Source organism: Agromyces zhanjiangensis (assembly GCF_040496055.1).
Taxonomy (GTDB): domain Bacteria; phylum Actinomycetota; class Actinomycetes; order Actinomycetales; family Microbacteriaceae; genus Agromyces; species Agromyces zhanjiangensis.
The window spans coordinates 1-56,162 of sequence record NZ_JBEPKB010000008.1; the positions used below are offsets into that span (position 1 = coordinate 1).

56 protein-coding genes and 1 pseudogene (1 of these 57 running past the window's edge) are annotated in these 56,162 nt (G+C 71.2%); 12 read left to right on the forward strand and 45 right to left on the reverse strand.

Annotated features, from left to right (window positions below):
• The first annotated feature begins 8 nt into the window (after positions 1 to 8).
• Both ABME02_RS14285 and ABME02_RS14290 read left to right on the forward strand, forming a co-directional pair.
• Positions 9 to 146, forward strand: coding sequence for a monovalent cation/H(+) antiporter subunit G (locus ABME02_RS14285; protein ID WP_353816181.1), 138 nt, complete (start codon positions 9 to 11; stop codon positions 144 to 146).
• A gap of 164 nt (positions 147 to 310) precedes the next feature.
• Positions 311 to 1,687, forward strand: coding sequence for a SpaA isopeptide-forming pilin-related protein (locus ABME02_RS14290; RefSeq protein WP_353816018.1), 1,377 nt, complete (start codon positions 311 to 313; stop codon positions 1,685 to 1,687).
• Positions 1,688 to 1,798: 111 nt separating this feature from the next.
• Here the strand turns inward: ABME02_RS14290 and sucD are convergent, their stop codons facing one another.
• Positions 1,799 to 2,707 carry a succinate--CoA ligase subunit alpha gene (sucD, locus tag ABME02_RS14295; protein ID WP_353816019.1) on the reverse strand — a complete coding sequence of 303 codons (909 nt, stop codon included), beginning with the start codon at positions 2,705 to 2,707 and terminating at the stop codon, positions 1,799 to 1,801.
• 24 nt (positions 2,708 to 2,731) lie between these two features.
• Positions 2,732 to 3,898: an ADP-forming succinate--CoA ligase subunit beta gene (gene sucC / locus ABME02_RS14300; protein WP_353816020.1), complete on the reverse strand. Its 1,167-nt coding sequence runs from the start codon at positions 3,896 to 3,898 to the stop codon at positions 2,732 to 2,734.
• Positions 3,899 to 4,140: 242 nt separating this feature from the next.
• Between sucC and ABME02_RS14305 the strand changes: the two genes are divergently transcribed.
• On the forward strand, positions 4,141 to 4,866 hold the full coding sequence (locus ABME02_RS14305) for a VIT1/CCC1 transporter family protein (protein ID WP_353816021.1): 726 nt from the start codon (positions 4,141 to 4,143) through the stop codon (positions 4,864 to 4,866).
• Between the two features lie 13 nt (positions 4,867 to 4,879).
• Here the strand turns inward: ABME02_RS14305 and ABME02_RS14310 are convergent, their stop codons facing one another.
• The 6 genes from ABME02_RS14310 to ABME02_RS14335 form a co-directional block, all read right to left on the reverse strand.
• A complete protein-coding gene (locus ABME02_RS14310) occupies positions 4,880 to 5,695 on the reverse strand; it encodes an FAD:protein FMN transferase (protein ID WP_353816022.1) in 816 nt (271 codons plus the stop codon).
• Positions 5,696 to 5,697: 2 nt separating this feature from the next.
• On the reverse strand, positions 5,698 to 6,252 hold the full coding sequence (locus ABME02_RS14315) for an FMN-binding protein (protein ID WP_353816023.1): 555 nt from the start codon (positions 6,250 to 6,252) through the stop codon (positions 5,698 to 5,700).
• Positions 6,249 to 7,667 carry a ferredoxin reductase family protein gene (locus ABME02_RS14320; RefSeq protein ID WP_353816024.1) on the reverse strand — a complete coding sequence of 473 codons (1,419 nt, stop codon included), beginning with the start codon at positions 7,665 to 7,667 and terminating at the stop codon, positions 6,249 to 6,251. The genes ABME02_RS14315 and ABME02_RS14320 overlap by 4 nt, the downstream gene beginning before the upstream one ends.
• A 69-nt stretch (positions 7,668 to 7,736) precedes the next feature.
• Complete coding sequence (locus ABME02_RS14325; RefSeq protein WP_353816025.1) at positions 7,737 to 8,276, reverse strand: NUDIX domain-containing protein; 540 nt, start codon at positions 8,274 to 8,276, stop codon at positions 7,737 to 7,739.
• On the reverse strand, positions 8,273 to 10,762 hold the full coding sequence (locus tag ABME02_RS14330) for an ATP-dependent helicase (protein WP_353816026.1): 2,490 nt from the start codon (positions 10,760 to 10,762) through the stop codon (positions 8,273 to 8,275). The genes ABME02_RS14325 and ABME02_RS14330 overlap by 4 nt, the downstream gene beginning before the upstream one ends.
• 283 nt (positions 10,763 to 11,045) lie before the next feature.
• Positions 11,046 to 12,125: a glycerophosphodiester phosphodiesterase family protein gene (locus ABME02_RS14335; protein ID WP_353816027.1), complete on the reverse strand. Its 1,080-nt coding sequence runs from the start codon at positions 12,123 to 12,125 to the stop codon at positions 11,046 to 11,048.
• A 160-nt stretch (positions 12,126 to 12,285) separates the two neighbouring features.
• Here ABME02_RS14335 and ABME02_RS14340 point away from each other — a divergent pair, with 160 nt between their 5' ends.
• Positions 12,286 to 13,095 carry a Bax inhibitor-1/YccA family protein gene (locus ABME02_RS14340; RefSeq protein WP_353816028.1) on the forward strand — a complete coding sequence of 270 codons (810 nt, stop codon included), beginning with the start codon at positions 12,286 to 12,288 and terminating at the stop codon, positions 13,093 to 13,095.
• A 75-nt stretch (positions 13,096 to 13,170) separates the two neighbouring features.
• On the opposite strand, the gene ABME02_RS14345 is transcribed toward ABME02_RS14340, so the two are convergent.
• The 10 genes from ABME02_RS14345 to ABME02_RS14390 all read right to left on the reverse strand — a co-directional run bounded on the left by ABME02_RS14345 (position 13,171) and on the right by ABME02_RS14390 (position 24,991).
• The gene (locus tag ABME02_RS14345; protein WP_436408278.1) at positions 13,171 to 14,472 is read right to left on the reverse strand and encodes an RNA polymerase sigma factor; all 1,302 of its coding nucleotides are present in this window, start codon (positions 14,470 to 14,472) and stop codon (positions 13,171 to 13,173) included.
• A 16-nt stretch (positions 14,473 to 14,488) separates the two neighbouring features.
• Positions 14,489 to 14,920 (reverse strand): YciI family protein, encoded by a 432-nt coding sequence (locus ABME02_RS14350; RefSeq protein ID WP_353816029.1) that lies wholly within the window; start codon positions 14,918 to 14,920, stop codon positions 14,489 to 14,491.
• 202 nt (positions 14,921 to 15,122) lie between these two features.
• On the reverse strand, positions 15,123 to 16,067 hold the full coding sequence (locus ABME02_RS14355; RefSeq protein WP_353816030.1) for an L-lactate dehydrogenase: 945 nt from the start codon (positions 16,065 to 16,067) through the stop codon (positions 15,123 to 15,125).
• Between the two features lie 17 nt (positions 16,068 to 16,084).
• Positions 16,085 to 17,662, reverse strand: coding sequence for a glutamine-hydrolyzing GMP synthase (gene guaA, locus ABME02_RS14360; protein ID WP_353816031.1), 1,578 nt, complete (start codon positions 17,660 to 17,662; stop codon positions 16,085 to 16,087).
• A complete protein-coding gene (locus ABME02_RS14365) occupies positions 17,659 to 18,165 on the reverse strand; it encodes a DUF3817 domain-containing protein (RefSeq protein WP_353816032.1) in 507 nt (168 codons plus the stop codon). The genes guaA and ABME02_RS14365 overlap by 4 nt, the downstream gene beginning before the upstream one ends.
• 85 nt (positions 18,166 to 18,250) lie before the next feature.
• The gene (locus ABME02_RS14370; RefSeq protein WP_353816033.1) at positions 18,251 to 19,210 is read right to left on the reverse strand and encodes a S1C family serine protease; all 960 of its coding nucleotides are present in this window, start codon (positions 19,208 to 19,210) and stop codon (positions 18,251 to 18,253) included.
• 63 nt (positions 19,211 to 19,273) lie between these two features.
• A complete protein-coding gene (locus ABME02_RS14375) occupies positions 19,274 to 20,104 on the reverse strand; it encodes an SURF1 family protein (RefSeq protein ID WP_353816034.1) in 831 nt (276 codons plus the stop codon).
• Positions 20,105 to 20,200: 96 nt separating this feature from the next.
• Positions 20,201 to 21,931, reverse strand: coding sequence for a glycerol-3-phosphate dehydrogenase/oxidase (locus tag ABME02_RS14380; protein WP_353816036.1), 1,731 nt, complete (start codon positions 21,929 to 21,931; stop codon positions 20,201 to 20,203).
• Between the two features lie 179 nt (positions 21,932 to 22,110).
• Entirely contained in the window at positions 22,111 to 23,235 is a 1,125-nt protein-coding gene (locus ABME02_RS14385) for a GuaB3 family IMP dehydrogenase-related protein (protein WP_353816037.1), read from the reverse strand.
• Positions 23,236 to 23,290: 55 nt separating this feature from the next.
• On the reverse strand, positions 23,291 to 24,991 hold the full coding sequence (locus ABME02_RS14390) for an ABC-F family ATP-binding cassette domain-containing protein (RefSeq protein WP_353816038.1): 1,701 nt from the start codon (positions 24,989 to 24,991) through the stop codon (positions 23,291 to 23,293).
• 138 nt (positions 24,992 to 25,129) lie between these two features.
• Here ABME02_RS14390 and ABME02_RS14395 point away from each other — a divergent pair, with 138 nt between their 5' ends.
• Positions 25,130 to 26,290, forward strand: coding sequence for a MalY/PatB family protein (locus ABME02_RS14395; protein ID WP_353816040.1), 1,161 nt, complete (start codon positions 25,130 to 25,132; stop codon positions 26,288 to 26,290).
• Positions 26,291 to 26,348: 58 nt separating this feature from the next.
• Here the strand turns inward: ABME02_RS14395 and guaB are convergent, their stop codons facing one another.
• Positions 26,349 to 27,851, reverse strand: a complete 1,503-nt coding sequence (guaB, locus tag ABME02_RS14400; RefSeq protein WP_353816041.1) for an IMP dehydrogenase — start codon at positions 27,849 to 27,851, stop codon at positions 26,349 to 26,351.
• A gap of 350 nt (positions 27,852 to 28,201) precedes the next feature.
• On the opposite strand from guaB, the gene ABME02_RS14405 reads away from it, so the two are divergent.
• The 5 genes from ABME02_RS14405 to ABME02_RS14425 all read left to right on the forward strand — a co-directional run bounded on the left by ABME02_RS14405 (position 28,202) and on the right by ABME02_RS14425 (position 32,572).
• Entirely contained in the window at positions 28,202 to 29,416 is a 1,215-nt protein-coding gene (locus tag ABME02_RS14405; RefSeq protein WP_353816042.1) for a branched-chain amino acid ABC transporter permease, read from the forward strand.
• A gap of 13 nt (positions 29,417 to 29,429) precedes the next feature.
• On the forward strand, positions 29,430 to 30,410 hold the full coding sequence (locus ABME02_RS14410; RefSeq protein WP_353816183.1) for a branched-chain amino acid ABC transporter permease: 981 nt from the start codon (positions 29,430 to 29,432) through the stop codon (positions 30,408 to 30,410).
• Complete coding sequence (locus ABME02_RS14415; RefSeq protein WP_353816043.1) at positions 30,400 to 31,311, forward strand: ABC transporter ATP-binding protein; 912 nt, start codon at positions 30,400 to 30,402, stop codon at positions 31,309 to 31,311. Before ABME02_RS14410 ends, ABME02_RS14415 begins: the two co-directional genes overlap by 11 nt.
• 55 nt (positions 31,312 to 31,366) lie before the next feature.
• A complete protein-coding gene (locus ABME02_RS14420; protein WP_436408282.1) occupies positions 31,367 to 32,083 on the forward strand; it encodes an ABC transporter ATP-binding protein in 717 nt (238 codons plus the stop codon).
• Positions 32,084 to 32,236: 153 nt separating this feature from the next.
• A complete protein-coding gene (locus tag ABME02_RS14425) occupies positions 32,237 to 32,572 on the forward strand; it encodes a YciI family protein (RefSeq protein WP_353816045.1) in 336 nt (111 codons plus the stop codon).
• Between the two features lie 157 nt (positions 32,573 to 32,729).
• Here ABME02_RS14425 and ABME02_RS14430 read toward each other — a convergent pair whose 3' ends face one another.
• The 3 genes from ABME02_RS14430 to groES form a co-directional block, all read right to left on the reverse strand.
• Positions 32,730 to 34,019 (reverse strand): ABC transporter substrate-binding protein, encoded by a 1,290-nt coding sequence (locus ABME02_RS14430; protein ID WP_353816046.1) that lies wholly within the window; start codon positions 34,017 to 34,019, stop codon positions 32,730 to 32,732.
• Between the two features lie 252 nt (positions 34,020 to 34,271).
• Positions 34,272 to 35,228 (reverse strand): EamA family transporter RarD, encoded by a 957-nt coding sequence (gene rarD / locus ABME02_RS14435; RefSeq protein WP_436408279.1) that lies wholly within the window; start codon positions 35,226 to 35,228, stop codon positions 34,272 to 34,274.
• A gap of 162 nt (positions 35,229 to 35,390) precedes the next feature.
• Positions 35,391 to 35,687 carry a co-chaperone GroES gene (gene groES, locus ABME02_RS14440; RefSeq protein WP_022889766.1) on the reverse strand — a complete coding sequence of 99 codons (297 nt, stop codon included), beginning with the start codon at positions 35,685 to 35,687 and terminating at the stop codon, positions 35,391 to 35,393.
• 129 nt (positions 35,688 to 35,816) lie between these two features.
• On the opposite strand from groES, the gene ABME02_RS14445 reads away from it, so the two are divergent.
• Entirely contained in the window at positions 35,817 to 37,004 is a 1,188-nt protein-coding gene (locus ABME02_RS14445; protein ID WP_353816047.1) for a class I SAM-dependent methyltransferase, read from the forward strand.
• Between the two features lie 16 nt (positions 37,005 to 37,020).
• On the opposite strand, the gene ABME02_RS14450 is transcribed toward ABME02_RS14445, so the two are convergent.
• The 10 genes and pseudogenes from ABME02_RS14450 to glmS form a co-directional block, all read right to left on the reverse strand.
• Positions 37,021 to 37,539 (reverse strand): hypothetical protein, encoded by a 519-nt coding sequence (locus ABME02_RS14450; RefSeq protein ID WP_353816048.1) that lies wholly within the window; start codon positions 37,537 to 37,539, stop codon positions 37,021 to 37,023.
• A gap of 9 nt (positions 37,540 to 37,548) precedes the next feature.
• A complete protein-coding gene (locus tag ABME02_RS14455; protein WP_353816049.1) occupies positions 37,549 to 38,256 on the reverse strand; it encodes a hypothetical protein in 708 nt (235 codons plus the stop codon).
• A gap of 28 nt (positions 38,257 to 38,284) precedes the next feature.
• Complete coding sequence (locus ABME02_RS14460) at positions 38,285 to 38,647, reverse strand: DUF4190 domain-containing protein (protein WP_353816050.1); 363 nt, start codon at positions 38,645 to 38,647, stop codon at positions 38,285 to 38,287.
• Between the two features lie 177 nt (positions 38,648 to 38,824).
• On the reverse strand, positions 38,825 to 39,874 hold the full coding sequence (gene tsaD / locus ABME02_RS14465; RefSeq protein WP_353816051.1) for a tRNA (adenosine(37)-N6)-threonylcarbamoyltransferase complex transferase subunit TsaD: 1,050 nt from the start codon (positions 39,872 to 39,874) through the stop codon (positions 38,825 to 38,827).
• A complete protein-coding gene (rimI, locus tag ABME02_RS14470) occupies positions 39,871 to 40,422 on the reverse strand; it encodes a ribosomal protein S18-alanine N-acetyltransferase (protein ID WP_353816052.1) in 552 nt (183 codons plus the stop codon). Before rimI ends, tsaD begins: the two co-directional genes overlap by 4 nt.
• Positions 40,419 to 41,039: a tRNA (adenosine(37)-N6)-threonylcarbamoyltransferase complex dimerization subunit type 1 TsaB gene (gene tsaB / locus ABME02_RS14475; RefSeq protein ID WP_353816053.1), complete on the reverse strand. Its 621-nt coding sequence runs from the start codon at positions 41,037 to 41,039 to the stop codon at positions 40,419 to 40,421. Before tsaB ends, rimI begins: the two co-directional genes overlap by 4 nt.
• Before the next feature lie 63 nt (positions 41,040 to 41,102).
• A complete protein-coding gene (tsaE, locus tag ABME02_RS14480) occupies positions 41,103 to 41,630 on the reverse strand; it encodes a tRNA (adenosine(37)-N6)-threonylcarbamoyltransferase complex ATPase subunit type 1 TsaE (protein ID WP_353816054.1) in 528 nt (175 codons plus the stop codon).
• Positions 41,630 to 42,769: an alanine racemase gene (gene alr, locus ABME02_RS14485; RefSeq protein WP_353816055.1), complete on the reverse strand. Its 1,140-nt coding sequence runs from the start codon at positions 42,767 to 42,769 to the stop codon at positions 41,630 to 41,632. The genes tsaE and alr overlap by 1 nt, the downstream gene beginning before the upstream one ends.
• A gap of 68 nt (positions 42,770 to 42,837) precedes the next feature.
• A pseudogene (locus ABME02_RS14490) lies at positions 42,838 to 43,182 on the reverse strand (holo-ACP synthase); the annotation flags it as partial.
• Between the two features lie 84 nt (positions 43,183 to 43,266).
• On the reverse strand, positions 43,267 to 45,117 hold the full coding sequence (gene glmS / locus ABME02_RS14495; protein ID WP_353816057.1) for a glutamine--fructose-6-phosphate transaminase (isomerizing): 1,851 nt from the start codon (positions 45,115 to 45,117) through the stop codon (positions 43,267 to 43,269).
• 130 nt (positions 45,118 to 45,247) lie between these two features.
• Here glmS and coaA point away from each other — a divergent pair, with 130 nt between their 5' ends.
• Entirely contained in the window at positions 45,248 to 46,204 is a 957-nt protein-coding gene (gene coaA / locus ABME02_RS14500) for a type I pantothenate kinase (RefSeq protein WP_353816059.1), read from the forward strand.
• A 47-nt stretch (positions 46,205 to 46,251) separates the two neighbouring features.
• Here the strand turns inward: coaA and glmM are convergent, their stop codons facing one another.
• The 13 genes from glmM to ABME02_RS14565 form a co-directional block, all read right to left on the reverse strand.
• Positions 46,252 to 47,613 carry a phosphoglucosamine mutase gene (glmM, locus tag ABME02_RS14505; RefSeq protein ID WP_353816060.1) on the reverse strand — a complete coding sequence of 454 codons (1,362 nt, stop codon included), beginning with the start codon at positions 47,611 to 47,613 and terminating at the stop codon, positions 46,252 to 46,254.
• A 15-nt stretch (positions 47,614 to 47,628) separates the two neighbouring features.
• On the reverse strand, positions 47,629 to 48,111 hold the full coding sequence (rpsI, locus tag ABME02_RS14510) for a 30S ribosomal protein S9 (RefSeq protein ID WP_353816061.1): 483 nt from the start codon (positions 48,109 to 48,111) through the stop codon (positions 47,629 to 47,631).
• Between the two features lie 36 nt (positions 48,112 to 48,147).
• Positions 48,148 to 48,594 carry a 50S ribosomal protein L13 gene (rplM, locus tag ABME02_RS14515; protein WP_129234477.1) on the reverse strand — a complete coding sequence of 149 codons (447 nt, stop codon included), beginning with the start codon at positions 48,592 to 48,594 and terminating at the stop codon, positions 48,148 to 48,150.
• A gap of 137 nt (positions 48,595 to 48,731) precedes the next feature.
• Positions 48,732 to 49,625, reverse strand: a complete 894-nt coding sequence (locus ABME02_RS14520) for a tRNA pseudouridine synthase A (protein WP_353816062.1) — start codon at positions 49,623 to 49,625, stop codon at positions 48,732 to 48,734.
• A gap of 111 nt (positions 49,626 to 49,736) precedes the next feature.
• Positions 49,737 to 50,285 carry a 50S ribosomal protein L17 gene (gene rplQ, locus ABME02_RS14525; RefSeq protein WP_353816063.1) on the reverse strand — a complete coding sequence of 183 codons (549 nt, stop codon included), beginning with the start codon at positions 50,283 to 50,285 and terminating at the stop codon, positions 49,737 to 49,739.
• 46 nt (positions 50,286 to 50,331) lie between these two features.
• Positions 50,332 to 51,318, reverse strand: a complete 987-nt coding sequence (locus ABME02_RS14530; protein WP_353816064.1) for a DNA-directed RNA polymerase subunit alpha — start codon at positions 51,316 to 51,318, stop codon at positions 50,332 to 50,334.
• A 176-nt stretch (positions 51,319 to 51,494) separates the two neighbouring features.
• The gene (gene rpsK / locus ABME02_RS14535; RefSeq protein WP_092668574.1) at positions 51,495 to 51,893 is read right to left on the reverse strand and encodes a 30S ribosomal protein S11; all 399 of its coding nucleotides are present in this window, start codon (positions 51,891 to 51,893) and stop codon (positions 51,495 to 51,497) included.
• 32 nt (positions 51,894 to 51,925) lie between these two features.
• Positions 51,926 to 52,306 carry a 30S ribosomal protein S13 gene (gene rpsM / locus ABME02_RS14540; protein WP_155052812.1) on the reverse strand — a complete coding sequence of 127 codons (381 nt, stop codon included), beginning with the start codon at positions 52,304 to 52,306 and terminating at the stop codon, positions 51,926 to 51,928.
• Between the two features lie 132 nt (positions 52,307 to 52,438).
• Positions 52,439 to 52,552: a 50S ribosomal protein L36 gene (rpmJ, locus tag ABME02_RS14545; protein ID WP_056734976.1), complete on the reverse strand. Its 114-nt coding sequence runs from the start codon at positions 52,550 to 52,552 to the stop codon at positions 52,439 to 52,441.
• A gap of 70 nt (positions 52,553 to 52,622) precedes the next feature.
• Positions 52,623 to 52,844 carry a translation initiation factor IF-1 gene (infA, locus tag ABME02_RS14550; RefSeq protein ID WP_011186713.1) on the reverse strand — a complete coding sequence of 74 codons (222 nt, stop codon included), beginning with the start codon at positions 52,842 to 52,844 and terminating at the stop codon, positions 52,623 to 52,625.
• Positions 52,845 to 52,993: 149 nt separating this feature from the next.
• Positions 52,994 to 54,142 (reverse strand): mannitol-1-phosphate 5-dehydrogenase, encoded by a 1,149-nt coding sequence (locus tag ABME02_RS14555; protein ID WP_353816065.1) that lies wholly within the window; start codon positions 54,140 to 54,142, stop codon positions 52,994 to 52,996.
• Positions 54,139 to 54,579, reverse strand: a complete 441-nt coding sequence (locus tag ABME02_RS14560; RefSeq protein ID WP_353816066.1) for a PTS mannitol transporter subunit IIA — start codon at positions 54,577 to 54,579, stop codon at positions 54,139 to 54,141. The genes ABME02_RS14555 and ABME02_RS14560 overlap by 4 nt, the downstream gene beginning before the upstream one ends.
• 163 nt (positions 54,580 to 54,742) lie before the next feature.
• Positions 54,743 to 56,162, reverse strand: partial view of a PTS mannitol transporter subunit IIBC gene (locus tag ABME02_RS14565; protein WP_353816067.1) — the 3' portion only. The gene runs 113 nt beyond the window's last position; 1,420 of the gene's 1,533 nt are visible here — the last part of the coding sequence; its start codon lies off the right edge, out of view; the stop codon is at positions 54,743 to 54,745.

A 56,162-nucleotide genomic window follows, 5' to 3' on the forward strand; every position in this document is an offset into this window, starting at 1 on the left:
CCGACGTCCTGAGCCGCCTGCACGCCGCGACGAAACCGCAGGTGCTCGGCCTCGCGGTCGTGCTGCTCGCGATCGTGCTGCGCGTCCCGATCTGGGGTATCGAGTATTCCTCATCTACGGTTCCGGTGTCGGCCGGTCACGAGTAACGTGCGGATTGGCGTGAGAGACCCCTACGGCGCGACGCACGCCGATCGACGAGCCCCCACCGCCGGCCGACGCGCCGGGGACGGGCCTGCGAGCCCCGCCCCTCGCCCCGCAGAGGCCGTCCGGCCCGACCGGACCGGACGAACCTGCGACACCGGAGGCGATGATGCCCCACACAACCCGAAACCGAACACCCGAAGAACGTGCCGAGTTCCGGCGGCGGTGCATCCGCGGTGCCGCCGGCGCCGGCCTCCTCGCCCTCGCCGGCGCCGTGATGATCGGCGGGCCGGCGCAGGCCGTCAACCCGCCGGGCATCATCAGCCTCGACGGCAGCAACTTCGAGATCGACTCCGACGCCAACCTCGAGGTCGACAATGTCGGATGGGACGACTGGGCCTCGGTCAGCTACGTCATCCAGGCGGACGCCGAGTCCGGCACCGGCGACGACTCCTTCGGCCAGGGTTCCAAGGAGGACACGGCCGTGCCCACGCCCGTCACCGGCAGCATCCCACCGAACAAGTCCGACCTGAAGAACTTCGGCCTCTACCTCGAGGAGACCCCGGGCGACGACTTCCTGCACCTGTTCTGGCACCGCGTGCAGGACCCGACCGGCACCACGAACATGGACTTCGAGTTCAACCAGTCCGACGTCGACTCCGGCAACGGAGTGACCCCGGTCCGCACTGCCGGCGACCTGCTCATCCAGTACGACCTCGCCAACGGCGGCACCAACCCGGAGCTGTTCCTGTCGACCTGGGTCGCCAGCGGACCGAAGTCGCAGTGCGAGGCGGCGAACAGCACCCCGTGCTGGGGTGTCCGCGAGAGCCTGACCGCCGCGGGCGATGCCACCGGGTCGATCAACACCAGCGCGATCCCGGCCGCCGAGGCCGACGGCCTGGGCGACATCTCGGCACGCACGTTCGGCGAGGCGTCGGTGAACTTCTCCGCGATCGTCGGCGACGACTGCGTGGCGTTCGGCAGCGCGTACCTGAAGAGCCGGTCCTCCGACTCCTTCACGGCCGCGATGAAGGACTACATCGCACCCGTCCCGACCGGGATCAACAACTGCGGCGCGCTCGTGATCGAGAAGACGACCAAGCACGCGGCGGACGGCCCGGGCGACCACCCGCAGTCCGGTGTGGACTTCACCGTGACCGGCGGTTCGCTGCCGGCCGGCGGCCAGGTCGTGACGACCGACGCCAGCGGGCGCGCCTGCATCGCCGCGATCGACTCCGGCGACTACGAGGTGACCGAGTCGGTGCCGAGCGGCTACGCCGTGACGAGCGCGAACCCGCAGACCGCGACCGTGGTCCAGGACACCGACTGCAACGACGATCCGTCCGTGACGTTCACCAACGTCCCGCTCACGAACCTCACCGTGAGCGTCGACTCCCAGGTGGACGGCGGCACGTTCTCGAGCATCTCGTGCGACGTGGCCGGCTCCGACACGGTGTCGCTCGGCGACATGATGGACGACCCGAGCATCACGATCGACGACCTCGAGCCGCGGACGGTCGTCTGCACCATCGTGATCGACCCGTGAGCTGAGAAGGCAGCTCGAACCTGACACGAGGGGCCCCGCCGGCATCGCCGGCAGGGCCCCTCCCGTGGGACGCGGCGCGGCGTCGAACGCGGGGCCGCGACGTCCGTTCTCTTACGCGCCGAGCGCCTCGTAGACCTCGCGCAGCAGGCGGGCGGTCTCGGACGGCGTCTTGCCGACCTTGACGCCGGCGGCCTCGAGGGCCTCCTTCTTCGCCTGGGCGGTGCCGGCCGAGCCGGACACGATCGCGCCCGCGTGGCCCATCGTCTTGCCCTCGGGCGCGGTGAAGCCCGCGACGTAGCCGACGACCGGCTTGGTCACGTTCGCCTTGATGAAGTCGGCCGCGCGCTCCTCGGCGTCGCCGCCGATCTCGCCGATCATGACGATCGCCTTGGTCTCGGGGTCGGCCTCGAACGCGGCGAGCGCATCGATGTGCGTCGTGCCGATGATCGGGTCGCCGCCGATGCCGATCGCGGTCGAGAAGCCGAGGTCGCGGAGCTCGTACATCATCTGGTACGTCAGCGTGCCCGACTTCGAGACGAGGCCGATCGGGCCCTTGCCGGTGATGTTCGCCGGGGTGATGCCGACGAGCGACTCGCCGGGGCTGATGATGCCGGGGCAGTTCGGGCCGATGATGCGCGTCTTCTCGCCCTGCTCCTTGGCGTAGGCCCAGAACTCGGCCGAGTCCTGCACGGGCACGCCCTCGGTGATGATGACGAGGAGCGGGATCTCGGCGTCGATGGCCTCGACGACGGCGTCCTTGGTGAAGGCCGGCGGAACGAACGCGATCGAGACATCCGCCCCGGTCGCCTCGATGGCCTCGCTGACCGATGCGAAGACGGGCAGCTCGACGTCGTTGCCGTCCTTGTCCTTGTGCAGCACGGTGGTGCCGGCCTTGCGGGCGTTCACGCCGCCCACGACCTGCGTGCCCGCCGCGAGCATGCGCGCGGTGTGCTTCGAGCCCTCGCCGCCGGTGATGCCCTGGACGATGACCTTGTTGTCCTTGTTCAGGAAGATCGTCATTGCAGTGATCCTGTCCTTCTGCGCTTACGCGGCGTTCGCCAGCTCGGCGGCCTTGTCGGCGCCCTGGTCCATGTTGTCGGCGAGGGTGACGAGCGGGTGCGCCGCCTCCTCGAGGATGCGACGGCCCTCGGCCACGTTGTTGCCGTCGAGGCGCACGACGAGCGGCTTGTTCGCCTCGTGTCCGAGCTCGGCGAGCGCGCCGACGATGCCCTTGGCGACCTGGTCGCATGCGGTGATGCCGCCGAAGACGTTCACGAAGACCGACTTGACCTGCGGGTCGCCGAGGATGATCGAGAGGCCGTTGGCCATGACCTCGGCCGAGGCGCCGCCGCCGATGTCGAGGAAGTTCGCGGGCTTCACGCCGCCGTGGTTCTCGCCGGCGTACGCGACGACGTCGAGCGTCGACATGACGAGGCCCGCGCCGTTGCCGATGATGCCGACCTCGCCGTCGAGCTTGACGTAGTTGAGGTCGAGCTGCTTGGCCTTGGCCTCGAGCGGGTCGGCCGCGTCCTTGTCCTCGAGCAGGGCGTGGCCCGCGTGCCGGAACTCGGCGTTCTCGTCGAGCGTGACCTTGCCGTCGAGGGCGATGACGTCGCCGTCCTCCGACAGGATGAGCGGGTTGACCTCGACGAGTGTCGCGTCCTCACCCGTGTAGACGTCGTAGAGCTTCACGAAGACGTCGGCCACCTTGTCGACCAGCTCGGCCGGGAAGTTCGCGGCGACCGCGATCTCGCGGGCCTTCTCCGGGCTGATACCGGTGCCGGGGTCGACCTCGATGCGGGCGAGGGCCTCGGGCTTCTCGACGGCGAGCTGCTCGATCTCCATGCCGCCCTCGACGCTCGTGAGCGAGAGGTAGGAGCGGTTGGCGCGGTCGAGGAGCACCGAGAAGTAGAACTCCTGCGCGATACGTGCGCCGCCCGCGACCATGACGCGCTTGACGACGTGGCCCTTGATGTCGAGGCCGAGGATGGCCTTCGCGGCCTCCTCCGCCTCGTCGGGGTTCTTGGCGACCTTGACGCCGCCCGCCTTGCCGCGGCCGCCGGTCTTCACCTGCGCCTTGACGACGACGACGCCGCCGAGCTTCTCGGCTGCGGCGCGCACGTCTTCGGGGGTGTCGGCGACGATGCCCGGGAGCACCGGCACTCCGTACTTCTCGAAGAGGTCTCTGGCCTGGTACTCGTAAAGATCCACGCTCTGCTTCCTATCGTTCCGCGCGGATTGCGCGCAGGGATGGGTGGGTGAGAGGCCCGGCTGTGAGAGTCTCGACGTCAAGATACCTCGATGTCGAGATAAGTCGAACCGCGACCATGGTACTCCGTCGCCGACGGGCCGCCGAACGCGGCGTCGACGGCCGGCACGCAGGCCGCCGCGCGGCCGCTCAGGTGAGCCTCACCATGCTGGCGCACGATCCTCCGCTTTGCGAGACTGCCGCCATGACGGATGCCACGGCCGAACCGGTGCACCGCACCGATCCCCACGACGGGAAGGTCCACGAGAAGCTCAACTGGCTGCGCGCGGGCGTGCTCGGCGCGAACGACGGCATCGTCTCGGTCGCCGCGCTCGTGGTCGGCGTCGCCGCCGCGACGACGGATGTCGGCGCGATCCTCGTCGCGGGCGTCGCCTCGGTGATCGCCGGCGCGATCTCGATGGGCCTCGGCGAGTACGTGTCGGTCTCGAGCCAACGCGACACCGAGCACGCGCTGATCGCCAAGGAGAAGGGCGAGCTCGCGACGATGCCCGAGCAGGAGCTCGCCGAGCTCGCCGGAATCTACCGTGCGAAGGGGCTGAGGCCCGAGACCGCCGAGCTCGTCGCCCGCGAGCTGACCGAGCACGACGCGCTCGCGGCGCACCTCGAGGCCGAGCTGCACATCTCCGAGGTCGACGTCGTGAACCCGTGGCACGCCGCGTGGGCGTCGGCCGCGTCGTTCCTGGTCGGGGCGGTCCTGCCGATGCTCGCGATCCTCCTGCCGCCGCCCGAGTGGCGGGTCGCGACGACGTTCGTCGCGGTGATGATCGCCCTCGCGATCACCGGGTGGCTCGCGGCGTGGATCGGCGGTGCGCCGCGGACGCGCGCGATCATGCGCGTCGTCATCGGCGGCGCGCTCGCGCTCGCGGTGACCTGGGCGATCGGCGCACTGCTCGGCGGCGCGGTGGTCTAGTCCCCGGACCGACTCAGGCGCCGGGCGCGCCGGCGCGCCGCGGCCACCCGGGCGTCGCGAGCAGGCCGCCGTCACTGGTCACCGCGAGCACGTCGATGTCGTGGCGGCCGGCCGAGTCGTCGAGCGCGGTGGGGCCGCCCGCGACGATCGCGGTCGCGAGCACGTCGGCGGTGACCAGGTCGGCCGCGGCCACGCTGACCTGCACGAACGGCGACGGGCCGGAACCGGGAAGGGTCCAGATGTGGTCGCCTCGCTCGACGCTGCCGGACGTCGCGACCGCACGCCTCCGCGGCGGATCGAGGTCGATGCGCGAGAGCAGGGTCGACCGGTCGGACGGGTCCACGATGCCGATCGGCGGGCCGCCGCCATCCGGGCCGACCGTCGCCGCGGCGACGAGCACATCGCCGCCCGCGTTGATCGCCCACCCCGCGAGCCCGGCCCGGTCGAGCGCCTCCCCCGCCTCCTCCACGGCGAGCGCCTTGACCACCCCGTTCAGGTCGATCAGCCCGTCGCCGCGATGCGGCGTGAACGCGCCGTCCGTCGCGTCGCGCCAGTGCAGCGCGAGGGCGTACGCGTCGCGGACGTCGGCGCTCGCATCGACGAGCGCCAGCTCGCCTCGACCGATGCGGCTCAGCTCCGAAGAGGGATCGAACAGGCTGCAGCGCGACTCCCACCGCGCGAAGACCTCCACGACGGCGGCGGTCGCCGCATCCGCCCCGGCGCCGGACGCACCCGAGCGGACGCTCACGACCGTGCCCATCGCCTCGAACGCTCCGGGCGGCAGCGCGAGGCCCGAGGCTCCCCTCGCACCCGCCGTGGCCCCGGTCATCGTCAGAACCCCGCGGCGTCGAGCGCCGCCTGCAGCGACTGCAGGTACGCCGAGCTCGTGTACGTCGCGCCGCTCACCATCGCGACCGACGACGACTGCGCCTGCAGTACCTCGGACTGGAGCACGGTCGCGGCGCGGTTGCTGATCTGGACCGAGCGGCCGTCGTGGTCGGGCAACTGCAACGCCGTCACGTCGGTGATCGATCCGCCCGAGATCGTGACCTGCACCTGCGCGTCGCCGAACCGGGTCGAGACGGTCGTGCCCGCGTACGTCCCGTCGGCCGCACCCGAGGTCGATGCCGCATCGGCGGATGCCGCGGCATCCGGCGTCGACGACCCGGTGGAGCTGCCCGAGTCCGATGTGCCGGCGGACCCCGACGTGCCGGAGGACCCCGACGAAACGGACGACCCCGATGAGCTCGAGCCCGACGACGCGTCGCTCGCCGTCGATCCGCCTGCGGTCGTCAGGCTGTCGGTCGCGGTTGTGCCGAGCTGCCAGCCGCCGATGATCGCCGCAGCCGATGCCGCGGACGCGAGGAGGAGTGCGCGTGTTCTCACCAGTCGAACCTCTCGTGATGGATCTGCTCGTCAGCCAGGCCCGCGGCGCGGGCCTCGGAGATGACGCCCTCGGCCCACCCGCGCGGGCCGCAGACGTACAGGTCGCTGTCGACGAATGCGGGCACGAGCGCGAGCAGGTCGAGGCCCTGGCGTTCGGCCGAGGAGGTCAGCCAGCCGTGCCCGCGCCCGCCGGGCACCGTGATCAGGGTGGCCCCGCGCCGATGGCAGAGGTCGCGCACCTCGTCGAGGAGCCAGCCCTCGGCGGGTCCCTGCGTGCGCAGCACGACCGTCGCCTCGCCCGGCCGGAACGTCGCCGACTCGAGCAGCGATCGCACGGGCGTGACCCCGATGCCGGCCGCGACGAGCGTGAGGCGCCTCCGGCTGCGCGATGCCTCGCTGAAGATGCCGTACGGCCCCTCGAGCGCGACGCGCGTACCTGGGCGGATGCCGGCAAGGCTCGCCGACCCGTCCCCGAGCGCCCGCACGGTGATGCGGAGCCGGTCGCCGCGCGGTGCTGCCGACAGCGAGTAGGGGTGCGCCTGCCACCACTGCCCGGCGGAGAGGAAGCGCCAGATGAAGAACTGCCCGCCGGTCGCGCGGAGCGCGGCCAGTCGCCGCCCGTGCATCGTGACCGACACGACGCCGTCGCGCGGGTCGCCGACGGGATCGATGCGCTCGACCACGAGGCCGTGCCGGAACGTCGCCACCAGCGGCGCGATGACACGCCAGCCGACGACCGCCGCGAACGTGCCGAAGGTGATGACGAGCCAGTACGCCCACTGCCAGGTTCCCACGGCGAACAGGCCGCCGACGCTGAACTGGTGCGGCAGCGCGGCGAGGACCGCGACGTAGACGAGCAGGTGGATGACGTGCCACACCTCGTACCGCAGCTTTCGACGCACCGCGACGAGCGAGCTCACGACGACCGCGACGAAGAGCGCGAATCCGACGATCGCGAGCGGCAGGTCGGGGAGGTTCCAGATCGCGACGGCCTCGGCGACGAGGTCGACCCCGTCGGCGATCGCGTAGCCGGCGAGCAGCAGCACGCCGTGGGCGAGGAGGAGGTAGAGCACGGGCTTGCCCAGCCGGTTGTGCAGGGCCATGGCGGCATCGTGGCCGACGGCGCGCTCGATGAGCGGCACGCGGGCCGCGAGCAGCAGCATGACGAGCACGAGGTCGGTCGCGGCGAGCCCGGCGATGATGCCCAGCGACGTGATCGCCGAACCGGGGTCGCCGAACCGCGCGACCCCGCCCTCGGCGAGGAACAGCGAGACGGCGACGGCGACGGATGCCACGGCCGCCGCCTGCAGCAGGTCGACGCGCCACAGCCGACGGCCGGCGCGCGCGCGCTCGGCTCCGCCGACGGGGCGGGTGGGCCGCTCGAGGTGTCGAGCGTCGTGGACGAGGAATGCCATGTCCCGATGGTGCGCCCGCGGTCTATCGCCTGTCGATGCGGCGCCTATGCGGTTGCTGGGAACCGGTCATCAGACGCGACCGAGTGCGAGAGCGGCATACATGAGCGCCGCGACGCTCTCGCCGTCGGTGATCTCGCCGTCCCGGATCATCCGCATGGCCTCCGCCCACGGCACCGCGCGGACCTCGTGGATCCCCTCCTCCGCCTGGCCGTGCGCCGCGCCCGGTGCGGGGCGGACGCCGGTCGCCAGCCAGACCGACTCGGGCGCCCGGCAGATGCCGTTGAGTGCGGTCATCGCGCCGATCTCGCGCCACTCACCTGCCTCGTACCCGGTCTCCTCGAGGAGCTCGCGGCGGGCGGCGACGAGCGCCTCCTCCCCGTCGGAGCCGCCGGCTGGCACCTCGATCGACCTGCCGACGGTGTGCCGGTCGACCGTGACGAGGAGGACCTCGTCGGCGTCCGTCATCGCGACGACGAACACCGCCGGGTTGCGCATCTCGACGACGCCGTAGATGCCCTCGGTGCCGTCGGGTCGCACGACGTCGTCCTCGACGACGCGGATCCACGGGTTCTCGTAGACGGTGCGCTGCGCGCGGATCGGCCAGGTCACAGCTTCTCGATCGGCGCGATCTTGATCAGGAGCTTCTTCTGGCCGGCGGAGTCGAACGCGACGTGCGCGATGCGCTTGGTGCCCTCGCCCGTGACCTGCCGCACCGTGCCCTCGCCGAAGTCGGTGTGGCGGATGCGGTCGCCGGCCTCGAGCGTGAGGTCGCCGTTGTCGCGCACGGTGCCCGTGACCCGGTTGGCCCACTCGGTCTTCGGCGCCGCGGACTTCGTGACGCTGAAGCGCTCGAGGTCGCGGTCGCGCGTGCCCCAGGCCCCGCCGCCGCCCGCGCCGCCGCCGAAGCCGCGCCGCGCGTTGAGGGCGCGAGGCTGGCTGCCGCCGCGACTGTTCGCCATGCCCGGAGACTGCTTCCAGTCGACGAGTTCGTCGGGGATCTCCTGCAGGTAGCGGCTCGGCATGGCCACCGACACCTCGCCGAACTGCGCTCTGCTCATGGCGAGCGAGAGGTACAGGCGCTTGCGGGCCCGCGTGATGCCGACGTAGAAGAGCCGGCGCTCCTCGGCCGGCCCGCCGGGCTCCGACGCCGACATCTGGTGCGGCAGCAGGCCCTCCTCGAGCCCGGTGAGGAACACCGCGTGATACTCGAGGCCCTTCGCGGTGTGCAGCGTCATGAGCGAGACCGTGCCCGACGCGTCGTCGAGCTCGTCGGCGGCGGCCACGAGCGAGACCTGGGTGAGGAAGTCGACGAGCCCGGCGCCCGGGTTCTCGCGGTCGAAGTCCTTGGTCTGGGCGACGAGCTCCTCGACGTTCTCGGCGCGCGTCTCGTCTTGAGGATCACGGCTCGTGCGGAGCATCTCGACGAGCTTCGAGCCCTCCATGAGGAACGCGAGCACCTCGGAGACCTTCGAGGCGCCCTCGTTCGTCCCCTCGTCGATGCCCTTCTGCGACGGCACGAGCATCGCGGCGGCCGCGTCGAGCAGGTTCGCGAGTTCGAGGATCGCCTTCGTGACCTTCGGCCCGAGCCCCAGGCCATCCGCTGCGCGCATCGCCTGTCGGAACGAGAGGTCGTTCTGCTCGGCGAAGCTCGCGATGGCGGTCTCGGTCGCCGGGCCGATCCCGCGCTTCGGCGTGTTCAGGATGCGACGGATCGCGAGCTCGTCGAGCGGATTCGCGACCGCGATCAGGTAGGCCATCGCGTCCTTGATCTCGGCTCGTTCGTAGAACTTCGTGCCGCCGACCACGCGGTACGGCAGCGCGGACCGCACGAAGATCTCCTCCAGGGCACGCGTCTGCGCATTCGTGCGGTAGAACACCGCGATGTCGCGGTACGCCACCCCGGCCCGGTGCAGCGACTCGATCTCGTCGGCGACGAACTGGGCCTCGTCGTGCGCCGAGTACCCCGTGTAGCCCGTGATCTTGTCGCCGTCGCCGTCAGCGGTCCAGAGCTTCTTGTCCTTGCGGTCGAAGTTGTTCGAGATGACCGCGTTGGCCGCCGACAGGATGTTCTGCGTCGACCGGTAGTTCTGCTCGAGCAGCACGACCTTCGCGCCCGGGAAGTCGCGCTCGAACTCCACGATGTTGCGGATGTCGGCGCCGCGGAACGCGTAGATCGACTGGTCGGAGTCGCCGACGACGGTGAGGCTCGCACCCGGGATCGCGCCCGTCGCATCCGTCATGCCCCGCACGAGCACGCCGTGCGCGTCGAGCTCGGCGACGACGTCGGGCTCGACCGGCCGCGTGAGCTCGCGGATGAGGGCGTACTGCGCGTGGTTCGTGTCCTGGTACTCGTCGACGAGGATGTGGCGGAACCGGCGCTGGTAGAGCGCCGCTACCTTCGGGAACGCGCGGAACAGGTAGACCGTCTCGCTGATGAGGTCGTCGAAGTCGAGCGCGCTCGCGTCGCGCAGCCGGCGCGTGTACTGGCGGAAGATCTCGAGGAACATGACGTCGTTCGGATCGTTCGTGTTGACGTTCCGCGCGTACGTCTCGACGTCGCTCAGCTCGTTCTTGAGCTTCGAGATCTTCGCCTGCGCGCTTGCGGGCGTGAAGCCGAGCGTGTCGGCGTCGAGCTCCTTGATGATGCGCTTCAGGATGGTGCGCTGGTCGGCCGAGTCGTAGATGGTGAACGTCGAGCTCAGCCCGATGGCCTCGGCCTCGCGGCGCAGGATCCGCACGCACGCCGAGTGGAACGTCGAGATCCACATGCCGCCCGCGGCCTCGCCGAGCAGCGCCTCGACGCGTTCGCGCATCTCGGCCGCGGCCTTGTTGGTGAACGTGATCGCGAGGATCTGGCTGGGCCACGCCTCGCGCCCGTCGATGAGGCTCGCGATGCGGTGCGTCAGCACGCGCGTCTTGCCCGACCCCGCACCCGCGACGATGAGCAGCGCCTGGCCGCGGTACTCGACCGCCTCGCGCTGCTGCGGGTTCAGCCCCGCGGTCAGTCGATCGGATGCCGCGTGGCCGGCGCCGCGGGCCTCGTCGGGCGCCTCGCGCCAGCCGGTGGGGTCGTCGGGGTCGAGGATCAGCGTCATGTCCCGTCAATTCTAGGCGCGGCATCCGACAGCCCGGCACGGCCGGTCGATCCGGTGCGGGCCGCGCTGGTGCGGCGTTCCGTGGGCCTCTGAAGCGACTCCCGTGCAATGGCAGCCGACGGCGCCACTTGCCGGGCCTCGCCGCGAGACGCGCCGAACGCTGCCGCACTGCCGTGCCGCGACTCCCGTGCAATGGCGGCACACGGCGCCGATTCACGGGAGTCGGCCCGCGGGTGCCGAGGCGACCGAGGCGACCGACGCGGCTCAGCGCGGAGGGCGGGCGTCAGGGCTGGTACTCGGATTCGAAGTACGCCTGCCGCGCCTCGAGGCCGAGGTCGGGGTGGTCGAGGAACACGCCGTCCACGCCCGTGTCCATGATCCGGGTGAACTCGCCGAGCCAGTCGCCCCACGCGCCGCGCGAGGAGCCGCGCCGGAACTCGGGCGCGAGGAACCGGTTCTCGGGTCGCAGGGTCCACGCGTACACCGCGAGCCCGGCCGCATGCGCGGCGTCGACGAGATCGGACCCGTGCAGTGCGGCATCGGGGCGCCGGCGTCGCGGCGCCGCACCCTCCACCGGCTCCGGCCCGCCGCCGACGAGCCGACCCTTGCCGACGCTGACGCCGTGCACGATGCCGCCGAGCTCGAGCAGCCCCCGCTCGCTCACGAACCGGTCGTACCGCTTCGCGGACGACCCGTCGGCCGCGACCAGGTCGAAGGGCGCGCCGCGGTCCTCGACCAGCAGCACGCGCGTCCCGCGCACGCCCGCCGACACGAGCCGGTCGAGGAGCCCCGGCTCGAACGACTCCGAGACGAGGCGGTCGTCGCCGCGACCCCAGCCCGCGGCCGAGAGCTCGGCGGCGAACAGCTCCTCGAGGGGCAGGCCGAGGGCGGCGAAGTGCGTCGCGTGCTTGAACTCCGCGACGAGGCGGATGATCCGCCGCGACTCGTCGGTCGCGGCATCCAGCAGCCCCAGCAGGTCACGGAACCGCAGGATCGGAAACCGGCCGTCGAAGCTCGCGCTGTGCGGGCGGATGCCGCCCAGCCGCTCGGTCGCGCGGAGCGTCGCCAGCTCGGCCCACGTGAAGTCCTCCGTGAACCATCCCGTGAGCGGTCGCCCGTCGACCTCGCGCGTGGTGCGACGCGAGGCGAACTCGGCGCGGGACGCGACATCCGTCGTGCCCGAGATCTCGTTCTCGTGCCGCAGCACGAGCACGCCGTCGCGCGTCGCGACGAGGTCGGGCTCGACCGCGTCGGCGCCGAGCGCGAACGCCATCCGGTACGCGGCCTCGGTGTGCTCGGGCCGGTACCCGGACGCGCCGCGGTGCCCGATCACGAACGGACGCTCGGCGAGATCGCGCAGCATGGGGCCAGCGTATCGAGCGCCGAGGGGGCATCCGCCCCGGAATGCCGGGGGATCTCACGGCATTGTCACCGCCGGAGCAGGTAGATTTGACGGACGCGACCGCCAGGTCGTGCGATTCCCCTCCACACGACGGAAAGCCGAAAGCAGAGGAACCACAGCAATGGCTCTCAACAACCCCGCCTTCTCACGCAACGAGGCGTTCACCTCCGGCCAGGGGGCGGTGGCTGTCGCACAGGACATGTCCGCCCAGCAGCTGCAGGACATGTACAACCAGCCCGCCACGCTCCCCGACCGCGACGTCATGACGATCGAGGACTCGATCGCGAAGTCCGCCGCCGCCTTCGGCGTGCTGCTCGTCGGTGCGGCGATCGGCTGGCTCACGGTCCAGTCCGTGCCGTTCCTCTGGATCGGCGCCGGCCTCGTCGGCTTCGTCCTGGCGCTCGTCAACATCTTCAAGAAGGAGCCGTCGCCCGCGCTCATCCTCGCCTACGCGGGCGTGCAGGGCATCTTCGTCGGCGGCATCTCGGCGTGGTACGAGCTGGCCTACGGCGGCGGCATCGTCGCGCAGGCCGTCATCGCGACGCTCGTCGTCGTCGGCGTGACGCTCGCGCTCTTCGCCTCGGGCAAGATCCGCGCGTCGAAGCGCGCGACGAAGATCTTCCTCGTCGCGATGGTCGGCTACCTCGTGTTCTCGCTCGTGAACATGGGCCTCATGCTCTTCAACGTCACCGACGACCCCTGGGGTCTCCGCGGCGCCGAGATCGCCGGCATCCCGCTGGGCCTCATCATCGGCGTGCTCGTCGTGATCATGGCGGCGTACTCGCTCGTGCTCGACTTCGACTTCATCCAGCAGGGCGTGCGCAACCGCGCCCCGCGGAAGTACGGCTGGACCGGCGCCTTCGGCATCATGGTCACCGTCATCTGGCTGTACCTCGAGATCCTGCGCATCCTCGCGATCGCACGCGACTAGCTCCGGCGAACCGCGATTCGCGAACGGGCCGCCCCCTCGGGGACGGCCCGTTCCGCGTTCCCGGGCGCGGGCTGCTCAGCGGCGGGTCGCCGCCCGCGCGAGCAGCACCGCGCGCTCGCGCTCGTTCGCGGTGAGTCGCGCCGCCTCGGCGAACGCCTCGCGCGCCTCGTCGTCACGGCCGAGCCGCTCGAGGAGCTCCGCGCGCACCGCCTGCAGCGGGTGGTACCGCGCCAGCCGGCCATCGACGGCGAGCGCGTCGACGAGCGCGAGCCCCGCCGCCGGGCCGTCGGCCATCGCGACCGCGACGGCGCGGTTCAGCTCGACCACCGGCGACGGCGCCACCCGCCCGAGCGCCTCGTAGAGTGCGACGATGGCGGCCCAGTCGGTGTCGTCGACGGATGCCGCGGCGTCGTGCTGCTCCGCGATCGCCGCCTGCAATGCGTACGGACCCCGTCCGCGGCCGATCGCATCGGCGCGCGCGAGCGCCGCGCGCCCCCGCGTGATCGCCGAGCGATCCCACCGCCGGCGGTCCTGGTCGCCGAGCAGCACCGGGTCGCCGTGCTCGTCGAGGCGGGCCGGGAAGCGCGCCGCGGTGAGCTCCATGAGCGCCACGAGACCGTGCGCCTCGGGCTCACGCGGCACGAGCGCGGCGAGCACTCGGGCGAGCCGCAGCGCCTCCCGGCTGAGCTCGGGCCGCATGAGGTCGGAACCGGCCGACGCCGAGTGGCCCTCGTTGAAGATCAGGTAGAGCACCCCGAGCACGGTGCCGAGGCGTTCCGGGAACTCGTCGCGCGGCGGCACCTCGAACGGCACGCCGGCCGCGCCGAGCGTCTTCTTCGCCCGCACGATGCGCTGCTGCACGGTCGAAACGGCCGTGAGGAACGCCCGCGCGATCTCCTCGGTCGTGAGGCCGCCGACGACGCGGAGCGTGAGGGCGACGCGCGCTTCGCGCGACAGCACCGGATGGCACGACACGAACACGAGCCGGAGCACGTCGTCGTCGATCGCGTCGGGGTCGTACGGCAGGTCGCCCGTGGCATCCGTCACCTCGGCCTGTTCGCGCTCGAGGTCGTGCGCGATCGCCGCGAGGCGTACGTCGTAGCGGTCACGGCGACGCCAGCCGTCGATCGCGCGGCGCTTCGCGACCGCGGTGAGCCAGGCGCCGGGGTTCGACGGGATACCGCCGGCCGGCCACTGCGCGAGCGCCTCGGCGAGCGCGTCCTGCGCGAGGTCCTCGGCGAGCGCGAAGTCGCCGACCATGCGCGTCAGCGTCGCGACGATGCGGGCCGACTCGCGGCGCCAGACGGCGGCGACGGCGCGCCGGGCGGACTCGGGGTCCACCTGGCGCGCCGTCGCAGCATCCGTCTCGTCGGTCACCGTCGGATGCGGGCGCTCACGCCTTCGCGGCGCGCTGCGCCTGCTCCTCGCGCCAGCCCGCCTCCTTCTGGATCCACTCGTTGTCCTGCGGGAAGTCGTCGAGTTCCGTGACGCGGCGCACCTCGAGCTTGGTCCCAGGTCCGAGCGGGCAGCGCTTGGCCCACTCGGCGGCCTCCTCCTTCGAGGCGACCTCGAGGATCCAGAACCCGTTGAACAGCTCCTTGGTCTCGCCGTACGGCCCGTCGGTCACGAGCGGCGGCTCGGCCGAGAAGTCGACCACGAAGCCCTCGCTCGCGTCGGAGAGCCCTTCTCCGGCGAGCATCACGCCGGCCTTCATCATCTCCTCGTTGTAGCGGCCCATGGCCGCGATGACCTCGTCGAACGGCATGTCCTGGAAGGCCTCGACGGCCTCGTCGGTGCCCCGCATGATCAGCATGTACTTCGGCATGGTGGAATGCTCCTCGCGTGTCCGGGCCGTCTCTCGACCCTCTCATCCATGGCGTCGAACGGGAAGCCGCCGGATCGACACGTCCCGCACACTTCTGCGGATATACGATCCGGCGCACCGCGAATCCGACGGTGAACGCGGCGCGCCCGATCGTATATCCGCAGGCTCGAGCAGCGGAACGGGGCCGCGCCGCTCTGCGGCGTCAGAGGCCGAGCGTCTGCATGGTCGCGCGGATCGCGTCGCCGGATGCCGCGAGCAGCCCGGCCTCGGCCTCCGACATCGGCGTCTCGGCGATCGGGAACGCGCCGTTGCCGCCGACCACCGACGGCATCGACAGCGCGACCCCGTCGAGGCCGAACGCCCCGGAGTGCACGGTCGACACGGGCAGCACGGCGTGCTCGTCGTCGAGCAGCGCCTCGACGATGCGCGCGCCCGAGAGCCCGATCGCGTAGTTCGTCGCGCCCTTGCCGCGAATGACGGCGTACGCCGCGTTGCGCACCTCCGACGCGATGCCGTCGAGCTCGTCGATCGAGAACCGCTCGCCGCCCGTCCAGTCGAGGATCGGGACCGGCCCGATGCGAGCGTTCGACCAGAGCGGGAACTCGGTGTCGCCGTGCTCGCCGACGATGTCGGCGTGCACGCTCGAGGTCATGACGCCCGCGCGCTTGGCGAGCAGCCACCGCAGGCGGGAGGTGTCGAGGACGGTGCCCGACCCGATCACCCGCTCGGGCGGCAGGCCGCTGATGCGCTGCGCGGCGACGGTGAGCACGTCGACGGGGTTCGTGACGAGCACGTAGATGGCGTCGGGTGCGCGCTCGAGCAACTGCGGCAGGAGCCGCTCCAGGATCCCGACGTTCGTGCCCGCGAGCTCCATACGGCTCTGCCCCGGCTGCTGCTTCGCGCCGGCCGTGATCACGACGACGTGCGACCCGGCCACGACGTCGAGGTCGGACCCGCCGATGACGTTCGACCGCGTGAACTGCGTGCCGTGCGCGAGGTCGAGCACCTCGGCCTCGACCTTCTCCGCCGCGATGTCGTAGAGCGCGACCTGGTTCGCCGACTCGCGGATGAGCGACGCGTACACGAGGCTCGCGCCCACGCTGCCGGCACCGATGACGCTGAGCTTCGAGTTCTCGATGACCGCCATGCGGTCAGGCTAGCGTCTCACTCCCACTCGATGGTCCCCGGCGGCTTCGACGTCACGTCGAGCACGACGCGGTTGACCTCGCGCACCTCGTTGGTGATGCGGTTCGAGATCTTGGCGAGCACGTCGTAGGGCAGGCGCGTCCAGTCGGCGGTCATCGCGTCCTCCGACGAGACCGGGCGCAGCACGATCGGGTGCCCGTAGGTGCGGCCGTCGCCCTGCACGCCGACCGAGCGCACGTCGGCGAGCAGCACGACCGGGCACTGCCAGATCTGGTCGTCGAGCCCCGCAGCGGTGAGCTCGGCACGCGCGATGGCGTCGGCCTCGCGGAGCACCTCGAGCCGGTCGCGGGTGACCTCGCCGACGATGCGGATGCCGAGGCCGGGCCCGGGGAAGGGCTGGCGGCCGACGATCGCCTCGGGCAGCCCGAGCTCGCGGCCGATGGCGCGCACCTCGTCCTTGAAGAGGGTGCGCAGCGGCTCGACGAGCTCGAACTGCAGGTCCTCCGGGAGGCCGCCGACGTTGTGGTGGCTCTTGATGTTCGCGGTGCCGGTGCCGCCGCCCGACTCGACGACGTCGGGGTAGAGCGTGCCCTGCACGAGGAACTTCACGGTCTCGCCGTGGGCCGCGGCCTCGGCGATGAGGTCGCGCTCGGCCTGCTCGAAGGCGCGGATGAACTCGCGCCCGATGATCTTGCGCTTCTCCTCGGGGTCGGTGACGCCCTCGAGCGCGGCGAGGAACGTGTCGGCCGCGTCGACGGTCACGAGGTGCACGCCCGTCGCGGCGACGTAGTCCTCCTGCACCTGCTCGCGTTCGCCCTTGCGGAGCAGGCCGTGGTCGACGAACACGGCGGTCAGCTGGTCGCCGACGGCCTCATGGACGAGCGCCGTCGAGACCGCGGAGTCCACACCGCCCGAGAGCGCCGAGATCACACGCGCGGAGCCGACCTGCGCACGGATCCGCTCGACCTGCTCGGCGATGACGTTGTCGGGATTCCAGTCGGCGGGGATGCCCGCCGCGCGGTGCAGGAAGTTCTCGATGACGTCCTGGCCGTACGGCGAGTGCTTGACCTCGGGGTGCCACTGCACGCCGTAGAAGCCCTGCTCGTCGTTGGCGAACGCGGCGACGGGCGTGGTCGCGGTCGAGGCGAGCACGTCGAACCCGTCGGGCGCGACCGCGACGGAGTCGCCGTGGCTCATCCAGACCGTCTGGTGCTCGGGCTGGCCGCCGAGCAGCGAGTTGCGGTCGTCGACGCGCACGGTTGCCGCGGTCGAGCCGTACTCGCGGTGACCCGTGTGGGCGACCTCGCCGCCGAGCTGCTGCGCCATGACCTGGAAGCCGTAGCAGATGCCGAGCGTCGGCACGCCGAGCTGGAGGATGCCCGGGTCGAGAGACGGCGCGCCCGGCTCGTACACCGACGACGGCCCGCCCGAGAGCACGATGCCGACCGGGTCCTTCGCGCGGACCTCGTCGGCCGTGATCGTGTGCGGCACGATCTCGGAGTAGACGGATGCCTCGCGCACGCGTCGTGCGATCAGCTGCGCGTACTGCGCGCCGAAGTCCACGACGAGGACGGGTCGCTGCTGGGTCTCGCTCACTGGGCGGCCTCCACGGGCTCGGAATCGGTGTCGGAGTCGGAATCGGTCGCGACAGGCGCGGCCGCGGCATCCGCTTCACGCATCGCGAGGTAGTCGCGGACCTCGCGCCCGACGCGGGCCTCGAGGATGAACGAGAGGAACGGCACGATGCCGCCCGAGGCGAGCACCAGCAGGCGCCAGAACGGCCAGCGCATGAGGCTCCAGAGCCGGAAGTTGCTGAAGAGGTACACGACGTAGAACCAGCCGTGCGCGATGAGGATGCCGGTCGAGAGGTTGACGCCCGTGCCGGTCGACTCGAGGCCCTCGGGCGTCTCGGCGACGGGTTCGAGCGAGAGGAGGCCGTTCGGCCCGAACGCGTAGAGCTCGAGGTGCCAGACGTACTTCAGCAGCATCTCCGCACAGAGCAGGAGGAGCATGACCCCCGTGATGACCGAGGCCACCATGTAGAACTTCAGGGCCCCGCGGATGCGCGGGAATTCAGCCGGTTTGGGCGCGAGGGGCATGGCGTCCAGTCTACGGGGCGCCCGGCTGGGCGATGGCCGTGACGGATGCCACGCAGGCGGAGCCGCACGCGGCGTGACGACGCGGCTACGAGCCGCTGAGCTCGCGCGGGACGACGAAGACGTCGACCAGCGCTCCTCCGCGCCACACCGTCATCTCGACCTCGCGGTCGATCGCGCCCTCGACCATCAGCCGCTGGATCGAGGTCGCCGTCACGATGCCGGTGCCGCCGAGGCTGACCGCGATGTCGCCGGGGCGGATGCCCGCGGCCTCGGCCGGGCTGCCGTCGACGACGCCGGTGACCTGGAGCCCCGTCGGCGAGCCGACGCGCGCCGCGAGTTCGGGTGCGAGGCGAACCTGGGCGCCCGCGATGCCGAGCCAAGCACGGCGGACGCGGCCGTGCGCGACGAGCGCGTCGATGATCTCGCGCGTCGCCGGGTTGATCGGCACCGCCAGCCCGAGGCCGACGCCCGCGACGGCGGTGTTGACGCCCACCATGCGCCCGGCGCCGTCGGCGAGCGCGCCGCCGCTGTTGCCGGGGTTCAGCGCGGCATCCGTCTGGATCACCTCGTCGACGACGCGGCCCGCGGCCGTGGGCAGCGAGCGGCCGAGGTTCGAGACGATGCCCGCCGTGACGCTGCCGGCGAGCCCGAGCGGCGTGCCGAGCGCGACGACGAGCTGTCCGACGCGGAGGCTCCGCGCGTCCCCGAGCGGCACCGGCGGCGGGACCGGGCCGTGGGCGCGGAGCACCGCGAGGTCGGACAGCGGGTCGCTGCCGACCACGTCGGCGTCGGCCTCGGTGCCGTCGCCGAAGGCCGCCTCGGCGCGGTCGGCGCCTGCGACGACGTGCGCCGAGGTGAGCAGGATGCCGTCGGCGGACACGACGCTCGCACTGCCGGTGCCCTGTCCGCGCCTCGACCGCACGGCGAGGCTCGCCATGCTCGGCAGCAGGTCGCCCGCGACCCGGGTCACGACGCGCGAGTACGCGTCGAGCGGGTCCTCGGCGTGCTCCGCGCCCTCGTCCGGTGCGAGATCGTCTTCGCCCACACCGGCATCCTCACCCCGCCGACGGATACCGCGTCCGGAGTTCGCCGAGGGCGGAAGCCCGGCTCAGTCCCGGGTCGCGTCGGCGGGTGCCGCGGCATCCGATGCCGCTGCTGCCTGCTCGCCCTCCTCGGCCGCCAGCTCGGCCTCCTCGCGCTCGCGCTGCACGGCGTCCTTCACCAGTCGGTACCAGAGGAAGACCGCGAAGCCCGCGAAGACGACCCACTCGACCGCATAGAACACGTTCAGCCAGTTGAGCTCGGACTCCTGGAGCGGCGGCGGCGAGTCGATCGCCTCGAGCCCGGCGACGGGCTCGGTCGCCGTGACGTAGCCGAAGTACACGGGGCGGTCGTCGTAGCCGGCCCAGACGTTGATGAGGTGCGCGACGGCGACGGTCGTCATCGCCTGCGGGTCCTCACCCTCATCGGGGGCGACCGGCGCCTCGCTCGGCAGGAACCGGCCGACGACCTCGACCTCGCCGCCGGGTGCGGCCCCGCGGTCGACCTCGTCGAGCGCTTCCCGGGCCGTCTCCTCGTCGGCCGCCCAACCGAGCGCGACGGGCAGCCCGCCGGGCGCGGCATCCGTCACCTCGAGGTGCGCGACGACCCACCACCCGGCGACGCCGTCGTTCAGTCGACCCTGCACGAGCACGGTGTCGCCCGGCACGATCGTGCCGGTGACCGACACGCGCTGGCCGGTCGCGGCCTGCTCGGTCGGCCCGTCTGGCTGCACGACCTCACCGATCGGCCGCACCTCCTCGGTGGGCCGCTCGACCACGGTCGCCTCCTCGACGGCACGGTCGACCTGCCACTGCGCGAGGAGCGCGAAGCCGGCTGCGATGCCGAGCGCAGCGATCAGGGCGAGCACCCAGCGGGGGCGCAGCATCATCCGGAGCATGTCGCCCGAGATTCTAGCCGGGCGGGATGCGCGCCCCCTGCGAGGGCTCGGCCGGTCAGCCGACCGGGAGCGGCCGGTCGGACCGGGAGCGGCCGGTCAGTCGACCTTCACGATGTCGGGCGCCTCGAGCCGCACCCGGTCGGCCGACTCGTCGTCGGGCTGCTCCTGCGACGCCCGCTCGGCGGCGACGCGCTGCAGGTAGCGTTCGACTTCGAGCGCCTCGCGGTCGGCGTCCCACCCGAGCACGCCGGCCATGAGCCTGGCGGCGACCGGCGCCGCCGAGACCCCGCGGTCCCACGCCTCGATCGAGATGCGCGTGCGCCGGGCGAGCACGTCGTCGAGGTGCAACGCGCCCTCGTGCGAGGCCGCGTACACCATCTCGGCGCCGAGGTAGTCGTCGGCACCCGGAAGCGGTTCGCCGAGCTCGGGCGTCTCGCGGATGAGGTCGAGCAGCTCGTCGGTGAGCGTGCCGTAGCGGTTCAGCAGGTGCTCGATCCGCACCTTGTGCACGCCGAAGGCCCGGGCGATCTTGCCGCGCTTGTTCCACGCGGCCTGGTAGCCCTCGGCCCCGAGGAGCGGGATGTCCTGAGTGGTCGACTTCGGCACGCGCCCGTCCAGCGCGTCGGCCGCGGCGTCGATCGCGTCCTTCGCCATGACCCGGTACGTGGTCCACTTGCCGCCCGCGACGACGACGAGGCCCGGCACGGTGTGGGCGACGACGTGCTCGCGCGAGAGCTTGGAGGTCGACTCGCTCTCACCGGCGAGCAGCGGCCGGAGCCCCGCGAACACGCCCTCGACGTCCTCCCGGCTGAGCGGGATCGCCATGACCGAGTTCACGTGCTCGAGCAGGTAGTCGATGTCGGCAGCGGTCGCGGCGGGGTGCGCCTTGTCGAGGTTCCAGTCCGTGTCGGTCGTGCCGATGAGCCAGTGGCGGCCCCACGGGATGACGAACAGCACGCTCTTCTCGGTGCGGAAGATCATCCCCATGGCCGACTGGATGCGGTCGCGCGGCACCACCAGGTGGATGCCCTTCGAGGCGCGCACCTTGAACGTGCCGCGCTCGCCGACCATGCGCTGGGTGTCGTCGGTCCAGACGCCGGTGGCGTTCACGACCTGCTTCGCGCGGATCTCGAAGTGCTCGTCGGTCTGCAGGTCGTGGGCCTTCACGCCGACCACGCGCTCGCCGACCTTCACGAAGCCCTCGACCTTGACCCGGCTCGCGACATGGGCGCCGTAGAACGACGCGGTGCGGGCGAGGGAGGCGACGTACCGCGCGTCGTCGACCTGCGCGTCGTAGTACGTGAGGCCGCCGACGAGCGCGCCGCTCGAGAGCGACGGGATCGCGCGCATCACCTGCCGCTTCGAGAGGTGCCGGTGGTGGGGCACGCCCGGCGGGCGGCCGCCCGAATAGCTGAAGATGTCGTAGAGCAGCATGCCGGCGCCGATGTAGACCCGCTCGAACACGCGCTTCTGCAGCGGGTAGAGGAACCGCACGGGCTTCACGAGGTGCGGCGCGATGCGCTGCAGCAGCAGGCCGCGTTCGATGAGCGCCTCGCGGACGAGGCGGAAGTCGAGCTGTTCGAGGTAGCGGATGCCGCCGTGCACGAGCTTGGACGACCGGCTCGAGGTCCCGGACGCCCAGTCGCGCGCCTCCAGGAGACCGGTCGACAGCCCTCTCGTCACCGAATCGAGCGCGGCCCCCGTGCCGACGATGCCGCCGCCGACGACGAGGACGTCGAGTTCCTTCTCCTTGAGGCGGGCGATCGCCGCCTCGCGTTCCTCCGGTCCGAGCTTGTTCGAACGCGTCACCGACTTCAGTCTCGCCATCGTCGCTCCCCATCCCCGGGCGGACCGCGGCGGCCACGCCCGTCCGTCCCCACGCTACCCGAGCGCCGCGCGCTGGGCCATGGAATCGGCTGGGGATGGCAGCGGGTTGACAGCGGTCGTCGACCCGGTCGGCCGTGCGGTTGCGGGTCGCGCCGGCCGCCCCTCCGGGCGAGCCGAGGCTAGGCCGACTGGTAGGGCGCGACGACGACCTCGACCCGCTGGAACTCCTTGAGGTCGGAGTACCCGGTCGTGGCCATCGACTTGCGGAGCGCGCCGACCAGGTTCGCCGTGCCGTCGGCGGCGGGCGCCGGCCCGTAGAGGATCTCCTCGAGCGGGGCGACCTGGCCGACCTGCACGCGCTGGCCGCGCGGCAGCTTCGAGTGGTGCGCCTCGGGGCCCCAGTGCCATCCGCCGCCGGGTGCATCGGTCGCCCGCGCGAGCGCCGCGCCCAGCATGACCGCGTCGGCGCCGCACGCGACGGCCTTGACGATGTCGCCCGCCGCCCCGACGCCGCCGTCGGCGATGACGTGCACGTACCGGCCGCCCGACTCGTCGAGGTAGTCGCGACGCGCGCCCGCGACATCCGCCACGGCCGTCGCCATAGGCGCGTGGATGCCGAGCGTCGCGCGCGTGGTCGACGCCGCGCCGCCGCCGAAGCCGACGAGCACGCCCGCGGCCCCCGTGCGCATGAGGTGCAGGGCGGCGGTGTACGTCGCCGCGCCGCCCACGATGACCGGCACGTCGAGCTCGTAGATGAACTTCTTGAGGTTCAGCGGCTCCTGGTTCTTGGAGACGTGCTCGGCGGAGACCGTGGTGCCGCGGATCACGAACAGGTCGACGCCCGCGGCGACGACGGTCTCGTAGAGCTCCTGCGTGCGCTGCGGCGAGAGCGCGCCCGCGACGGTGACGCCGGCCGCGCGGATCTCGGCGAGGCGCTCGGTGACGAGGTCGGGCTTGATCGGCTCGGCGTACAGCTCCTGCATGCGCGCAGTGGCCTGCTCGTCGCTGAGGTTGCGGATCTCGGCGAGCGCGGGCTCGGGGTTCTCGTACCTGGTCCAGAGGCCCTCGAGATCGAGCACGCCGAGGCCGCCGAGCTGGCCCATCATGATCGCCGTCTGCGGCGAGACGACCGAGTCCATCGGCGCAGCGAGGAACGGGATGTCGAACTGGTACGCGTCGATCGACCAGCCGATCGAGACGTCCTCGGGGTCGCGGGTGCGCCGGCTCGGCACGATGGCGATGTCGTCGAACGCGTAGACGCGACGGCCCCGCTTGGAGCGGCCGATCTCGATCTCCTGGGTCACCCGTCAACCCTACCGAAGGGCCCCGGCGAGCGACACGGATGCCGCCGGCGCGCGCTCAGCGCGCCCGCGCCACCCGGGCCTCGTCGAACACCGGCTCGTCGGACTCGACGACCTCGCCGTCCGATCGGAAGACGAGGTACCGGTCGAACGACCGCGTGAACCAGCGGTCGTGGGTGACCGCGAGCACCGTGCCGTCGAAGCGCGAGAGTGCATCCTCGAGCGCCTCCGCCGAGACGAGGTCGAGGTTGTCGGTCGGCTCGTCGAGGAGCAGCAGCGTCGCGCCCGACAGTTCGAGCAGGAGGATCTGCAGCCGCGCCTGCTGGCCGCCCGAGAGCGCCTCGAACGGCTGGAGGGCGGTGCCGGCGAGCCCGTACCGGTCGAGCGCCGAGCTCGCCGCCTCGCGCGCCATGCCCTCCCGGTTCGCATCGCCGCGATGCAGGATGTCGAGCAGCGTCCGGCCCCGGAGGCCGGGCACCTCGTGGCCCTGCGCGAACCAGCCGGGCACGACCCGCGCGCCGAGCGTCGCGGTGCCCGTGTGCGGGACGGCGGCGAGGGTCGCACCGACATCCGTCACGTGGCCCTTCGCGCGGTCGGGGTCGCTGCCGCCCGCCGCGAGGAGTCGCAGGAAGTGCGACTTGCCCGATCCGTTCGAGCCGAGCACCGCGACCCGGTCGCCGTACCAGACCTCGAGGTCGAACGGCCGCATGAGCCCCGTGAGCTCGAGCGCCTCGCACACGACGGCGCGCTTTCCCGTGCGCGAGCCCCTGAGACGCATCGACACCGCCTGGGCGGGCGGCCGCTCCTCGGGCGGCCCCGCTTCCTCGAACTTGCGCAGCCGGGTGACCGCGGCCTGATACCGCGAGGCCATGCCGTCGTTGTACGTCGCCTTGACCTTGAGCGTCTGCACGAGCTGCTTCAGCTGCGCGTGCTGTTCGTCCCAGCGTCGCCGCAGCTCGTCGAGTCGCGCGAAGCGTTCCTCGCGGGCGGCGTGGTAGCCCCGGAAGCTCCCGCCGTGCACCCACGCCGTGCTCCCGGCGGCGCCGGCCTCGAGCGTGACGATGCGGTCGGCCGCCCGCGCGAGCAGCTCGCGGTCGTGCGAGACGAGCAGCACCGTCTTCGCGGTCGCACGCAGCTGCTGCTCGAGCCACCGCTTGCCGGGCACGTCGAGCGAGTTGTCGGGCTCGTCGAGCACGAGCACCTCCTCCGGACCCCGCAGCAGCGCCTCGAGCGCGAGCCGCTTCTGCTCCCCGCCCGAGAGCGTCGAGAGCTCCCGCCACTTCGCGCGCTCGAACGGGACGCCGAGCGCGGCCGTCGTGCAGTGGTCCCAGACGACCTCCTGGTCGTACCCGCCCGCCTCCGCGTACTCCGCGAGCGCGGCGGCGTACCGCATCTGGGCGGCGGTGTCGTCGGTCTCGATCAGGGCGTTCTCGGCGCGTTCCAGTTCGATGGCGGCCGCGCGCACGCGCATCGGGGCGACCGTGACGAGGAGGCCCTGCACGGTGCGGTCCATCCCGTCGACGACCTCGCCGCGCCCGACGAACTGGTCCATGACCCCGAGCCCGCCGGTCACCTGCACGCTGCCCTCGTCGGGCCGCAGCTCGCCCCGGACGATCCGCAGCAGCGTGGTCTTGCCCGCGCCGTTCTGCCCGATGAGCGCGGTCGTGCGCCCCTCGGTCACCCGGAAGGCGAGGTCGGCGAGCAACGGCCGTCCGTCCGGCAGCGAGAAGGAGACGCCGTTGACGTCGATGAAGCCCATCGGCCTGATTCCGATCCGTGTCCACGGCATCCGCCGCACCGCCCGACGGGCAGCCGACCAGACTAGCCGATGACGAATGCCTCGGCACCACCGTCCGGCGACGGCCCGCGGCGCGCTCCCGTGGGGCAGTCTGGACCCATGCACCGCATCGCCGCAGACCCGCTCGACGTCCTCCGCACCAGGACCAGCGCCAAGTGGCGCATGTACGACCCCGACGTGCTGCCGCTCCCCGTCGCGGAGATGGACTACCCGCTCGCCGAGCCGATCGCGGAGGCGCTCCATGCGGCGATCCGCCGCTCCGACACGGGCTACACCCTCGGCAGCCTGCCCGTCGCGGAGGCGTTCTCCGCGTTCGCCGCCGAGCGCCTCGGCTGGGAGCCCGACCCCGAGCGGGTCACCTGCACCGCCGACGTCTCGATGGGGATCGTCGAAGTGCTGCGCCGCGTCATCGCACCCGATGACGGCGTCGTGATCTGCCCTCCGATCTACCCTCCGTTCTTCGACCTCGTGACCGAGGCCGGCGGCCTCGTAGTCTCGGTGCCGCTCGCCGGCGGCATCGACGAGGGCTGGTCGCTCGACCTTGCGGGCATCGAGGCCGCGTTCGCCGCCGGCGCCCGGGCGATGGTGTTCTGCAACCCTCACAACCCGGTCGGGCTCGTCCCGGCGCGGGAACAGCTCGAGGCGCTCGCCGAGCTCGCCGCGCGCTTCGACGCGACGATCGTCTCCGACGAGGTGCACGGACCGCTCTCGCAACCGGAGTCGCCCTACGTCCCGTTCCTCACGGTGTCGGATGCCGCGCGAGAGCACGGTGTCACCGTGACCGCCGCGAGCAAGGCGTTCAACCTCGCGGGGCTGAAGGCCGCGATGATGATCACGGCGAGCGCACGCGGCGACGCCGTCCGTGACGGCATGCCATACGAGGTCGGCTGGCGCATGAGCCAGTTCGGCTCGATCGCGTCGGTCGCCGCGTTCCGGCACGGCGCGCACTGGCTCGACGGCGTCATCGCGTCGATCGACGACAACCGCCGGCTCCTCGCCGACCTGCTCGAGGACGAACTGCCGGGCGTCAGGTACCGGATGCCGCAGGCGACCTACCTCGCCTGGCTCGACCTGTCGGTACTCGGATGGGGCGACGACCCGGCCGAGACGGCACTCGAACGCGCCCGGGTCGCCCTCGCCGGCGGGCCGGCGTTCGGGGCGGAGGTCGGCCGCGGGCACGCGCGCCTGAACCTCGCGTGCTCGCCCGAGGTCCTGTCCGAGGCGATCAGCCGCATCGCGGATGCGCGCGACGTGGCGTGAGACGCGCGAAGCGGGCCCGGTCGACCGACCGAGCCCGCTTCGCGACGCCGACTGACCTTCAGCGCGTGTAGTTCGGCGCCTCGACGACGAATTGCACGTCGTGCGGGTGCGACTCCTTGAGTCCCGCCGGAGTGATCCGCACGAAGCGGCCCTTCGACTTGAGCTCGGCGACAGTGCGCGCCCCGACGTAGAACATCGACTGGCGGAGCCCGCCGACCAGCTGGTAGGCGACGGCCGAGACCGGGCCCCGGTACGGCACCTGCCCCTCGATGCCCTCGGGGATCAGCTTGTCGTCGCTCGGCACGTCGGCCTGGAAGTAGCGGTCCTTCGAGTAGGACGTCTTCTTGCCGCGCGTCTGGAGCGCACCGAGCGAACCCATCCCGCGATACGTCTTGTACTGCTTGCCGTTCTGGAAGACGAGGTCTCCGGGGCTCTCGGCCGTGCCGGCGAGGAGCGAACCGAGCATGACGGTGTCGGCACCGGCGACCAGCGCCTTCGCGATGTCGCCCGAGTACTGCAGCCCGCCGTCCGCGATGAGCGGGACGCCGGCGGGCCGGGTGGCCTTCGAGGCCTCGTACACCGCGGTGATCTGCGGCACGCCGACCCCGGCCACGACGCGGGTCGTGCAGATCGAGCCCGGGCCCACGCCGACCTTCACGGCGTCGGCTCCCGCCTCGACGAGGGCCCTCGCGCCCTCGTACGTCGCGACGTTGCCGCCGATCACGTCGATGTGGGCGAACGTCGGGTCGGACTTCAGCCGCCGGATGACGTCGAGCACGCCGGCGGACTCGCCGTTCGCGGTGTCGACCACGAGCACGTCCACCCCTGCGTCGCGCAGGGCCTCGGCGCGCTCCCAGGCGTCGCCGAAGAAGCCCATCGCGGCACCGACGCGCAGGCGCCCCTCCGAGTCCTTCGTGGCATTGGGGTACTGCTCGGACTTGTCGAAGTCCTTCACGGTGATGAGGCCGGTCAGGCGCCCGTGGTCGTCGACCAGCGGGAGTTTCTCGACCTTGTGCTGCGCGAAGATCGCGACCGCCTCGTCGGGGTCCATGCCGACCCGCCCGGTGATCAGCGGGGCCTTGGTCATCACGTCGGCGACCTTGGTCGAGGGCTTCTCGAAGTCGGACACGAACCGCATGTCGCGGTTCGTGATGATGCCGACCAGCACGCCGTCCGCGTCGACCACGGGGAGGCCGGAGACCCGGTAGGTGGCGCACAACTGGTCGACCTCGGCCACCGTGGCATCCGGCGTGGTGGTCACGGGATTGGAGACCATGCCCGACTCGCTGCGCTTGACCCGGTCGACCATCTCGGCCTGCTCGGCGATCGAGAGGTTGCGATGGAGGATGCCGATCCCGCCCTGCCGAGCCATGGCGATCGCCATCCGCGCCTCGGTCACGGTGTCCATCGCCGCCGAGAGCAGCGGGGTCGCCACCGTGATGCGCCGCGTCAGGCGCGAACTCGTGTCGGCCTCGCTCGGGATCACGTCGGTGTGTCCCGGCAGCAGCAGGACGTCGTCGTACGTCAATCCAGTGAATCCGAACGGATCGGCCTGATCCATGTCGCCCCTTCGTCTCGAGTCGTGCTCGACCGCCCGCGGACCGCGGGTCGCGGGCACGGGCGCATCGTCGCGGTACAGAGAGTTTAAGCGAGTTTGCGCCGCGGCCATTCCCCGGATAACAATCGAGGGCCGTTTGTGCCCGGCTGCGAAACACCTGGGACATAATCGGCACGTACTGTGACGACGTCGTCGCAGGAAAGGCGTACCCGGTCGACCCCCATACCGGGACCTTTGGAGGTGCAGTGGAATCCACGCAATCAGTCCGCCCACGTTCCCGTGGGAGGTGGCTCATCCTCCTCGGACTCCTACTGTCCGCACTCACTCTGTCCGGCATCGCAGCGTCCCCTGCGATGGCGGACGAAGGGGGTACGGACGGCCAGGCCGAGGAGTTCGAGTACTTCTTCAGCGGAAACGTGAAGTACAACGACGAGCCGCTCGAGGGGGTGAGGATCTCGGTCTCCGGCCGTGGCTTCGAGGCCGAGACCGAGACCGATGAGAACGGCCAGTGGACCCTCGGCGTCCCCGAGAAGGAGGCCTACGAGCTCTCGCTCGACGAGGACACGCTCCCCGAGGGCGTGGTCGTCGAGGACGGCCAGTCCACGGTCGACGCCGAGTTCGGGCTCACGAGCCGGAAGGCCGTGAACTTCTTCCTCGGCGAAGGCCAGCGCGTCACGACCGACTACGGCGCGCAGGTGCTCATCCGCGTCGTGAACGGCCTGAACTTCGGCTTGCTGCTCGCGCTCGCCGCGATCGGCCTGTCGCTGATCTTCGGAACCACCGGGCTCTCCAACTTCGCGCACGCGGAGATGATCACGTTCGGCGCATTGATGATGCTGACATTCAGCACGACGCTCGCGCTCCCCGTCTGGCTCGCGATCCTCATCGCGATCGTCCTCTCCGCCGGACTCGGCTGGACGCTCGACGCGGCGCTCTGGAAGCCACTGCGCAAACGCGGCGTGGCGCTCATCCCGCTCATGATCGTCAGCATCGGCCTCTCGCTCGCGCTGCGCTACACCTACCAGTTCTTCTACGGCGGGTCCACGAGGCAGCTCCCGGGCGCGACGCTCCCGCGCGAGATCCGCCTCGGGCCGATCCTGCTCTCCTGGATCGACGTGGTGAGCATGGCGACCTCGGTCATCGTGCTGCTCGCGGTGGCGTACTTCCTCCTCCGGACGAGGATCGGAAAGGCGACCCGCGCGGTCTCCGACAACGCGCCGCTGGCCGCGGCGAGCGGCATCGACGTCGATCGCGTCATCCGGATCGTCTGGGTCCTCGGCGGCGGCCTCGCCGGCCTGTCGGGCATCCTGTGGGCGTACTTCCGCCCCGGCGTGAGTTGGGACATGGGCTTCCAGATCCTGCTGCTCGTCTTCGCGGCGGTCACGCTCGGCGGTCTCGGCACGGCCTTCGGCGCACTCGTCGGCTCCCTCATCGTGGGTCTCTTCATCGAGATCTCCACGCTGTGGCTGCCGAGCGACATGAAGTACGTGGGCGCGCTGCTCGTGCTGATCCTCGTCCTGCTGTTCCGACCGCAGGGAATCCTGGGTCGCCGAGAGAGAATCGGATAAGGGGCCGACAATGATCGACTGGATTCAGATCTTCTCGAACGCGGCGCAGGAGCTCATCAGCCCCACGACCGCCGCGTACGCCCTGGCTGCGCTCGGCCTGGCGATCCACTTCGGCTACACCGGCCTGCTGAACTTCGGCCAGGCGGGCTTCATGGCCCTCGGTGCGTACGGATTCGCCATCTCGACGCTCACCTTCGGGTTCCCCGTGTGGGCCTCGGTGCTCGTGGGAATCGGTGCCTCCGTCGTGTTCGCACTGATCCTCGGCATCCCGACCCTGCGCCTCCGGGCCGACTACCTGGCCATCGTGACGATCGCGGCCGCGGAGATCCTGCGGCTCATCTTCACGACGAACACGTTCGACGACGTGACCGGCTCGGCGAGCGGTCTCCAGGGCTACAAGGGCGGCATCGCCGCGATCAACCCGATCCCGCCCGGCACGTACGGCTTCGGCCCGTTCACCTACAACGCCTACGACTGGTGGATCCGGATCCTCGGGTGGACGGTCGTCATCCTCGCCGCGCTGCTCACGTGGTCGATCATGCGAAGCCCGTGGGGCCGCGTGATCAAGGGCATCCGCGAGGACGAGGACGCCGTGCGCGCCCTCGGCAAGAACGTCTACTCGTACAAGATGCAGAGCCTGATCCTGGGTGGTGTCTTCGGCACCCTCGCCGGCATGATCTTCATCCTGCCTCGCGCGGTCGTGCCGGCGAACTACCAGACGTCGCTCACCTTCTTCATCTACGCGATCCTGCTGCTCGGCGGCGCCGCGACGATCCTCGGACCGATCGTGGGCTCGATGATCTTCTGGGTGCTGCTCTCGTTCTTCTCGGGCTTCATGGCCCGGGCGGTCGAGGCGGGCTGGTTCCCGTTCATGACGCAGGTCCAGGCCGGCCAGCTGCGATTCATCCTGGTCGGCATCGCGATCATGCTCCTGGTGGTATTCAGGCCACAGGGCATCTTCGGCAACAAGAAGGAGCTGTCCTTTGTCCGATAACGGCACTCCCACGACGCCGGTCAAGACGACCGGCCTCCACGTCGGCGAACCGGCACCCGGGGTCAAGAAGGTCGACCCGATCATCGTCGCCGACGGCGTCAAGCGCACGTTCGGCGGCCTCACCGCCGTCGATGTCGCCCACGTCGAGATCCCGCGCGGTGCGATCACGGCGCTCATCGGCCCGAACGGTGCCGGCAAGACCACGTTCTTCAACCTGCTCACCGGCTTCGACAAGCCGGACGAGGGCAAGTGGGAGTTCGACGGGCGCTCGCTGGCGCACGTCCCGGCCTACCGGGTCGCTCGGATGGGCCTCATCCGGACGTTCCAGCTCACCAAGGCGCTCGGCCTGCTCACCGTGCTCGACAACATGAAGCTCGGCGCGAAGCAGCAGACCGGGGAGAACCTCTTCCGGTCGGTCCTCCCCTTCCTCTGGCGCAAGCAGGAGGAGGAGATCGAGGAGAAGGCCAAGGAGATCCTCACCCGCTTCAAGCTCGACGCGAAGCAGGAGGACTACGCGGCCAGCCTCTCGGGCGGCCAGCGCAAGCTGCTGGAGATGGCCCGGGCGCTCATGAGCGACCCAACGCTGGTGATGCTCGACGAGCCGATGGCCGGCGTGAACCCTGCGCTCACGCAGTCGCTGCTCGACCACATCCTCGACCTCAAGTCGCAGGGCATGACAGTGCTGTTCGTCGAGCACGACATGCACATGGTCCGTCACATCGCCGACTGGGTGATCGTGATGGCCGAGGGCAAGATCGTCGCGGAGGGCGACCCGCACGAGGTCATGCAGGATCCGGCCGTGATCGACGCCTACCTCGGAGCGCATCACGACACCGACCTCGGCGACAGCGACGTCGAGCACGTGACCGCCATGAAGGAGCTCATCGATGACGAACAGTGAATCCGCCCCCGGCGGCGAGTCGACGGCCGGCGCGGCCACGGTGGACACGCGCAACATGGTCGTCGAGGTCAGGGACGTCACGGCGGGGTACCTCCCCGGCGTGAACATCCTGAACGGGTGCTCGCTGACGGCCCGCGATGGCGAGCTGATCGGCATCATCGGTCCGAACGGCGCCGGCAAGTCGACGCTGCTCAAGTCGATCTTCGGCCTCGTCAAGGTCCGCGAAGGCGGGATCTTCCTGCAGGGCGAGGAGATCACCAACCTCAAGGCGAACAAGCTCGTGTCGAAGGGGGTCGGCTTCGTCCCGCAGACGAACAACGTCTTCCCCTCGCTCACGATCCAGGAGAACCTCGAGATGGGCATCTTCCAGAAGCCCAAGGATCTCAAGCATCGCCTCGAGTTCGTGGTCGACATCTTCCCCGAGCTGGGCAAGCGCCTCACCCAACGGGCGGGCTCGCTCTCCGGTGGAGAGCGCCAGATGGTCGCGATGTCGCGCGCGCTCATGATGGGCCCGCACGTGCTGCTCCTCGACGAGCCGAGCGCAGGTCTCTCGCCCGTCCGACAGGACGAGGCGTTCCTCCGGGTCAAGGAGATCAACCGCGCGGGCGTGACGACCATCATGGTCGAGCAGAACGCCCGCCGCTGCCTCCAGATCTGCGACCGCGGCTACGTCCTCGATCAGGGCCGTGACGCCTACGAGGGTCCCGGACGCGAGCTGCTGAACGACCCGAAGGTCATCGGCCTGTACCTGGGCACGCTCGGACAGGACTAGTCCCACCGGCTCGACCCCGAAGGGGGCGGATGCCACGGCATCCGCCCCCTTCGTCGTGTCCGGCCTGTCGGCGTCTCGCACCCGATGATCGCGTCGCGTGGATCGGAGGCGTAGTCGCTTGTGCTGTACGCCCTCTCACGGCAGGCTCGTCGCGTGACCAAGTACCTGATCTCCTTCCCGAGTGCGGCCATGGTCGTCACGGACCAGGAGCTTCCGGCCGTCTCCGACGCGTCCCACGCCGTCATCGAGGAGGCCAAGGCTGCAGGCGTCTACGTCTTCGGCGGCGGCATCGACGAGTCGGTGCCGCCGGTGCTCGTCGACGCCGACGGCACGGTCCGCATCGACACCTACGGCACCCGACTCGACGGCGGGTTCACCGTCCTGGAGCTCCCGGACCGCGGCGCCGCGGAGCTTTGGGCTCGGAAGATCGCGGCGGCGTGCCGCTGCGCCCAGGAGCTCCGCGAGTTCATGTACGACCCCGCGAGCTGACCGTCGCGCCACGGGACCGGTTCGGCCCCGCTCCCCGCTCCCCGCTCAGCTCCCCCGCTCCTGACGACGTCACGTCGGGTGTCCGCCGGCGTGCCCGCCGGCGGACACGCGAAAGGGCCCCGGCCGAAGCCGGGGCCCTTCCCTGCGTGTCGGCTGATCAGCCGATGCGCGTGATGGTGTTGTCGTCCTCGTACTCGTAGATGCCGATGGTGGCCTCGGTCGGGTCACCGTTCTCATCGAGGGTGATCGGACCCGATGCACCGTCGAAGTCGATCTGCGAGCCCTCGGCGAGCAGCGCGGCCGCGTCGGCGAACGTGGTCACGGTCTCGCCGTCACCCGAACCGCCGGACACCTGCTGGAGGTATGCGCCGATGTCCTCGCCGGCCGTGCTGTTCGCGGCGTAGGCCGCGAGCGCGATCAGCATGAGGGCGTCGTACGACTCCGGGCCGTAGCTGAAGCTGTCGAGGTCGGGGTCGACACCGAGGAGGCGCTCCTCGAAGGACGCCTCGAGCTCCGGGCCGGGCAGCGTGCCCTTCGCACCGGCGACGAGGCCGGGCGCGAAGTCCGCGCTGTAGTCGGCCAGGTTGCCGTCGACGAAGTACAGCTGGTCGCCCGGGTAGCCCGCGCCGACGAGCGCCGGCACGACGACCTTCGCCTCGTCGAACGTGATGACCGCGACGGCGTCGGGGTTCGCGGCGTTGATCGCCGAGAGCTGCGCGTCGAAGTTCGAGTCACCCGTGTTGAACAGCTCCTCGGCCACGACCTCGCCGCCGGCGGCCTCGAAGGCCTCCGTCGTCGCGGCCGCGAGACCGGTGCCGTACGGGTCGTTCAGGACCAGCAGGCCGAGCGTCGAGGCGCCGTCCTCCGCGATCAGGTTGCCGAGGACCTCGCCCTGGAGCAGGTCGGACGGCGCGGTGCGGAAGTAGAGGCCGTTGTCGTCGTAGTCCGTGAAGTCGGGCGACGTGTTGGCCGGCGAGAAGTGGACGACACCGGCCGACGTGATCTGGTCGATGACCGTGAACGACACGCCCGACGACGCGGCACCGATGATCGCCGAGACGTCCTGCGAGAGGAGGTCGGTGACCGAGACGGTCGCGATGTCGGTCGTGGTGTCGCCCGAGTCGCGGTAGACGACCTCGACCTGGAGGCCGGCGTCGGCCTCGTTGATCTCCTCGGCGGCGAGTGCGACGCCGGCCTCCTCGGGCGGTCCGAGGAAGGCGAGGGTGCCGGACTGCGGCAGGATGGTGCCGACCTTCAGGGTGAGGTCGCGCTCACCAGCCTCGATGGGCAGGGCGTCGCCGGTGTCGGCCGGCTCCTCGGACTCTTCCGGGGTGGTGCCGCCCGTGCTGCACGCGGTGAGGAGGAGGGCGGAAACGCCAGCAATGGCGATGCCCGTCCAAGCCGCGCGAGCCGAGCGCGAGCCGGTGGCCCTCGCGAATACGCTCATGATGCTCCTTGGGACTGAAGGATCGGTACAGAAACAGCGTCTGGCGACGCCGATGTATCGACCGTATTGCCCGCCCTGAGCGGAAACAAGATTGCCTCGATCACAACCCGGTAACGCACACGGAATCGTTATCTGAGTGTCACGGATTCGCGAATCTCCGCATGAATCCGGCGATTCCGCCACGAAATCCGCCACCGAGACACCCCTTCGGCGGCCCGCCCTCCAGCCCCAGTACGGGGGCCCCGGCGCCGCTCAGACGGGCTCGAGGTTGGCGGCCCGCCGAGCGGCGCGGGCGCCGCGCACGAGGTCGAAGGTGAGCACGACGAGCGCGAGCCAGACGAGGCCGAACCCCGCCCAGCGCTCCGGCGGCATGGGCTCCCCGAGGACCACGACGCCAACGATGAACTGAATGAACGGGGCGAAGTACTGGATGAACCCCATGTAGATCAACGGGAGGCGACGCGACGCGGCGGCGAACAGCAGGAGCGGGATCGCGGTCACGGCGCCGGCGGAGAGCAGCAGCGCGGCGTGCCATCCGCCATGGGAACCGATCGTGAGCCCGGACGTCGACGCCACCACGACGAGCAGGACCACCGCGACGGGTGCGAGCCATGCCGTCTCGAGCGTGAGTCCGGAGACGGCGTCGACGCGGTGTCCGACCCGCTTCTTGATGAGCCCGTAGAAGCCGAAGCTGAACGCCAGGACGAGCGCGATCCACGGCATCTGCCCGTAGCCGACGGCGAGGACGACCACGGCGACGATCGAGATCCCGACGGCGGTCCACTGCACGGCGTTCAGTCGCTCGCGGAGCACGATGACGCCGAGGAACACGGTCACGATCGGGTTGATGAAGTACCCGAGTGCGGCCTCGACGACCTGCCCGGTGACGGCCGCGAAGACGTAGGTGAGCCAGTTCGCGAAGATGAGCACGCCGGCGACGCCCATGATGAGCACGACGCGTCGATCCCGCAGGAGCGCCCGGAACGCGCGCCAGGTCCTCGTCACGGCGATCAGGACGGCGCAGAAGACGAGCGAGAGCAGGATGCGCATCGCCACGATCTCGACCGGCCCGCTCGGGGCGAGCGCGATGAAGTAGACGGGGAGGAATCCCCAGAGCGCATAGGCGGAGACGGCGAAGGCGAGGCCGGGGCGACTCACGCCCTCTGGCCGGACGCGCGCCGGCGCGTCGGTGGACGGAGCGGATGACACCGTGTCAGCCTACGCGCGCCGTCGCGCAGCTCGGGGCGTGCCGGCTGCCGACCTCCGTCGACATCCCGCCGCGCCGCCGGGCGCGCCCGCTCCGCGCGGCCCGCAGACGACGACGCGGCCCGGATGCCAGTGGCATCCGGGCCGCGTCGATGTCGGTGTCGACTAGCGGACGACGACCGCGAGCACGTCGCGGGCCGACAGCACGAGGAAGTCCTCGCCGCCGAACTTGACCTCGGTACCGCCGTACTTGGAGTAGATCACCTTGTCGCCGACGGCCACGTCGAGCGGAACACGGTTGCCGTTGTCGTCGATGCGGCCCGGGCCGACCGCCACGACCTCGCCCTCCTGGGGCTTCTCCTTGGCGGTGTCGGGGATGACCAGGCCGGAGGCGGTGGTCTGCTCGGCCTCGACCTGCTTGATGACGATGCGATCCTCGAGCGGCTTGATGGAAACCGACACGGTTGACCTCTTTCTTGACGAAGACTGGGGTTAGCAGCCTCTGAGTGAGAGTGCTAAACCGAGTCTATGGCGGTTCTGGCACTCGTGCAACGTGAGTGCCAGCGGATGCCGCGGTGCTAGCGTGTCGGCGTGGAACGCGACGAGCTGGTGAGGCTGCTCTCTGCCGAGGGACTCTCGCTGCTCGACTCCCTGCCGCCGTACTCGTCGAAGGCCGACGTCGTGAAGACCGTCGCCGACCTGCGCAAGCAGGGGCACGATCCGGGCCTGGTCGCGGCCGTGCTGAGCCAGTCTCGGCTGCGCGCGAAGGCGCGGCCGAAGTTCGGCGAGTTCGCCGACCGCATGCTCTTCACCGAACCCGGACTCGAGCAGGCGACCCGGTTGCGGGTCGCGGCGCTGCACGCCGGCCGGTTCGCGCGCGCCGGGCTCCGACACGTGGCCGATCTCGGCTGCGGCATCGGCGGCGACGCGCTCGCGCTGGCCGCGGTCGACCTCGAGGTGACCGCCGCCGAGGCCGACGAGGTGACCGCCGCCGTCGCGGCGTTCAACCTGACGCCGTTCCCCAAGGTGCGCGTGCTCCACGCCCGTGCCGAGGACGTCGCCCTCGGCGGCATCGACGCCGCGTGGCTCGATCCCGCACGTCGCACGACCACGGGCGGCACCACGACGCGGCTCGCCGACGCCGCCGACTACTCCCCCTCGCTCGACTTCGTCTTCGGCCTCGCCGAGCGGATGCCGATCGGCGTGAAGCTCGGGCCTGGCACCGATCGCGACGTCGTCCCCGATGGCGCCGAAGCGCAGTGGGTGTCGGTCGACGGGGATGTCGTCGAGCTCGTCGTCTGGACCGGCGCGCTCGCGCGGGCCGGCGTCGGCCGTGCGGCGCTCGTGATCCGCGGCGACGGCGCGCAGGAGCTCGTCGCGCCGGCCGACGCCGAGGACGCCCCCGTGGGCCCGCTCGGCGACTACCTGTACGAGCCCGACGGCGCCGTCATCCGGGCGCGCCTCATCGGCGATCTCGCCCGATCGCTCGGCTCGTGGATGCTGAGCGACGGCATCGCCTACCTGACCGGCGACCGTGAGGTCGACACTCCGTTCGCGAGGGGATTCCGCGTCATCGAGCGCCTTCCGGCGGACGAGCGCAGCCTCCGGCGCGCGCTGCAGGAACGCGGCGTCGGCACGCTCGAGATCAAGAAGCGCGGTGTCGACGTCGACCCCGCCGCCCTCCGGACCCGGCTGAAGCTGAAGGGCGATGTCTCGGCGACCGTCGTGCTCACCCGGGAGGAGGGCCGCCACGTCGCGATCCTCGTCGAGCGGATCTGAACGCCCGGCGACGGCCTCAGGCGGTCGAGAGCGCGCCGAACACGATCGCGTAGTACCCCAGCCAGACGCCGGAGAACACGAGGCCGGCGACGCCGGTCCCGATCCCGATGAAGGCGAGGATCCGCCCGTGCTCCTCGCGACGGAGCCCGAGCACGCCGAAGACGATCGCCGCGACGGAGAGGGGGAACATCCACCCGACGAAGAGCGAGGCGACGGCGCCGATCGAGCCGATCACGGCACCGACCTGGCTGTAGACGCGTCGCTGCTCCTCCTCCTCCTCATACTCCGCCTCGTGCGGCTCGGGAAGGGGACGACCGACGGCGAGCAGCTGGCCCGTCGGGAGCCCGTGGAGTGCCCCTGTGTCGTACGGGACGTCGAACTCGCGGGCGGGAGCGGCCGGCGGCGCGTCGGCCGCGGGCCGGCGCACGGGATCCGCCGGCGTCGGCCGGTCTGCGGGACTGGTCTCCGGCGTTCCCGGCTCCGGCACGCGGTCGGTTCCCGGTCCCACCGGGGCCGAGGGTCGCTCGTCGGTCATGTGGTCGCCTCAGTAGCCGTAGCCGCTGCCGATCGAGAACAGCATCCCCCAGAGCAGGAACGACAGGAGTGCGATGCCGACGCCCACGAAGCCGAGGATGAGGCCCGTGAGCCACATGCCCTTCGCAGCGGGCTCCTTGCTGCGGCCGAGGAAGCCGAGGACGATCGCCGCCGCCGGGACGAAGAGCTGCAGCACGCCCCCGACGAGCGGGATGAAGACGACGGGCGAGCCGATGACGCCGATGACGCCGGCGATGAGGGAGATCAGGCTGAGCACGGGCGTCGGCTTCGCCGGCGCGGGAGCATACCCGGCCGCCCCGTATCCGCCGTATCCACCGGTCGGCGGCACCGGGCCCGCACTGCCGACACTGCTCGGCGCCGCCGTGTCGAACGGTCCCCCGACGGTCGGCGCCGGCGCCGGCGGTGCTCCGTACGGAGTTGCGGCCGGGGCGGGAGCGGCGGGAGCGGCGGGAGGCGCAGGTGGAGCCGGGGGCGCGGGCGGGACCGGGGGCGCGGGCGGGACGGGCTCACCGGGCACCTCGGGCGCGCTCGGCGGCTCGGGCGCGCTCGGCGGTTCGGGCTGGGGCTCCGCCGGCACCGCCGGCTCGTCCGGCTCCGCAGGCACGGCGGGCTCGGCAGGCTCCACCGGGACGGTCGGCTCCGACGGAGTCGGGGGCGCCGGCTCCTTCGGCGTCTCCGGGTTGGTGGGATCGCTCATGCCGAGCCCCTTCCGTGCTGCGGGTGGATCAGTAGGTGGTGACGGAACCGCTGCTGATCGCGGCGCCGATGATCGCGAACCAGACGATCGCGAAGATGATGCCGAGCACCAGGCCGACATAGCCGATGATGAGGCCGGCGATCGCGAGGCCGCGGCCCTGCTCGCCCGTCTTCTTGATCTGGCTCAGCGCGATGTGGCCCGTGATGATGCCGACGAGCGAGATGAAGAACGACGACACCAGCGAGACGATCGCGAGGACGTTGGTCTTCTGCGCGGCCGGAGCGGCGTACGACGGGCTCGCACCGTAGGACGGCGCCGGCTGCGCCGGCGGGGCGGGGGGCGGCGGCGGGACGTTCGAGGCGTTCGGATCGGGCGTGTTGGAGTCGGTCATGATGCGGTTTCCTCTCGTGCAAGCGCGGACCCGGCCATGCTGGCAGCGCGTCCGAATGCTGTCAACGCTCGCGCGGGCGGGTCGTCTCACCCGCGATCGCGGGGGTCTTCGCTCACCATAGCGCGCGCCGCCGCCGTCACGCGTGGGCAGAAGTGCCCATGGTGATCGCTCGCGGGATCAGCTCTGGATCTCGGTCACGGGCAGCGTCGAGTCGGCGCCGAACGCCAGCGTCGACGGCTGATGGCCGGCCATGATGAGACGGGCGCCGAGCGCGGCGATCATCGCGCCGTTGTCGGTGCAGAGCGAGAGCGGCGGGATGCGCAGCGCGATGCCCGCAGCATCCGCCCTGGCCTCGGCGACCTCGCGCAGCCTCCGGTTCGCGACGACGCCGCCGCCGAGCAGCAGGCGGGGGACGCCGAGGTCGGTGCACGCCGCGATCGCCTTCGACACGAGCACGTCGACCACCGCTTCGCGGAAGCTCGCCGCGACGTCGGCGAGGGGCACGGGCTCGCCCGCGGCCTCGCGCTGCTCGACCCACCTCGCGACCGCGGTCTTCAGGCCGGAGAAGGAGAAGTCGTACCGGTGGCGCTCGAGGTCCTTCGGCCGGGTGAGCCCGCGCGGGAACCGGATGGCGTCCGGGTCCCCGCCGACGGCGGCCCGGTCGATCTCGGGACCGCCCGGGTAGGGCAGGCCGAGCAGTCGCGCGACCTTGTCGAACGCCTCGCCGGCCGCGTCGTCGATGGTCTCGCCCAGGAGCTCGACGTCGGAGTCGAGGTCGCGCACGAGCAGGAGCGACGTGTGCCCGCCGGACACGAGCAGCGCGACGCTCGGCGTCTCGAGTGGACGGTCGCCGATGAGGTCGGCGCCGACGTGTCCGACGAGGTGGTTCACGGCATACACGGGCCTCTCGAGCGAGAGCGCCAGCGCCTTGGCGGCGCCGACGCCGACCATGAGCGCCCCCGCGAGACCGGGCCCGTTCGTCACGGCGACCGCGTCGAGGTCGGCGAGGTCGACGGATGCCTCGTCGAGCGCGGCGCGGATGGTCGGGCCGAGCGCCTCGAGGTGGGCCCGCGCGGCGACCTCGGGCACGACGCCGCCGTAGCGGGCGTGCTCGTCCATCGACGACGCGATGGCGTTGGCGAGGAGCTCGGTGCCGCGCACGATGCCGATGCCCGTCTCGTCGCACGAGGTCTCGATGCCGAGCACGAGCGGCGCGTCGCGGTTCACTGCGTTCCTCCTGGCGTGGCGTCCGCCGGTCCGGCCGACTCGGATCCCGTCGGCTCGACCGCCGCCGACGCCGGGCGCGTCGCGGCCGGCGGGACGTCGAGCCGCATGGTGATCGCGTCGACCCCGTCGGGACGGTAGTACGCGCGCCGCACGCCGATCTCGATGAACCCGAGGGAGGCGTACAGTCGGCGCGCGGTCGTGTTGTCGGCGCGGACCTCGAGGAACAGCTCGGCCGCCCCGCGCCGGCGGGCCTCGGCGATGAGCGCCTGCATGAGCGCGCGGCCGAGGCCGGCGCCGCGACGGGTGGCGTCGACCGCGATGGTCTGGATGTCGCCCTGGCCGGATCCGCGCGGCGCGAGCAGCCCGGCGTACGCGACGGGCGCGTCCGGCTCGGCGTCGTCCACGGCGACGAGGTAGTACCCGTGCACCGACTCGAGCTCGCTCCGCATCGCGGACTCGGGCCAGGCGTCGGTCGGGAACGTGGCCTGCTCGAGTCGCATGATGGCGTCGAGGTCGTCGGGCGTCGCGCGTCGCAGCATGAGGCTCATCGCAGCACCCGCTTGCCCGCCGAGGGCGTCACGTCGGGCGCCCGGAGGTAGAGGGCCTCATCTCCGGCGACCGGGAGACGCCCTGCCGCGTGGGCCAGCTCGGCGACGAGCCCGAGGGAACCGGCAGAGACGGTGTCGGCGTCGAGGCGGATGCCGCGGGGCGCGGGCACCGCGTCGCGCGGCTCGAGTCGCGGCGCGTCGAGCCTGACGGGCAGCCCGTCCGCGTCCAGCCCGTCGTAGTCGGTCACGGCCGACTCGCGCCGCCGGGCATCGGTCACGACCTGGAGGGGGCCGGCACCGCCGGCGGAGTACCACGCCCGCGCGATCGCGTCGTGGCTCACGACGGGCACCACCGGGCGGCCGATGCCGAGTGCGAAGGCGCGCGCGGCGGCGATGCCCACCCGGAGTCCCGTGAAGGGCCCGGGCCCCATGCCCGCCGCGACGCCGGAGAGGTCGGCGGGGCGCACGCCGGCGCGCGCCAGGACGTCCCGGATCCCGTCGCCGACGAGCTCGGCGTGCCGCATGGTGTCGTTCGTGCCGGTCTCGGCGAGGATCCCGCCGTCGAGGTCGACCACGGCGACGCTCGTCCCGGTGGACGTGTCGATCGCGAGGAGCATGACATCAAGCCTAGATGCGCGCCGCCGAGGTCCCGCCGGGAACGGCCGGGGCGTCCGGTGGAGTCAGTCCTCGAGCTGCGACTGTACGGCGAACGGCGTGCCCGCCCATCGCGGACCGTGGCCGAGGAGGTCGACGGTCCGGGGTTCGTCCTCGTCGAGCTCGGCGTCCGGATCGACCTCGGGACCGCCGCCGTCGCCACCGACGTCGTGGCCGCGGCGTCGGGCGATGACCACCTCGAGCCAGGACTCGCTGACGTCGTCGAGGAGGCCCGCGCCCCACTCGACCACCACGACGGAGTTCGCGAAGTCGAGGTCGAGGTCCTCGAGCTCGGGGGCGCTGCCGAGGCGGTACGCGTCGACGTGCACCAGGGGCGCGCCGCCGACGAGGCTGGGGTGGGTCCGCGCGAGCACGAACGTCGGGCTCTGCACCGGCCCGCGGACACCGAGCCCCGCCCCGATGCCCCGCGTGAGCGTCGTCTTCCCGGCGCCGAGCGGGCCGGTGAGCACGACGAGGTCGCCGGCCCGGAACGTGCGTCCGAGTTCGCGGCCGAACGCCTCCATCGCCTCGGCGTCCGGGATGGACCGGCGCATCAGGCGTCTCCGACGTGAGTGCGCGGCACGCGCGGCCCGACCCGCGTGACGATCTCGTACCCGATCGTGTCGGCCGCGTCGCCCCAGTCGTCGGCCGACGGGGCGCCGACGGCCGGGTCGCCGAAGAGCACGACCTCGTCGCCGACGGCGACCTCGGCCTCCCCCACGTCGACCAGGAACTGGTCCATGGCGATCCGCCCGGCGATCCGATGGCGGACCCCGTGGATCAGGACCTCGGCGCGCCCGGATGCCTGTCGCGGCACCCCGTCGGCGTACCCGAGGGGGACGAGCGCGAGCGTGGTCGGACGCGACGCGCGCCAGGTGTGGCCGTACGAGGCCCCCGTGCCGGGCTCGACGCGACGCACGGCCGCGATCCTCCCGCGAAGCGTCATCACGGGCGTCAGGCCGAGCTCCGCGGCCGTCGTCCCGTCGCCGAAGGGCGGCACGCCGTAGACGCCGATGCCGATGCGCACCATGTCCAGGCGCGCCTCGGGCATGCGCAGGGCCGCGGCCGTGGACGCGAGGTGCCGGATCTCGGGCGAGAGCCCGGCACGTTCGGCGGCGGCGACGCCGTCGAGGAAGGCGGCGAGCTGCGCGGCGTCCTCGTCGGTCGAGGTGTTCGCGAGATGACTGAAGACGCCGGCGACCCGCACGCGGCTCTCGGCCTCGAGCGTCGCCGCTCGCGCGACGACATCGTCCCAGTCGGCCGCCAGGATGCCGTTCCGACTGAGCCCGGTGTCGAGCTTGAGGTGCACGTTCGCGGTGCGACCGACGGCGGCCGCGGCATCCGCCATCGCCTCGAGCTGGGCGAGCGACGAGGCTCCCAGGTCGATGTCGTGGGCGATCGCGGCGTCGAAGCGCGCCGCGGGGTCGTGCAGCCAGGCGAGGACGGGGGCCTCGATGCCGGCGTCGCGCAGCGCGAGCGCCTCGTCGAGGTCGGCGACCCCGAGGCGGTCGGCGCCGCCCGCGAGCGCGGCACGGGCGACGTGCGCCGCGCCGTGGCCGTACGCGTCCGCCTTGACGACGGCCATGACGCGTGCCGGAGCGACCGCCGCGGCGATCGTGGCGACGTTCTGGCGCACGGCGTCGAGGTCGACGACGGCCTCACGGAACGGCGATCGGACGTGGCGGGGGTTCACTCGGGCTCCTCGGCGGGGTTCGGGGCGGCGAGCGCCTCCTGCGAGGTGGCCGCGCGTCCGACCCCGCGCTCGAGCACCACGAACGCGCTGGCGATGCCCGCGTCGTGGCTCATCGAGAGATGGACCCGGTCGATGCCGAGCGCCGCGACGTGCGCGGAGAGCGCCCCCGAGAGCGCGAAGTCCGGGTTGCCGTCGGCGTCCTGGACGATGCGCATGTCGTGCCAGCGGATCACGGCGTGACCGCCGAGGGCCTTGATCAGGGCCTCCTTCGCCGCGAACCGGGCGGCCAGCGACCGGGCCGGACGCTCGCGTTCGCTCTCGGCGAACAGGCGGTCCCGGAGTGAGGGCGTGCGCTCGAGCGATCGCGCGAAGCGCGCGATGTCGACCACGTCGATGCCGATGCCCGCGATCACTCGTCCCTCTCCGACCTCACGGTTCGAGTCTGCCGCACCATCGGGGCGGGCGGGTGCCGAACGTGCCGACTCCCACCTCGTCCCTCACTCGACGGTGACCGACTTCGCCAGGTTCCGCGGCTGGTCGACGTCGAGGCCCTTCGCCTGCGACAGCTCCATCGCGAAGATCTGCAGCGGCACGACGGCGAGCAGCGGCTCGAAGAGCGGTGCCGCGAGCGGGATGCGGATCACCTCGTCGGCGAACGGCAGCACCGCGGCGTCGCCGGCCTCGGCGATCGCGATGACGCGGGCGCCGCGGGCGCGGATCTCCTGGATGTTCGAGACCACCTTCGGGTGCAGGTTCGCCGAACCGCGCGGGCTCGGCACGACGACGAACACCGGCTGGCCGGGCTCGATGAGCGCGATCGGGCCGTGCTTGAGCTCCCCGGCCGCGAAGCCCTCGGCGTGGATGTACGCCAGCTCCTTCAGCTTCAGCGCACCCTCGAGCGCGATCGGGTAGCCGACGTGGCGGCCGAGGAAGAGCACCGAGCGGGTGTCGCTCATCCAGTGCGCGAGCTCGCCGACCCGCTCCGCCTGCTCGAGCACGGTCTCGATCTTGGCGGGGACCGCCTGGAGCTCGGCCAGGAGGCCGGCCAGCTCGTCGTCGGCGAGCGTCCCGCGCACGCGGGCGAGGTGCAGCCCGAACAGGTAGAGCGCGGTGATCTGCGCCACGAACGCCTTGGTCGACGCGACCGCCACCTCGGGCCCGGCGTGCGTGTAGACGACGGCGTCCGACTCGCGCGGAATCGTCGCGCCCTGCGTGTTGCAGACCGAGATGGTCCGTGCGCCCTGCTCGCGCGCGTACTTGACCGCCATCAGCGTGTCCATGGTCTCGCCGGACTGGCTGATCGAGACGACCAGCGTGTGCTCGTCGATGACGGGGTCGCGGTAGCGGAACTCGTGGCTCAGTTCGACCTCGACCGGGACGCGCGCCCACTGCTCGATCGCGTACTTCGCGACCATGCCCGCGTAGGCGGCCGTGCCGCACGCGATCACGGTGATGCGGCGGATGTCCCGGAGCTCGTCGTCCCCGAAGCCCTCGAGTTCGGGGATCGAGACGACGCCGTCGACGACGCGACCGCGGATCGTGTTGGCCACCGCCTCCGGCTGCTCCGACACCTCCTTGCGCATGAACGAGGACCAGCCGCCCTTCTCGGCGGCCGAGGCGTCCCACGCCACGTCGAACGGCTCGACCTCGACCACCTCGCCGTCGAAGTCGGTCACGGTGACGCCGTCGGCCGTGATCGCCACGATCTGGTCCTGCCCGATCGCGACGGCGCGCTTCGTATACTCCACGAACGCCGCGACATCCGAACCCAGGAAGTTCTCGCCGTCGCCGAGGCCGATGACGAGCGGCGAGTTGCGGCGCGCGCCGACCACGAGGCCGGGCTCGTCCTGGTGCACGGCGAGGAGCGTGAACGCGCCCTCGAGCTGCGCGACCGTCAGGCGGAACGCCTCCTGCAGGTCGCCGGTCTCGCGATAGAGCTCGCCGAGGAGCACGGCCGCGACCTCGGTGTCGGTCTCGGACTCGAACGTGGCGCCCCTGCTGAGGAGCGCCTCCTTCAGTTCGGAGAAGTTCTCGATGATGCCGTTGTGGATCAGCGCCAGCCGGCCCTCGTCGCCGAGGTGCGGGTGCGCGTTGCGGTCGGTCGGTCCGCCGTGCGTCGCCCACCGGGTGTGGCCGATGCCGGTGCCGCCGCGGTGCACCGGGTGGCGCTCGAGCTCGTCGGCGAGCACCTGGAGCTTGCCGGCGCGCTTGGCGAACTCGATCTCGCCCTCGTCTCCGACCACGGCGACGCCCGCCGAGTCGTAGCCGCGGTATTCGAGACGGCGGAGACCGCCCATGAGGACGTCGAGGCTGTTCCGCTCTCCGACGTATCCGACGATTCCACACATGGGCTCGATTGTAGCCACGCGCGACTGGGCGACTGCCGGGCGCCCCGGAGTCCCTCGGGCGGGCCCCCGAACGGCCCCGACGACCCGCGACGGCGGCAGCGTGCCGCGCGCGGCGCACTAGACTGTGCCGGTGCCCGATCCGCAGAGCCCGTCGACGCACACGCCGCAGATCTCCCCGTTCGTCGAACTCGACCGCGCCTCATGGGCGGCGCTCGCGCCGTCCATGCCGTCGCCCCTCCGCGAGACCGAGATCGTGCAGCTCCGGGGCCTCGGCGAACCGCTCGACCCTCGCGAGGTCTCCGAGGTGTACCTGCCGCTCAGCCGGCTGCTGAACCTCTACGTCGGCGGCACCAAGGCGCTGCACGAGGTCACGAGCACGTTCCTCCGCGAGCGCTTCGAGTCGACGCCGTTCGTGATCGGCGTCGCCGGCTCGGTGGCGGTCGGCAAGTCGACGATCGCGCGGCTGCTCCGCGAGCTGCTCGCACGGTGGGAGCACACGCCCCGCGTCGAGCTGGTGACGACCGACGGATTCCTCTACCCGAACGCCGAGCTCGAGCGCCGTGGCCTCATGGCGCGCAAGGGGTTCCCCGAGTCCTACGATCGGCGCGCGCTGCTGCGATTCGTGAGCGACGTCAAGGCCGGCGCGCCTGAGGTTCGATCCCCCTTCTACTCGCACCTCGCCTACGACATCGTCCCCGACGCCCAGATCACGGTGCGGCGACCCGACGTGCTCATCATCGAGGGGCTCAACGTCCTCCAGCCGCCCGGGCCGGGGCACCGCCTCGCGGTCAGCGACCTGTTCGACTTCACGATCTACGTCGACGCGCGCACGCGCGACATCGCCCGGTGGTACGAGGACCGATTCCTGAAGCTCCAGCGCGGTGCGTTCTCGAACCCGCGCTCCTACTTCCACCGCTATGCGAGCCTCACCGAGGACGAGGCGCGCGCGCGGGCGCGCTCGATCTGGCAGTCGATCAACGAGCCGAACCTGCTGCAGAACATCCGGCCGACCAGGTCTCGCGCGTCGCTGGTCCTCCGGAAGGACGCCGACCACACGGTCTCCAGCGTGCTGCTCCGCAAGCTCTGACGGCGCGCTCCGCGCCGCAGACCGGACCGGCGGAGCCGCGAGCCGACTCAGCGCGTGAGGCGCTCCCGCACGACCTCGGCGAGCCGGTTCGCGTGCGCGTCGGCATCGGCCTGGTCTGCGGCCTCGACCATGACGCGCACCATCGGTTCCGTGCCCGAGGGGCGCAGCAGCACCCGGCCGGTGTCGCCGAGCTCCGCCTCGACCTCGCGCACCGCCTCGGCGATGACCGCGTCGTCGGCGAGGCCGTGGTGGTCGATGTCGCGCACGTTCACGAGGACCTGCGGGTAGACGGTCATGACCGACGCGAGCTCGGCCAGGGACTTCCCGGTGCGGGCCATCTCGGCCACGAGGTGGAGCCCGGTGAGCACGCCGTCCCCGGTCGTGGCGAACTCCGTCATGATGACATGGCCGGACTGCTCGCCGCCGAGCGCGTAGCCGCCCGAGGTGAGCGCTTCGAGCACGTAGCGGTCGCCGACCTTGGTCTCGATCACGCGGATGCCGCGATCGGCCATCGCGCGCTTCAGCCCGAGGTTCGACATCACGGTCACCACGAGCGTGTCGTCGGTGAGCATGCCGCGCTCGTGCATCGAGACGGCGAGGATCGCCATGATGCGGTCGCCGTCGATCACGCGGCCGTCGGCATCGATCGCGAGGCACCGGTCGGCGTCGCCGTCGTGCGCGATGCCGATGTCGGCGCCGTGCTCCAGCACCGACTGCTGGAGGAACTCGAGGTGGGTCGAGCCGACGCCGTCGTTGATGTTCATGCCGTCGGGGTCGGCACCGATCACGATCACCTCGGCCCCCGCGTCGCGGAAGGTCTCGGGCGACACGCCGGCGGCAGCGCCGTGCGCGCAGTCGAGGACGACCTTGAGCCCGTCGAGCCGGGCGGGAAGGGTGCCGAGCAGGTGGACGACGTAGCGGTCCTCGGCGTCCGCGAAGCGTCGGATGCGACCGACGCCGTCGCCGGTCGGGGCGAGCTTCTGCTTGCCGAGGTAGGACTCGATGCGGTCCTCGACCTCGTCGGGCAGCTTCGTGCCGCCGAACGAGAAGAACTTGATCCCGTTGTCGGGAGCCGGGTTGTGCGACGCCGAGATCATCACGCCGAAGTCGGCGGCGATGCTGTCGATCAGGAAGGCCGTCGCGGGCGTCGGGATGACGCCGGCGTCGAGCACGTCGACGCCGGAGCTGGCGAGACCGGCCGAGACCGCGGCGGTCAGGAACTCGCCCGAGACGCGGGGGTCGCGGGCGACGATCGCCACCGGCCGGCGGCCGGCGGCACGCAGTTCGTCGGCGTGACGTCCCTGCGTGAGGACGGCCGCAGCCGCCTGGGCGAGGCCCAGGGCCAGGTCAGCCGTGAGTTCACGGTTGGCCAGGCCCCGGACCCCGTCGGTTCCGAAGAGCCGAGGCATCCAGGGATCCGAAGACTAGCGCTTCGAGAACTGGGGCGCCTTGCGGGCCTTCTTGAGACCGGCCTTCTTGCGCTCGATGACGCGGGCGTCACGCGTGAGGAAGCCGGCCTTCTTGAGGGTCGGACGGTTGTTCTCGCGGTCGATCTCGTTGAGCGCACGGGCGATCGCGAGGCGGAGCGCACCGGCCTGGCCCGAGGGGCCGCCGCCGGTGATGCGCGCGATCACGTCGTACGAGCCCGTGAGCTCGAGCACGGTGAACGGGTCGGTGATGAGCTGCTGGTGGAGCTTGTTCGGGAAGTAGTCCGCGAACTCACGGCCGTTGACCGTGATGGTGCCCGCACCCGGCACGACGCGCACGCGCGCGATGGCCTGCTTGCGGCGGCCGACGGCCGCGCCCGAGACGTTCAGCACGGGGCGCGCCGCGGGGGCGGCGGCCGGAGCCGACTCGGTGGTGTAGCTCTCAGGAGCCTGGTCGATCTGGTCTGCGATCTTCGCCATGGTGGTGTCTGAGTCCTTTTTCGCTGTGCGCCGGGCTTACTGGGCGACCTGGGTGAGGGTGTACGGCTTCGGCTGCTGGGCCGCGTGCGGGTGCTCCGGGCCGGCGTAGACCTTCAGCTTCTTGATCTGGGCGCGGCCGAGCGAGTTCTTCGGCAGCATGCCGCGGATCGCCTTCTCGACGGCGCGGACCGGGTTCTTCTCGAGGAGCTCGGCGTAGCCGACGGCCTTGAGGCCACCCGGGTAGCCGGAGTGGCGGTAGGCCTTCTTCTGCTCGAGCTTCTGGCCGGTGAGGGCCACCTTGCCGGCGTTGACGATGATGACGAAGTCGCCGGTGTCGACGTGGTTGGCGAAGATCGCCTTGTGCTTGCCGCGGAGGATCGAGGCGGCGTGGCTCGCGAGCCGGCCGAGCACGATGTCGGTGGCGTCGATGACGACCCAGTCGCGCTGGATCTCGTTCGCCTTCGGGGTGTAGGTGCGCGTCACAGTAGTGCTGCTTTCTGATCGAGTGAGGGGTTCGTGAATCCCGCTCCGGTGGGGGTTCTCCCGCGATGCGGGTGGAACGCTCCGGTGGAGGGCTCAACATCGGGTACCGGCGCAGTCGACGGCACCAAAGGGAAATCTTAGCCGACGACCCCGTCCACGTGCAATTCACGGCGCGCCCGCGTCTGCTCGGCGCGAGCGGCGAGCTCCTCGTCTGCCGGGTAACCGACCTCGGTGAGCGTGAGCCCCTTGGCGGGGAGGACCTTGAAGGCGCTCGTGCGCTCGCGGGCCGCCATGAGCGCCGCGGGCCCCGAGACGTCCAGGCGCCCCTCGCCCACCGCGAGGCACGCGCCGACGAGCGCCCGAACCATCGAATGGCAGAAGGCGTCGGCCTGGAGCGAGGCGACGAGCACGCCGTCGGCGTCGCGGCGCCAGCGGTACGACTGGAGCGTGCGGATCGTCGTCGCCTCGTCTCGCGGCTTGCAGAACGCCGCGAAGTCGCCGAGGCCCAGGAGCGTCTGCGCCGCCACGTCCATCGAGTCGGCGTCGAGGGCGCGCGGATACCACACGGTCCGATGCCGCTGGAGCGGGTCGCGCTCCGCCCCGAGGTCGGCGATCCGGTACGCGTAGCGGCGCCAGACCGCCGAGAAGCGCGCGTCGAAGCCGTCGGGCGCCCGGCGCGCCGCGCGGACGACGAGGTCGTCGTCCGACGAACCCAGGATGCCGGTGAGCCTGCGGACCAGCACGGCGTACGGGTCGACGGCCCGGTCATCCGTCGCGTCGCCGCGCCTCGGGCGGGTGACCGCCTCGAACGCGTCGGATTCGACGTCGATGTGGGCCACCTGCCCCCTGGCGTGCACGCCCGCGTCGGTCCGGCCGGCCACCACCAGTCGCGGCGCTGCCCCCTCCCGGCGGAACAGGGTCGCCAGCGCCGCCTCGAGCACGCCCTGCACCGTGCGCAGCGCGGGTTGCCGGCTCCATCCGGCGAACCCCGTCCCCTGGTACGCGAGGTCCAGTCGGATCCGCAGCGTCATCCGTGTGCTCCCACGCAGGCAAGCCTACGGGTGTGCATCGCACGCATGCCGCGAATGCACGGAACCCCCGCAGCGAGCGCTGCGGGGGTTCCGGGTGCGTGGTGCGCGGGGCTACTTCGCCTCGGCCGCATCGGTCTCCTCGGCGGGGGCCTCGGCCGACTCCTCCGACGCCTCGGCGCCGGCGGCCTCGTCGACCGCGGCCTCGGCCTCGGTCACCTCGGCCTCGGGCGTCTCGACCGGAGCCTCCTCGGCGGGCGCCTCGTCGGCGGCCGCGGGCTTCGCGGCGCGCTGCTTCGGCTGGACCGGCTCGAGCACGAGCTCGATCACGGCCATGGGCGCGTTGTCGCCCTTGCGGTTGCCGATCTTGGTGATGCGGGTGTAGCCGCCCTCACGGTCGGCGACCTGGGGCGCGATGACCGCGAACAGCTCGTGCACGACCGACTTGTCGCCGATGACGGCGAGCACGCGGCGACGCGCGTGCAGGTCGCCGCGCTTGGCGAACGTGACCAGGCGCTCGGCGAACGGACGAAGGCGCTTCGCCTTGGTCTCGGTCGTGGTGATCCGCTTGTGCGTGAACAGCGCAGCGGCGAGGTTCGCGAGCAGCAGGCGCTCGTGCGCGGGTCCGCCTCCGAGGCGGGGGCCCTTCGTGGGCTTCGGCATGGTTCGTTATCTCCAGTGGTGTGGGGTTGGTGCGGCCCGTGGCCTGCTAGTTCTCGTCGTCGAAGCCCGTGTAGAAGTGGGCGCCGTCGAAGCCGGGGACCGAGTCCTTGAGCGAGAGGCCCATCTCGGTGAGCTTGTCCTTGACCTCATCCACCGACTTCTGGCCGAAGTTGCGGATGTTCATCAGCTGCGACTCCGACAGGGCCACGAGCTCGGACACCGTGTTGATGCCCTCGCGCTTGAGGCAGTTGTAGGAGCGGACCGACAGGTCGAGGTCCTCGATCGGGATCGACAGCTCGCTCGAGAGCACGGCGTCGACCGGCGCGGGGCCGATCTCGATGCCCTCGGCCGCGCTGTTGAGCTCACGGGCGAGGCCGAACAGCTCGACGAGCGTGCGACCGGCCGAGGCGATCGCGTCGCGCGGCGAGATCGCCGCCTTGGTCTCGACGTCGACCACGAGGCGGTCGAAGTCGGTGCGCTCACCGGCACGCGTGGCCTCGACGCGGTAGGTGACCTTCAGGACCGGCGAGTAGATCGAGTCGACCGGGATCTGGCCGGCCTCGGAGTACTCGTTGCGGTTCTGGCTGGCCGAGACGTACCCGCGGCCGCGCTCGATCGTGAGCTCGAGCTCGAACTTCGCCGAGTCGTTGAGCGTCGCGATGACCAGCTCGGGGTTGTGCACCTCGACACCCGCAGGGGCGGAGATGTCGGCGGCGGTGACCTCGCCCGAGCCCTGCTTGCGCAGGTAGGCCGTGATCGGCTCGTCGTGCTCGCTGGAGACGACCAGGTTCTTGATGTTGAGGATGATCTCGGTGACATCCTCCTTCACGCCCGGGACGGTCGAGAACTCGTGGAGCACGCCGTCGATGCGGATGCTCGTCACGGCGGCGCCGGGGATCGAGGAGAGGAGGGTGCGACGGAGCGAGTTCCCCAGGGTGTAACCGAAGCCCGGCTCGAGGGGCTCGATCACGAAACGCGAACGGAACTCCGAGATGTTCTCTTCGGTGAGCGTCGGACGCTGTGCGATCAGCACGGTGTGATTCCTTTCGGCAGGGTGTCCGCTATATGACACCTGCGAGTTCGAGGATCTTGAGTTGTTGAGAGAACGGTGGCCCGGTGGTCGAGTAGCGACCGGCGCAGCCGGGCGCGTATCGAGACCGTGCGATCTCGATACGGCCTGCGGCCTACTCGATCACCGGGGACGGAGAACTAGACGCGGCGACGCTTCGGCGGGCGGCAGCCGTTGTGCGCCTGCGGCGTCACGTCGTTGATGCTGCCGACCTCGAGGCCTGCGGCCTGGAGCGAGCGGATCGCGGTCTCGCGGCCCGAGCCGGGGCCCTTGACGAAGACGTCGACCTTCTTCATGCCGTGCTCCTGCGCCTGGCGGGCGGCCGACTCGGCGGCGAGCTGCGCGGCGAACGGGGTCGACTTGCGCGAGCCCTTGAAGCCGACGCCACCGGAGGAGGCCCAGCTGATCACGGCACCGGTCGTGTCGGTGATCGACACGATGGTGTTGTTGAACGTCGACTTGATGTGGGCCTGGCCCACGGCGATGTTCTTCTTTTCCTTCTTGCGCGGCTTGCGAGTAGCCGCCTTGGGTGCTGCCATTGTCGAAATCTCCTAGATCTTGGCGCGAGCGGTTACTTGCGGCCGGGCTTCTTCTTGCCGGCGACGGTGCGCTTCGGGCCCTTGCGGGTACGAGCGTTGGTCTTGGTGCGCTGACCACGGACCGGGAGGCCGCGGCGGTGGCGGAGACCCTCGTACGAGCCGATCTCGACCTTGCGGCGGATGTCGGCGGCGACCTCGCGGCGGAGGTCGCCCTCGACCTTGTAGGTCCCCTCGATGTGGTCGCGGAGTGCGACGAGCTGCTCGTCGCTGAGGTCCTTGACGCGGATGTTCCCGTCGATGCCGGTCGCGGTGAGCGTCTCCAGCGCGCGGGTACGGCCGACGCCGTAGATGTAGGTCAGTGCGATCTCCACGCGCTTCTCGCGCGGGATGTCGACTCCTGCCAGACGTGCCATGGTGGCTTCTCCTGTTGGATGTGTGGAGGTGTGGAGCACTTCCGGTGCCTCGGCCTCCGTCCGAGGGTGTCCCCCGCGCCCTGAGGGCGCGGGTTCATGGAAGTGCCGGTATGCAGTTGCGTCGGCGCGGGACTAGCCCTGGCGCTGCTTGTGGCGCGGGTTCTCGCAGATCACCATGACGCGGCCGTGGCGGCGGATGACCTTGCACTTGTCGCAGATGCGCTTGACGCTGGGGTTGACCTTCACAGTCGTTGTTCCTTTTTTCGCTGTCCTCGTACCCGCGGGGTGCCGCAGGTCGTTACTTTCCGACAGGCCCCTACTTGTAGCGGTAGACGATGCGGCCGCGGGTCAGGTCGTACGGGCTCAGCTCCACGATCACGCGGTCCTCGGGGAGGATGCGGATGTAGTGCTGGCGCATCTTTCCGGAGATGTGGGCGAGCACCTTGTGCCCGTTGGTCAGCTCCACCCGGAACATCGCGTTCGGGAGTGCCTCGATGACCGAGCCTTCGATCTCGATGACGCCGTCTTTCTTGGCCATAGCCTCACTATCGCTTGGAGTTTGGGTTGTCGGTCGTGCGATGATGATGCACGACCTCGGCAGGCCATCGGGCATGCCGAAGCGGGCGTGCAAAACACCAAGGGTCAACTATAGGCGAATCGGTCGGGATTCGCCAGTCGGGCCGCGTGTCAGCTTGCAGTCCGCCGCGCGACGACCTCGACGAGGCGATCGTGCAGCGGATGCCCCGGCTCGATCCCGCACACCTCGCGCACGAACGTCGCCGCGACATCCGTGCCCAGCCGCTCCTGCAGCTCGACGCTCTCGGGGTCGGCCGGCACGTCGAACCCGAGCGCCGCCTCGACGGCGGCGAGCAGCGCGTCGACCGGCAGTCCGCGCTCCGCGAGTTCGGCCGCCGGCGCGATGAAGCGCTCACGGCGCGAGAGCTTGCGCAGCGGCTGGCGCCCGACGCGCTCGACGGTGTCGGGCAGGCCCTCGTTGCGGAAGCGCCCCAGGATGACCTCGCGGTACTCGGCCATCTCCCCCGCGCCGAACCCGTGCTTGGCGACGATGAGGGCGGAGGTCTCGTGGAGCACCTGCTCGACGCGCTCGGCGACGGACGGGTCGGCGAGGGCCTCGGCGATGCGCGTGTGCCCGGCGAGGAAGCCGAAGTACGCCGTCGACGCGTGCCCAGTGTTCACGGTGAAGAGCTTCCGCTCGATGTACGGACCCAGTCGATCGACGAAGTGCGCGCCCGGGATCACGGGAGGCGCATCGCCGAACGGCGGCTCCTCGATCGCCCATTCCGAGAACGTCTCGACCGTCACGTCGAGACCGGCGCCCTCGGGCTGGCCGGGCACGATACGATCGACGGCCGTGTTCGCGAACACCGCACGGCGCTCCAGCGCCAGCCACTCGTCGGGCCCCGCCAGGTGCCGGGTCTCCTCGCGGAGGAGGCTCGTCGCGTCGATCGCGTTCTCGCACGCCATGACCGCGAGCGGGGGCGCATCGGGCGAGCGGTCGCGCAGCGCCTGCAGCACGTGCGGCGCGATGAAGCGGAGGATGTTCGGACCGACCGCCGTCGTGAGCACGTCGGCGTCGGCGAGCTCGGCGGCGAGCGCCGCGGCATCCGTCTGCGAGTTCACCGCGCGGTACCGGTCGACGACGAGGTCGCGCGCGCCGACGCCGACCTCGTGCACCGTGTAGTGGTCCGATTCCGCGAGGGCGTCGATGAGCTCGGCGTTCACGTCGGCGAAGACGACCTCGTAGCCGGCGTCGTGCAGCAACAGCCCGATGAAGCCGCGGCCGATGTTGCCGGCGCCGAAGTGGACGGCCTTCACGAGTCGTTCACCTCGGAGAGCAGTGCGACGAGCTCATCCGACGAGCCGGCCGCGAGGAGCTTTCCGACCTCGTCCTCGTCGGAGAAGATGATCGCGATCTTCGAGAGGATCTCGAGGTGCTCGTCGCCGATGCCCGCGATGCCGACCACGAATCGCGCCTCCTCGCCGCCCCAGTCGATGGGCTCGTCGTATCGGATGAAGGAGAGCGCCGAGCGGAGGATCTGGTCCTTCGCCTCGTTGGTGCCGTGCGGGATGGCGAGCCAGTTGCCCATGTACGTCGAGACGCTGCCCTCGCGCTCGAGCATGGAGTCGACGTACTCGGGGCGCACCGCGCCCGCCTCGACGAGGATCGCGCCCGCGGCGCGGATCGCCTCCTCGCGGCTCGCAGCGGCAGGGGCCAGGCGGACGTCGCCGGGCGACAGGATCTGGTCGGTCATGGAGTGCTCCTACTTCCTCATCGCGTCTTCGTGGTCGGGTCGGTCGGGCGTGTCCGGTCGGCGGCCGCGCGGGCCCGGGTGGCGGATGACGCGACCGCCCGAGCCGCGGCCGTCGCGTGATGCGGGGCCGCGACCCGGGCGTCGCGTCATCCGGTGGAGTTCGTCAGCGGACGCCCTCCGATTCCAGCAGGTTCACGATCTCGTCGTACTTCGGCGAGTTCATGAAGTTCTCGACGGAGACGTGGAGCGCACTCGGCGACTGGAGCTTCGCCCGCTCGGTCAGGTCCTGGTGCGTGATGACCAGGTCGACGTCGTCGCTCAGGTTGGCGATCGCCTTGTTGGTGACCGTCACGCTGTCGATTCCGGCCTTCTTGATCTTGTTGCGCAGGACCGTCGCGCCCATCGCGCTCGAGCCCATGCCCGCGTCGCACGCGAAGATGATCGAGTGGATCGGCTTGTGCTCGAACGCCGCCTGCTCGCCCTCGGCGATCAGGCCGGCACCGGCCGCGACGCCCTCGGCCTGCAGGCCGGAGAGCACGCTCGACTCCTTGCCCTTGTTCGCCTGCGTCTGCGCGATCGCCGCCGACAGGTCGCCGGCGTTCTCCTTCTCGAGGTCGCGCTTGCGGCTCGCCCGGAGGATGATCGCGGAGATCACGAACGACACCGTCGCGGCGAGGACCACCGAGAGGATGACGCCGACGTAGCTGTCCGACGCGGTCTGGATCAGCACCGCGAAGATGCTGCCCGGCGCTGCGGGGGCGCGCAGGCCGCTGGAGAACAGCACGTTCGTCGCGACGCCGGTCATGCCGCCCGCGATCGCGGCGATGATGAGCAGCGGCTTCATCAGCACGTACGGGAAGTAGATCTCGTGGATGCCACCCAGGAACTGGATGATGATCGCTCCCGGGGCGCTCGCACGGGCGAGGCCCACGCCGAAGATCGCGAACGCGAGCAGGATGCCGAGGCCGGGGCCGGGGTTCGCCTCGATGAGGAACAGGATCGACTTGCCGGTCTCCTCCGACTGCTGCACGCCGAGCGGCGTGAACACGCCGTGGTTGATGGCGTTGTTCAGGAACAGGACCTTGCCGGGCTCGACGAGGATCGACACGAGCGGCAGCAGGCCCGCGAGGACCAGCCAGTTGACCGCGGCCTCGAGGCCGTTGCTGACCGCGGTAACGGCCGGCGCGAACGCGTAGAAGCCGACGAGGGCGAGCAGCATGCCGACGATGCCGGCGGAGAAGTTGTTGACCAGCATCTCGAAGCCGGCCTTGATCTTGCCCTCCCACAGGCGGTCGATCTGCTTCATGACCCAGGCCGCGAGCGGGCCCATGATCATGGCGCCGATGAACATCGGGATGCCCGCGCCGACGATCACGCCGACGGTCGCGATGGTGCCGACGACACCGCCGCGGGTGTCGTAGACCATCCGGCCGCCCATGTTCGCGATGAGCAGCGGCAGCAGGTAGGTGATCATCGGACCGACGAGGCCGATGTTCTCCGTGCCGTCGGGACTCGGGAACCCGCCGATCTCGGGGATCGGGAAGGGCCCGACCTGGATGAACAGCGCGGTGATGAATCCCCAG

Coding starts and splice junctions, on each gene's coding strand:
- rpsM (WP_155052812.1), bottom strand. CDS start 52,306: ATGGCACGTCTGGCAGGAGTCGACATCCCGCGCGAGAAGCGCGTGGAG.
- rplQ (WP_353816063.1), bottom strand. CDS start 50,285: ATGCCGAAGCCCACGAAGGGCCCCCGCCTCGGAGGCGGACCCGCGCAC.
- sucD (WP_353816019.1), bottom strand. CDS start 2,707: ATGACGATCTTCCTGAACAAGGACAACAAGGTCATCGTCCAGGGCATC.
- ABME02_RS14405 (WP_353816042.1), top strand. CDS start 28,202: ATGGCGGACGAAGGGGGTACGGACGGCCAGGCCGAGGAGTTCGAGTAC.
- ABME02_RS14290 (WP_353816018.1), top strand. CDS start 311: ATGCCCCACACAACCCGAAACCGAACACCCGAAGAACGTGCCGAGTTC.
- tsaB (WP_353816053.1), bottom strand. CDS start 41,039: ATGCTCCTCGCGATCGACACGTCCACCGGGACGAGCGTCGCCGTGGTC.
- glmM (WP_353816060.1), bottom strand. CDS start 47,613: ATGCCTCGGCTCTTCGGAACCGACGGGGTCCGGGGCCTGGCCAACCGT.
- ABME02_RS14335 (WP_353816027.1), bottom strand. CDS start 12,125: ATGCTGCGCGATCTCGCCGAGCGTCCGTTCGTGATCGGGCACCGCGGC.
- ABME02_RS14340 (WP_353816028.1), top strand. CDS start 12,286: ATGGCTCTCAACAACCCCGCCTTCTCACGCAACGAGGCGTTCACCTCC.
- ABME02_RS14380 (WP_353816036.1), bottom strand. CDS start 21,931: ATGGCGAGACTGAAGTCGGTGACGCGTTCGAACAAGCTCGGACCGGAG.
- ABME02_RS14520 (WP_353816062.1), bottom strand. CDS start 49,625: ATGACGCTGCGGATCCGACTGGACCTCGCGTACCAGGGGACGGGGTTC.
- ABME02_RS14310 (WP_353816022.1), bottom strand. CDS start 5,695: ATGACCGGGGCCACGGCGGGTGCGAGGGGAGCCTCGGGCCTCGCGCTG.
- tsaE (WP_353816054.1), bottom strand. CDS start 41,630: ATGCGCCGGTCCATCCCGGACGCCGAGGCGATGGAGGCGTTCGGCCGC.
- ABME02_RS14355 (WP_353816030.1), bottom strand. CDS start 16,067: ATGGCGGTCATCGAGAACTCGAAGCTCAGCGTCATCGGTGCCGGCAGC.
- ABME02_RS14320 (WP_353816024.1), bottom strand. CDS start 7,667: ATGGCATTCCTCGTCCACGACGCTCGACACCTCGAGCGGCCCACCCGC.
- ABME02_RS14455 (WP_353816049.1), bottom strand. CDS start 38,256: ATGAGCGATCCCACCAACCCGGAGACGCCGAAGGAGCCGGCGCCCCCG.
- ABME02_RS14450 (WP_353816048.1), bottom strand. CDS start 37,539: ATGACCGACGAGCGACCCTCGGCCCCGGTGGGACCGGGAACCGACCGC.
- rpsI (WP_353816061.1), bottom strand. CDS start 48,111: ATGGCGAAGATCGCAGACCAGATCGACCAGGCTCCTGAGAGCTACACC.
- ABME02_RS14420 (WP_436408282.1), top strand. CDS start 31,367: ATGGTCGTCGAGGTCAGGGACGTCACGGCGGGGTACCTCCCCGGCGTG.
- guaB (WP_353816041.1), bottom strand. CDS start 27,851: ATGGATCAGGCCGATCCGTTCGGATTCACTGGATTGACGTACGACGAC.
- ABME02_RS14460 (WP_353816050.1), bottom strand. CDS start 38,647: ATGACCGACTCCAACACGCCCGATCCGAACGCCTCGAACGTCCCGCCG.
- ABME02_RS14330 (WP_353816026.1), bottom strand. CDS start 10,762: ATGACGCTGATCCTCGACCCCGACGACCCCACCGGCTGGCGCGAGGCG.
- infA (WP_011186713.1), bottom strand. CDS start 52,844: ATGGCCAAGAAAGACGGCGTCATCGAGATCGAAGGCTCGGTCATCGAG.
- ABME02_RS14395 (WP_353816040.1), top strand. CDS start 25,130: ATGCACCGCATCGCCGCAGACCCGCTCGACGTCCTCCGCACCAGGACC.
- rpsK (WP_092668574.1), bottom strand. CDS start 51,893: ATGGCAGCACCCAAGGCGGCTACTCGCAAGCCGCGCAAGAAGGAAAAG.
- ABME02_RS14430 (WP_353816046.1), bottom strand. CDS start 34,019: ATGAGCGTATTCGCGAGGGCCACCGGCTCGCGCTCGGCTCGCGCGGCT.
- ABME02_RS14350 (WP_353816029.1), bottom strand. CDS start 14,920: ATGCCGAAGTACATGCTGATCATGCGGGGCACCGACGAGGCCGTCGAG.
- ABME02_RS14390 (WP_353816038.1), bottom strand. CDS start 24,991: ATGGGCTTCATCGACGTCAACGGCGTCTCCTTCTCGCTGCCGGACGGA.
- ABME02_RS14560 (WP_353816066.1), bottom strand. CDS start 54,579: ATGACCGACCAGATCCTGTCGCCCGGCGACGTCCGCCTGGCCCCTGCC.
- ABME02_RS14375 (WP_353816034.1), bottom strand. CDS start 20,104: ATGCTCCGGATGATGCTGCGCCCCCGCTGGGTGCTCGCCCTGATCGCT.
- glmS (WP_353816057.1), bottom strand. CDS start 45,117: ATGTGTGGAATCGTCGGATACGTCGGAGAGCGGAACAGCCTCGACGTC.
- ABME02_RS14365 (WP_353816032.1), bottom strand. CDS start 18,165: ATGCCCCTCGCGCCCAAACCGGCTGAATTCCCGCGCATCCGCGGGGCC.
- rimI (WP_353816052.1), bottom strand. CDS start 40,422: ATGAGCCTCATGCTGCGACGCGCGACGCCCGACGACCTCGACGCCATC.
- ABME02_RS14305 (WP_353816021.1), top strand. CDS start 4,141: ATGACGGATGCCACGGCCGAACCGGTGCACCGCACCGATCCCCACGAC.